Below are 54671 nucleotides of genomic sequence, written 5' to 3' on the forward strand. Positions count from 1 at the left end.
ACCCGCGCGACGCAGCACCTTTGGAACTGCTTACCGACATCTACCTGCCGCTGAAATAGTGGATACGGAGCACCCGGAAGGGCTGAACCAGCCGGGTGTTTTTTTAATATGTAAGCCGGCTAAATATGTCCCGCTCCACTGGCCGCTGCTCAAGGCGATTTTCTGAAGACACCCCAGTGTATCAGGCCCTCCAGCACCCCATCCGCACTGTGAGCCTCGGCGTGATAGACATCGGCCCCGGGCCCGGCGATGGTTTTCAACTCGGCAAGGGCATTGCCGACGACGATGCCGCGCACACCCGGAAGCTCGAACATGCTGCGATCGTTGTTGGTGTCTCCGGCCACCACGGCGTCATCGTGGGAGAGGCCGAGCTGGCGGCACAGCCAGGAAAGGGCCGCTCCTTTGTCGACGCCTTCCGGCAGAATGTCGAGATCGCGATTGCTGGAATAGACGAGACGGGCGGCAATGCCGGCGCCCGCCAGCCTTTCCTCGATGGTGGACAGCATCGCGGCATCGGCGTCACGCAGGTACCAGCTGGACTTTTGCGCATGCTGATAGGCATCCGGCTGAATGGTGATGCCCGAAATATCAAAAATGGCTTTGGCAATCCGTTCGCGGTCGAAGCCGGCGCCGATGGAGCGGGAATAGAGACCCGCATGCGACGGTTCCTTCTCGTGGTCGAGCATCGTGCCGACCCCACCGATATAGATATCCGGTTTTGGCAGGGCCGTGGTGGCAACAAACGCTTTCTGGTCCTCGACCAGGCGGCCGCTGTTCAGCACCAGAAGTGGCCGGTCGTCTGGGCCAAGACTTTGCCATGCCTGACAAAACCGCGTCTCCGCATCCCTGTTTCCCGCCAGCGTGCCGTCGATATCGCTGCAGAACAGCCGGACGCGCCTCAATCTCCGTCCGTCCATGGTTCCGCCCATTCGTTGTCGTCGATCGCCTGCGGCATCGGCCGCCCTTCGACCACGCCGATCAATTGCTGCGCAATGCCGGTCCAGGTAAACAGGCTGCGCGCCTTGTGGGCGCCCATGCGCGACAGGCGGCCATAGAGCCGCTCGTGCTTCAATGGTTTCATCATGGTGATGCCGAGGTCGTATTTGTCGAAAGGATCGGCAAACAGCGCGTGCCGGCCATAGCTGACGGCACGGAACAGCCCGCCATGAATGGTGATGATCGTCGGGGTGCCGCTCGCCATGGCCTCGATCGCCGTCATGCCGAAAGGCTCGTAGCGGCTCGACAGTACGAAAATATCGGCAGCGCGGTAAAAATCGGCAAGATCATCGTCTGCCACGAAGCCGGAAAAGACAACCTTGTCATTTAGGCCAAGCAATGCAACCCGTTGCTTCAGTTCAGCGAGAATGCCCGCCTCTTGCGGATCCATGTTTTCGCCGCCGACGGCCAGATGAAGCCGTGCCTCCGGCTCGCGTTCGGCCAGCACCGAAAAACCGTCGATCAGCAGGTCGTAGCCCTTGTTGGTGGCAAGCCGTCCCATGGCCATCACCACCTTGCCTTCGAACCCGAAGCGCTGACGCGCCATGTCGCGCGTTGCCCTCGACACCGGAAAGAAGCGGTTGTCGTCATAGCCCGGCGGGATCATATGCACCCGGTCGCGCGGCAGATTGTAGTCGTTGACGAGCATTTCCACCTGGATCGGCGTTGTTGCGATCACCATGCTGCAGGAGCGATAGATGATCAGCTCGTGCTTGATCCTTTCGGAAAAATTGAATTCCTTGTCGAACTCGGCCGCCTTGTCCGGATAATCCGTCTCCATCTGGCGCTTCTTCCACAGGCCGAGCGAGTGCGGCGTGTGGATGTGGGTGACACCGAGCGCTTCCGACATGCGCTGCCCGGCAATGCCTGCGTCCCAGTAGTGGCTGTTGATCAGCGTATAGGTGAAATTGTTCTTGCGAACGAAACGGACGGCATTTTCGCACCATTCCATCAGGTGCTTGTAGAGATATTCCTTCGCAATGAAGTCGTTGCCGCCGCAGGGAATGCGGATGACGCGGACGCGGTCATCGACTTCGTCGAATTCCGGCTGGTCCTCGAAGCGGCGTGTGTAGATATCGACCTCGTGGCCGAGCAGCGCCAGTTTGCGGGCAAGCTCGATGACGTAGACGACCTGACCGCCCGTGTCGGCTGCGCCCAGCGGCGGTTCGGCGGCGACGTATCCATGGGTAGAGACGAGGGCGATGCGGGGAAGGTGCGAATGGGTCTTGTCGATGGAAACAGTCATTTATGGAGGTTCACGATCATTTGGGAGGTGAAGCATGCATTGCAGCACACAAGGGTGTCACATCGCGAACGGGCGGGGCCTCGGAAAGTTCCAATAAAAACCCGGCACGATGGCCGGGTCTTTCGATTCACAAAAGCAAAGGCGCTTAGGCAGCCATCGCCTTCTTCAGGTTCTCGTCGATCTTGTCGAGGAAGCCGGTGGTGGAGAGCCACGGCTGGTCGGGGCCGATCAACAGCGCCAAGTCCTTGGTCATGAAGCCTGCCTCGACCGTGTCGACGCAGACCTTTTCCAGCGTGTCGGCGAACCTTGCCAGCTCGGCGTTGTTGTCGAGCTTGGCGCGGTGGGCAAGGCCACGCGTCCACGCGAAGATCGAGGCGATCGAGTTGGTCGAGGTTTCCTCGCCCTTCTGGTGCTGGCGGTAGTGACGCGTCACCGTGCCGTGCGCTGCTTCGGCTTCGACCGTCTGGCCATCCGGCGTCATCAGCACCGAGGTCATCAGGCCGAGCGAACCAAAGCCCTGCGCGACGATGTCGGACTGGACGTCGCCGTCGTAGTTCTTGCAGGCCCAGACATAGCCGCCGGACCATTTCAGCGCCGAAGCGACCATGTCGTCGATCAGGCGATGTTCGTACCAGAGCTTGGCCGCCTTGAATTTCTCGGCGAATTCTTCGTCAAACACCTTCTGGAAGATATCCTTGAAGCGGCCGTCATAAACCTTGAGGATGGTGTTCTTGGTCGACAGATAGACCGGAACGTTGCGCTGCAGGCCGTAGTTCAGCGAGGCGCGGGCGAAATCGGTGATCGATTCGTCGAGGTTGTACATGCCCATGGCAACGCCGGCTGCCGGCGCGTCATAGACTTCATGCTCGATTTCCGTGCCGTCTTCGCCGACGAACTTCATCGTCAGCTTGCCCTTGCCGGGGAACTTGAAGTCGGTGGCGCGGTACTGGTCGCCAAAGGCGTGACGGCCGACGATGATCGGCTTGGTCCAGCCGGGAACCAGGCGCGGCACGTTCTTGCAGATGATCGGCTCGCGGAAGATGACGCCGCCCAGAATGTTGCGGATCGTGCCGTTCGGCGACTTCCACATCTTCTTCAGGCCGAATTCCTCGACGCGCTGCTCGTCCGGGGTGATCGTCGCGCACTTGACGCCAACGCCGTGCTTCTTGATCGCATTGGCGGAATCGATCGTCACCTGATCGTTCGTCGCATCGCGGTTTTCCATGCCAAGGTCGTAATATTCCAGATCGATATCCAGGTAGGGATGGATCAGCTTTTCCTTGATGAACTGCCAGATGATGCGGGTCATTTCATCGCCGTCGAGTTCGACGACCGGATTGGCGACCTTGATCTTTGTCATGTTGCAAACCTCTGCATGGGGTTGGTTGGAAACGGGATTGCGCCCCTATAGCATCCAGTTCACCACAGGCAAAGGCATACAGCGGGATTCCGCTCGCGTTTCCCGCCGATTGCAAAAGCCGGGTTCAATGGCCCCGGACGGCGCGCGGGTAATCGGCGAGACGCTGCTTTGCATAGCCTCTTTCTTCGCGGGCGAGGATACTTTCCGCATCGAGCGAGGCAATCGAGGCGCTGCGATCGGCCGGCACCAGGCCGTCGCGTTGCAAGGCAAGATAACGGCCGCAGCAAACCCTCAGAAACGATGTGAAATTTTCCGGCGCGTGGCCTTCGCCAAGCGATTCAACATAGAGCCGGCCGATCAGGCGGCCCACCGACATGCCGTCCCGGTCGCCAATATCGTCAAGAATGGACCAGAAGAAGCTTTCAAGCCGGATGCTGGTGGCTACGCCGTCGATCCGCACCGAGCGGGTGACACTTTGCCAGAGCGCCGGGTCGGCGCCGATGAATAGTCTGCACATCCGTTCCTCCCAGAACTCCGGCCCGGCTTGAAGTGTTTACCCTTCGGCGCGGTTTGGCAAGGCCGCCGTCAGGCGGCGGATCGCGTCAGGGGTGTGCTGTGGCGGATCTCCGTGCCGAGCACCGTCAGGAACTGACCGATCCAGGCCGGATGGGCGGGCCAGGCCGGCGCAGACACCAGATTGCCGTCGGTGACCGCCTGGTCCACCGGGATTTCCGCATAGTGACCACCCGCAAGCTCGACATCGAAACGGCAGGCGGGATAGGCAGAGCAGGTGCGTCCCTTCAGTACRCCGGCTGCCGACAGCAGTTGCGCGCCATGGCAGATCGCCGCCACCGGCTTGCCCGCGTCGAAGAAATGCCGAACCATGGCGATCACGTTCGCATCGAGCCTGAGATATTCCGGCGCCCGCCCGCCCGGAATGACCAGCGCGTCGTAGCTCTCGGCCTTGGTATCGGCAAATGTCGCGTTCAGGGTAAAATTGTGGCCGCGTTTTTCCGAATAGGTCTGGTTGCCCTCGAAGTCATGGATGGCCGTGGCGATCTGCTCGCCAGCCGCCTTGCCCGGGCAGACAGCGTGGACAGTGTGACCGACGGCGAGCAGCGCCTGGAAAGGCACCATCGTCTCGTAGTCCTCGGTGAAATCGCCGCAGATCATCAGAATTTTCTTGCCGCCCATCTTATCCTCCATCGGGTTGCGAACGCGGTCAGGATGCCACAGGCGTGCTCCTGCCGGGTATTAGCCGGATACTACATCGCAAGCGGGCGAGGGGCCGGACACACAGGACCATTCCGGCCTCGCCTGCCGCTGCGAAAATGGTTATGACCAAACGTAAATGTCTGGCACCGGCAGGCCGATTGCGCCTCTCAAATCGGGAAATGATCGATGAAACGGCTCGTATTTGTTGTTCTTGCCTGCGCGGCCTTCTCCCCGGCACAGGCGGCCGACCCGGCTGCTCCCGTCAACGAGATCATGCAGGAGGCGGTGAGGGGCTGGGCGGAAGAGGCGCAGTCCGGCGAGGACTATTTCTCCGAGGCGCGACTTGGCCGCATCTACAGCCAGGATTTCGCAAGGACTTTCCGCGCGGCGGCAAAGTTTCCCGCCTATGATGAAGGCGATTCGCCCTTTGACTATGACGTGATCGTCAGCGGTCAGGACAGCTGCTCGATCAAGGACCTGTCCGTTACCGCTGGCGCCGAAACGGAGGGCAAGAGCGATGTGAAGGTCACCTTCGACAATACCCATTGTTTCGGCGAGCGCGCTGCCGACTGGAAGCCGAGCGAATTGCATTTCATGGTGATCGAGGAGGGTGGTAAACCCGTTATCGACGATATCGTCCGCACAGGTGAAGCGGGCTCGCTCAAGGGCGAGTTGCAGGCGATCGCCAGCCAGGGCGTCAGCAATCCACAATAGGCATGCGCGGACTGCGGCTTTCAAAATCCCTGCATCTGTGCAAGGAAACGCCGGAACCGAGACGCTGAAACAGAGACGAAAGTACCGGAATGGCAGGAACGAACAGCGAGCGCGTGCTTCTCACCGAAGGACCGGCAATCATTCTGGTGCATCCGCAGCTTGGCGAGAACATCGGCATGGTGGCGCGCGCCATGGCCAATTTCGGCCTGTCGGAATTGCGGCTGGTCAGTCCGCGCGATGGCTGGCCAAGCGAAAAGGCGCGTTCTGCCGCAAGCCGCGCCGATCACGTCATCGATGCCGCCAAGGTCTATGAGACTGTGCCGGAAGCCATCGCCGACCTCAACTTCGTCTATGCGACGACGGCGCGCGACCGTTACGGCTACAAGCCGGTGCGCTCGCCGCTGGTGGCGGCCGAAACGCTGCGCAGCCGTTTCAACATGGGCGAGGCGACCGGCATCCTGTTCGGGCGCGAGCGCACGGGGCTCACCAATGAAGAGGTGGCGCTCGCCGACGAGATCGTCACCTTCCCGGTCAACCCGGCCTTCGCTTCGCTCAATCTGGCGCAGGCGGTTCTTTTGATGTCCTATGAATGGCTGAAGACATCAATGGAATCGCGTGAGGAAACCTCCTTCCAGGCACTGTCGCAGAACCCTGCCACCAAGGATCAGCTGCAGGGCCTGTTCGATCATGTCGAGGAGGCTCTGGAGGCGCGCGGCTACTTCCGGCCGGTCGCCAAAAAGCCGAAATTGGTGGACAACTTGCGCGCAGTCCTGACCCGCCCCGGCTTTACCGAATCCGAAATCCGGCTGGTGCGCGGCATCATCTCATCGCTCGATCGTTTCACCCGCGAGGCGCCGCGGGGTGCCGGAGCGCCGGAAAATTCGCGCGCGAAAAAGGGTGACGATACCGGTGACGATCTGTGAACTGAAGCCCATCCTCGTTTTCGACAGCGGCATCGGCGGGCTGACCGTGCTGCGCGAGGCCCGCGTGCTGATGCCGGAGCGGCATTTCATCTATGTCGCCGACGATGTCGGTTTTCCCTATGGCGGCTGGGAGGAGGAGGCGCTGAAGGAGCGCGTCATCTCGCTGTTTGCGAGATTGCTTGACGAACACGATCCCGAAATCTGCATCATCGCCTGCAATACCGCCTTTACGCTCGTCGGTGCCGATCTGCGCGCGGCTTTCCCTGAGATGCGGTTCGTTGGCACGGTGCCTGCGATCAAGCCTGCGGCGGAGCGGACACGCTCCGGTCTTGTCTCGGTGCTGGCGACGCCGGGCACCGTCAAGCGCGCCTATACCCGCGATCTCATCCAGTCCTTCGCCTCGCAATGCCATGTCCGGCTTGTCGGCTCCGAAAACCTTGCCCGCATGGCGGAAGCCTATATTCGCGGCGAGCTGGTCGATGATGCGACGGTTTTGTCCGAGATTGAGCAGTGTTTCGTCGAGAAGGACGGCAAGAAGACCGATATCGTCGTGCTTGCCTGCACGCATTATCCGTTCATGGCCAACGTCTTCCGGCGCCTGGCACCCTGGCCGGTGGACTGGCTCGACCCGGCCGAGGCGATCGCCCGCCGGGCGCGCAGCCTTGTGCCCTTGCCGGATGGCTTTGAACCGTTGAACGGTATTGATCCTGCGATCTTTACATCCGGCAAGCCCGACTTCACGACACGCCGGCTGCTTCAGGGCTTTGGGCTCACCTTGCGGTAAACGAAGTCTTTCTTAGCTGTGGGTTTCTGTTGTACCGACGCGCAAAACAGCAGAAACGGTGTTAAGTCTCCCTGCTTGCGGGTTCGTGGCGGCGCATCCGCATTACAGCACCGCGCGTCAATGACGCGCAAAGGTCGCTGTAACACTTTAGATCTGCTGCATAATTTTATCCCTAGCTCGATTCCGATTAAAGGAATTATGCAGTGGCATTTTGAACGAGGTGGATATGAAAGTCGGCATCGATATGGGGACGGCGTCCGATGGCGCATCCGTTCCGCTCGATATCGAGGAGCTGCTGGCGACGCGCCTTCTGGTGCAGGGCAATTCCGGCTCGGGAAAATCACATCTGCTGCGACGGTTGCTGGAACAATCCGCCCCGTGGGTGCAGCAGTGCATCATCGACCCGGAAGGCGATTTCGTCACACTCGCCGACAAGTTCGGTCATGTGGTGATCGAGGGCGAGCGCACGGAAGCCGAGCTGATCGGTATCGCCAGCCGTATCCGCCAGCATCGCGTCTCCTGCGTGCTTTCGCTGGAGGGACTGGATATCGAGCAGCAGATGCGCAGTGCCGGCATCTTCCTCAATGCGATGTTCGATGCCGATCGGGATTATTGGTATCCGGTGCTGGTGGTTGTCGACGAGGCGCAGATGTTTGCGCCATCGGTTGCCGGCGACGTCTCTGAAGAAGCGCGCAAAATCTCGCTCGGCGCCATGACCAACCTGATGTGCCGCGGCCGCAAACGTGGCCTTGCCGGCGTCATCGCCACGCAGCGGCTGGCAAAGCTTGCCAAGAACGTCGCGGCGGAAGCCTCCAACTTCCTGATGGGCCGCACTTTTCTCGATATCGACATGGCACGCGCCGCCGACCTGCTCGGCATGGACCGGCGCACGGCCGAAATGTTCCGTGACTTGAAGCGCGGCTCGTTCGTGGCGCTCGGCCCCGCCCTGTCGCGCCGTCCGCTGCCGGTGACCATCGGCAATGTCGAGACCTCGGCCCGCTCCACCAGCCCCAAGCTGACGCCGCTGCCCGAAGCGGTCGCCGATGTCGAGGACCTGATCTTTACGCCGGATCCGGAAGAGCTGATCCGGCCGATCATGCGCCGGCAGAGCGCCCAGCCGCGCCCGGCCACCGACATTCTCGCCGAGCTTTCCCGCCCGCGTCCCGAGCCAATCAGCCTTGCAGAACCGAAGGCGCCGGTGCCGGAAATGCCTGCGCAGGAGCGCGAAGCGTTGCTCGACGGCCTGCTTGCCGAGATTCTCGAACATCCCGAAGCGGCGTTCCGCGCCGATGCCGAGTTGTTTCAGGATTTTCTCGTCCGCTGCCGCATCCGGCGCGTTCCCGGCGCGCCTCTTTCTCTGAGTGCCTTCCGCCGCAAGATGGCCGTTGCCCGGTCCGGTGTGGATGCCGAGACCGCAGCGACTGAAATCTGGGCGTCTGCGCTCACCCTGTCGCGCAATGTCACGGACGATCTACAGGGCGTGTTCCTGCTGGTGGCGCAGTCTGCCGTCCGCAATCTGCCATGTCCGTCGGATGCAATGATCGCGCGTGCCTACGGCACCCATTCCGCCCGTCGCGCCCGCCGCCTGCTCGGCTATTTCGAGGAGCAGGGCCTGATCGTCGTTCACAGCGACCTTTCCGGCAAGAGGATCGTGGCGTTTCCGGATCTGCAGGTGGAGACGGCGCCGGGGGCAGCCGATGCTGTCTATGATGACACCGGAAACCGCAGCGCTGCGGAATAGACGCCGCTCAAGTGTTTTCGTGTTCTTCAGACCCAGGTCTGGATCACCCGTTCCGATGCATGAATGCAGGTGAGTTCGAGCCTGTCCGGACCGGTGTTGACGAATCGGTGCGGCGTTTCGGCATTGACCACAATGATATCGCCAACCTTCGCATCGAGCGTTTCAAGCCCGACGGTAAATTGCGCATGGCCCGACCGGACGATCCAGGTTTCGCTATAGGGATGCGTGTGCAGCGCCGGCCCCTGTCCGGGTTCGTTGTCGATCAGGAAAATTGAAATCGGCGTGCCGTACTGCGCTCCTTCGAACAGGATAGTTCTGTTCGACCGCTGATCCTGTTTGGCGCGGGGAATAACATGGTACATGCTGGTCTCCGTTTGCGGTCTGTTGAAATGCGGGTGAAGACTATATATCTTCACAGGAAGATATTATGCGAATCTATCTTCTCGTCAAGATAGTTTCGCATTGCTGGGGACGCGCCTTGATGCAGACGGATGAAGACGATGACCATGTAGACCGGCTGCGCGGGCAATGGCGCAGGGAATTGCCGGACCTTGATACCGAACCGATGGCCATTCTTGGCCGCGCCTATAGGCTTGCCAATCTGGTACGTCCGTCTATCGAGGCCACTTTTGCTTCGTTTGGTCTCGATCGCGGCGAGTTTGATGTCATATCGACGTTGCGGCGGTCCGGGGCGCCTTACAGGCTGACGCCGACGGAACTCTACACTTTGCTGATGATTTCATCCGGCGGACTGACGCATCGGCTGGACAGGCTGCAGAAATCGGGACTGATCTTGCGCGAGCGTTCACAAGCCGACGGTCGCAGCATGGTCGTCGGTCTGACGGACGAGGGGAAACGGCTTGCCGAGGCAGCATTTCGCGTCGATATGGCCAGCGAAGCATCCTATCTGACGGATCTGAGCGTTGAGGAGCGAACGGATCTCGCAGCATTGCTGCGCAAGTTGCTGGGCTCGCTTGAGCGGCGGGCGGACAGCGATAAGATCTGATCTTGCGTGAAAAGCCGCAAAATCGTTTGACAACAAGGGGTGAAGTGACTAAAGCCGCCTCAACGCCGGGCCGAAATGCCCGGTGTTTTATTTAACATGTCCCGTGGATTCTCCGTTAGCGTAATGTGAGAAACCTGTCAGAGCTTTCAAAAGAAGTTCAGAGGAGGGCGTGTTTCCTTGATCCGGTTTGGCAACAAACCGGTGTAACCAGTTGAAGGGAAATGCGATGAGCAAGCGCGAATCGTCCAAGTACAAAATTGACCGCCGTATGGGCGAAAACATCTGGGGCCGTCCGAAGTCCCCGGTGAACCGCCGCGAATACGGTCCTGGCCAGCACGGCCAGCGCCGCAAGTCCAAGCTTTCCGACTTCGGCGTGCAGCTGCGCGCCAAGCAGAAGCTCAAGGGCTACTACGGCGACATCCGCGAAAAGCAGTTCCGTGCGATCTTCGCCGAAGCTGACCGCCGCAAGGGTGACACCTCCGAAAACCTGATCGGCCTGCTCGAATCGCGCCTCGACGCGATCGTGTACCGCGCCAAGTTCGTTCCGACGGTCTTTGCTGCCCGTCAGTTCGTCAACCACGGTCACGTCAAGGTCAACGGCGTTCGCGTCAACATCGGTTCGTACCGCTGCAAGGCTGGCGACGTGATCGAAGTGCGCGAAAAGTCCAAGCAGCTCGTTTCGGTTCTCGAAGCCGTTTCGCTCGCTGAACGCGACGTTCCGGACTATATCGAAGTCGACCACAACAAGATGGTTGCGACCTTCGCCCGCGTTCCGGCCCTGACCGACGTTCCGTACCCGGTCATCATGGAACCGAACCTCGTCGTCGAATTCTATTCGCGATAATTTCTTCGGGCCTTGGCCTTGTGAAATTCGAAAAAGCCACTCAGAGATGGGTGGCTTTTTTGTTGCGCTGCACTCATGCGGAGAATGACTGATGCCCGGCCCGTTGGACCTGCAGTCTGTTGTCGATGATATCCACCGTGAGCTTGTCCCACGGCTCGGCGAGGGCAAGGTGGCCGACTATATCCCGCAGCTTGCCCGCGTCGATCCCAAGAGCTTTGGCATGGCCATCGTCACGGTCGATGGCGATGTGCACATGGCCGGCGATGCGCAGGTGCCATTCTCCATCCAGAGTATTTCCAAGGTTTTCACGCTGACGCTGGCACTCGGCAAGCATGGTGAAAACATCTGGAAGCGGGTCGGCCGCGAACCCTCCGGTTCCGCCTTCAATTCCATCGTCCAGCTCGAGCATGAGCACGGCATTCCGCGCAACCCCTTCATCAATGCTGGTGCGATTGCCATTACCGATCTGGTGCTGGCCGGGCATACGCCGAAGGAAGCGATCGGCGAAGTTGTCCGGTTCGTGCGTTATCTTGCCGACGAGGACGATATCGCCATCGATCCCGAAGTCGCCAGATCAGAGGCGGCGACCGGTTACCGCAACTTTGCGCTTGCCAATTTCATGCGTTCCTTCGGCAAACTCGACCATCCCGTCGAGCACGTGCTCGGCGTCTATTTCCATCAGTGCGCGCTGGCGATGAGCTGTGTCCAGCTGGCCAAGGCGGGACTGTTTCTGGCCGCGTCCGGTACCAATCCGCTGACCAAGCATTCCGTTGTCTCGCGTCAGCGGGCGCGGCGTATCAATGCGCTCATGCTGACATGCGGCCACTATGATGGCTCCGGCGATTTCGCCTATCGCGTCGGCCTGCCGGGCAAGAGCGGCGTCGGCGGTGGCATCCTGTGCGTCGCGCCGGGCAAGGCGTCCGTTGCCGTCTGGTCGCCGGGGCTGAACCACAACGGCAATTCGCTGCTCGGCTCCCTGGCGCTTGAAATGCTCGCCAGCCGCACCGGATGGTCCGTGTTCGGGGCATAGGCCGCCCGTTACCGAAGTTTCACCCCGTTACCGAAGTTTTCATAAGGGCGCGGCGCATTTTCCTTGATCTTGCGGGCTGACGCAGGCAAGTGCAGGGCACAACACGCGCGCGAACGTGGTTTCTGCCGCGCCTTTCCAATCCGGGACTTTGTCATGGATATTGCCATTCAACAGCCTTTAGCCGACATCGACGATCCGTTGCCGGGATCCGATCCGGAAAACGACGTGATGCATCCGATTTTCGCGAAGATGCCGGCCTCCGTTTCGTTCAACAAGCTGCGCAAGCGGCTGCTGCGGCAGGTGCGCCAGGCGATCGAGGATTTCGGCATGCTGAACGACCAGAAGCGCTGGCTGATCGGCGTCTCCGGCGGCAAGGACAGCTATAGCCTGCTGGCGCTTTTGATGGACCTCAAATGGCGCGGCCTGTTGCCGGTGGAGCTCATCGCCTGCAATCTCGATCAGGGCCAGCCGAATTTTCCAAAGCATATCCTGCCGGAATACCTCTCGTCGGTCGGCGTCAAGCATCGGATCGAATATCGCGACACCTACTCGATCGTGAAGGAGAAGGTTCCGGCCGGCGGCACCTATTGCGCGCTCTGTTCGCGCCTGCGCCGCGGCAATCTCTACCGGATCGCCCGCGAGGAAGGCTGCGATGCGCTAGTGCTTGGCCATCACCGCGAGGATATTCTCGAGACCTTCTTCATGAACTTCTTCCACGGCGGCAGGCTGGCGACGATGCCGGCAAAGCTCCTCAACGATGATGGCGATCTGATGGTACTGCGGCCGCTCGCCTATGCCGCAGAAGACCATCTGGCGAAATTCGCCGCGGCGATGGAATTCCCGATCATCCCCTGCGACCTCTGCGGCTCGCAGGACGGGCTTGAGCGAAATGCCATGAAGGCGATGCTATCGGATATCGAGCGCCGCATGCCCGGCCGCAAGGATACGATGCTGCGCGCACTTGGCCACGTCAATCCGTCGCATCTGCTCGACCCGAAACTGTTCGATTTCCAATCTCTCTTCGCGGAGCCCAAAGCATGACGTCTGCCATCGATATCGCTGCCATCGCCAATATCCTGCAGGAAGCCGCCTTCAAGGAAATTCTGCCAAAGTTCCGCAATCTCGGCGCCGGCGATGTGCGGATGAAGTCGGAGGCGATCGATCTGGTGACCGAGGCGGACGAAGCTGCAGAACGGCTGATCAAGGCACGGATGGCCGACATCGCGCCGGATGCATTGTTCATCGGCGAGGAGACGGTGGCTGCCAACCCGGCGCTGCTGGGTGGTCTCGCCGAGGCTGATCTTGCCATCGTCGTCGATCCGATCGACGGCACGTTCAACTATGCGGCGGGCATGCCGCTGTTCGGCGTCATGGCCGCCGTCGTCTCCAAGGGTGAAACAGTCGCGGGCCTCATCTATGATCCGATGGGCAATGACTGGGTCATCGCCGAAAAGGGCTCGGGCGCCTGGCTGTGCAAGGCTGACGGCTCGCAGGAGCAGCTTTCCACGGTTCCGTCCGTGCCGCTTGACGGCCTCGTCGGCTGCGCCTCCACCGGTTTTTATTCTCCGGAAAACCGTCGCATCGTCATGAGCAACATGGCCAAGGTGCGCATCGCCACCAGCTATCGCTGTGCCGCACACGAGTACCGCGCCTTTGCCGGCGGTCACTTTCACTTCCTGATGTACCAGAAGCTGATGCCCTGGGATCATCTCGCCGGAACGCTGATCGCGCAGGAGGCAGGCGCTTATGCCGCCCGGTTCGATGGTTCGCCCTATTTGCCGCATCATGTCGATGGTGGCCTGCTGCTCGCCTCCGACAAGGATTGCTGGGACGTGCTGCGCCGCGAGGTCTTTACCATCTGAAACAAGACATTCCGCATAAAAAAGGCCCGCCCGGTTCATTCACCGGGCGGGCCTTTTCGTGTGCTGTTTCTGCGGACTACATATGCCCGCCGGCGCCCTCGAGCGTGGCATGGTCGTCGCCCGGATGGGTAAAGAGCTTGCCTTTTTCCGCCCAGAGCACGGCCAGGATCGTCACCACGCCAAAGACTGTGAACCCGGCAAACAGCGGCTGGACTGTGCCGTTGAACAGCTGGCCGACGGTACCGCCGATCAGCGCGCCGCCGGTGGTGGAAACGAAGCCGGTGATGGCGGTGGCGGTTCCTGCGAGGTTCCCCATCGGCTCCAGGCTGATCGCGGTGAAATTGGTGGCAATCACCGCAAACATCATCAAAAGCACGGAAAACAGCAGGTAGGCGACGAGGAAGTCGGGCCGGCCGCTAAGCGAGAGCAACAGCCCAACGCCCGAAAGCAGCGTGAACAGGATCATCGCCACATGCGAGATGCGCCGCATGCCGAAGCTGCGGACGAAATAGCCGTTGGCGAAGTTGGCGACGGCGATGCCGCCTGCCGTGCCGGCAAAGGCGATCGGCAGCCAGTCGCCGAGGCCGTAGACCTCGCCGAAGATCTGCTGGACGGTGACGATGTAGGCGCAGATGACGGCGGTGAACAGCGTCATGCCGATCATATAGCCGCAGGTGACGCGGTTGGTCAGCACCGTGCGGAAGCCGGAGGCAACGGAGGCGACCGACAGCGGCAGGCGTTCATTCTTCGGCAGCGATTCCTTCAGCCGCATGGCCGCCCAGATGAACAGGATGGCGCCGATGCAGCCAAGCAGGATGAAGATCCAGTGCCAGTTGGCGTAGTAGATGACAGCCTGGCCGAGCGATGGCGCAACAATTGGCACGATCATGAAGACGATCATCACATAGGACATGACGCGTGCCATTTCGCGGCCGCCGAAGCAGTCGCGCACGATGGCCATTGTGGTGATGCGGACGGCTGCAGCACCGATGCCTTGCACGAAACGCAGCAGAAGCAGCATTTCAAAGCTCCGGGTCAAGGCCGCACCGAACATGGTCAGGGTGAAGAAAGCGAGGCCGGCAAGCAGGATGTTGCGGCGTCCGAAGGTGTCGGAAAGGCTGCCGAAGACGATCTGCGAGCAGCCGAACCCGAAGAAGAAGACACCGATGACCAGCTGGGTGTCATTGGTATTGGCGACGTTCAACGATTGGCCGATGGCGGGCAGGGCCGGCAGCATGATGTCGATGGCTATGGCCACGCTGGCGGTCATGAGGGCGATGGTGATGACGAATTCGAAGAAGCCCAAACCTATTCGGGACGAGCCGATATTTTCGACGTGTTCAGTGGCGGTGGCGGACATGGAGGAACCTATGAATGTCTTGACGTGTGAATGTCTTGGGAGGAGACAGGGACGTTCAGATTGCGGGGTTGTGCGGACTGAAAAGCTTGCCTTTTTCGGCCGTGAGAACAAAAGCCAGGCCGACCATGGAAACGGTCAGGAAGCCGACGGCAAGCGGCGTCACTGTGCCGTCGAATGCCTGTCCGATCAGCGCGCCGATGGTGGCGCCGCCGATCGTCTGGGTGAACCCCAGAACCGAGGATGCGGTTCCGGCGACGTGGCCGAGCGGCTCCATGGCCATGGCGTTGAAGTTGGAGCCGATCAGTCCGAACTGGAACATGGCGCAGGCGTAGAGCAGCGCGAAAAGCCAGAAGGGCAGCGCGCCTGAGACCGATGCTGCGACCCAGATCAGGCTTGATATGACAAAGCCGATCAATGCCCCGTGCGAAAGACGGCGCATGCCATAGCGCTTGACCAGCCGAGAATTGGTGAAGGAAGCGAGCGCCATCATCCCGGCAAAGCCTGCAAAGACCAGCGGAAACCAGTGTCCGAGCCCGTAGATGCCGACGAGGATCTGTTGCGCCGAATTGATGAAGCCGAACAGCGAGCCGAACAGAAAGGCGGCCGCCAGCGAGTAGCAGAGCGAGACCCGGTTGGTCAGGACGATGCGAAAGCCGGCAAGGATCGACGCCACCGTGAACGGCCGGCGGTGTTCGATCGACAGCGTTTCGGGAAGACGCAGCATGACCAGCGTGGCAACCGAGACCGCGAACAGGCAGATGACCACGAAGATCATGTGCCATTCGGCAAAGATCATGATCAGCTGGCCGGCACTGGGCGCAATGACCGGCACGATCATGAAGACCATCAGCACCAGCGACATGACTTCCGCCATCATTCGCCCGCCGTAGATATCACGGACAATCGAGATGGTGATGACCCGCGTGGCCGCCGCGCCGATACCCTGGATGAAACGCAGCATCAGCAATCCGGTAAAGGTGGGAACGAAGACGATGGCAAGCGCACAGAGTGCGTAGAGGCCAAGGCCGCCGAGAAGGGGCAGCTTGCGGCCGAATCTGTCCGATAGCGGGCCGAAAAAGAGCTGGGCGCAGCCCATGCCGAGCAGATAGGCGGTGATGACATACTGGCGCGTGTTTTCATCGGCGACGCCGAGGCTGGCGCCGATTTCCTGCAGGCCGGGCAGCATGATGTCGATCGAAATGGCGTTGATCGCCATCAGCATGGCCATCAGCGCAACAAATTGCGGTTTTGACAAAGCCGGTATGCCCGGCGCCTCGGATGTTGTGCTCATAGGGATATTCCTGGCATTTGTGCCGGGCGCCGAAACTGGAAGCGGAAACGTTTTCGGCGCAGATGAAAATGCTGGAGCCAGCAAGGAAGATCGAACCAAAAGCGCGGCTCCGAAGCGCTTTCAAAAACGGGAACCGGGTCAAGAAGCAATGCCGGCAAGAAAAATGCGCCGGCGATCACGAAGATGTGCGGGAGGTCAGATCTGGCCTCGCTGAAGGGCGCAGAAATCTGCACCGCGTGTGCATACTCCCAACATTGCGACCAGCTTGTGACAGCCAACCATATTGGTTTCGGCTAAAAAAGGGCGCGCAACATTAGTCTGACGTCACGGTCACCTTGAATCGAAAAAGGCGGTGACCCGCCTTTTTCAGGTGTCACTGTGGCTTAAATCAGGTTTCAGGCTGCGCCCTTGACCGCGATACCATGGTCTTCGAAATGCGACTGGAGTTCGCCAGCCTGGAACATTTCCCGCACGATGTCGCAGCCGCCGATGAACTCGCCCTTGATGTAGAGCTGCGGAATGGTCGGCCAGTTGGAATAGTCCTTGATGCCCTGGCGAAGGTCAGCGTCGGCGAGCACGTTGATGCCCTTGTAATCGACGCCGATGTAATCGAGCATCTGCACAACCTGGCCGGAGAACCCACATTGCGGGAACTGCGGGGTGCCCTTCATGAAAAGAACGACATCGTTGCTCTTCACTTCATTGGCGATGAAATCGTTGATTCCGCTCATGTCGTAGTCCTTCCTGCTCCCGCTTCAAGGGCCGGGGGTGTCGATCATTGTTAGATAGCATGCACGCCGGTGATTTTCACCACCTTAGTACAACAAAAATTGATGGCTTGCACGATGGCAACAGGTGGCTGTGCCGTCTCAGCTGGTCTTGCTGCGCGATGCCGCGGTCCGGCGGCGGCTCACCTGCTTCTTTGCCGGCTTTGCCTTCGTTGCCGGAGCCTTCTTGAAGCGGCCGGTGGTGGCAGAGCGCGTCTGACGCTTCTGGCGCTTCGTCGCGGTCGTACCACCGGCCTTCTTCAGGATTTCCTTCAGAACGCTCTCGACAACACCGCTGACCAGTTCATTCATGAGGTTGGCCATCGGGAGCTTATTCCGGCGCCGACGTCTGAAGGGCGAGCGCGTGCAGAACGCCGCCCATATTGCCCTTCAGCGCGTTGTAGACCATCTGGTGCTGCTGCACCCGGCTCTTGCCGCGGAAGGCTTCCGCGACAACTTCGGCGGCATAGTGATCGCCGTCGCCGGCAAGGTCCCGAATTGTCACCTTTGCGCCGGGAATGCCCGACTTGATCATGTCTTCAATATCGCCAGGTGCCATCGGCATGGTTTGTACTCCCTGAATTACTCGGCGGCGGTCTGTATTTCGCCTTCCATGAAGTCAGGGAACCATGATTCATGTGCTGAGCGCAATTGCAGAATTGCAAGCGGCTTGGCCGTGCCGAGAATGACCTCGGTTCCGCCGGTGCTGCCGATCGACGGCGCTGCCACGCCGGCAGCCTTTGCCCGCCCGTCGACCACGGCTGCATGTTCCGGCTTGACCGTGACGACATAGCGTCCCTGGTCTTCGCCGAAGAACACGGCGATCGGGTCGCGGCCGGCAACAGCCGACACCTTGGCGCCGATGCCCGATGCCATTGCCATTTCGGTAACGGCGAGCGCCAGTCCGCCGGACGAGCAGTCATGCACGGCCGTCGTCAGGCCGTCATTGATCAGTTGGCGGACGAAATCGCCGGTCGTGCGCTCGTGGGTAAGATCGACATGCGGGGCAGGACCGTCGGTGCGGCCGTGAATGTCACGCAGATAGACCGACTGGCCCAGATGCGTTCCAAGACCTTCCGGCGCGCCGACAAGCAGGATTGTCTCGCCTTCGGCAGCAAAGCGGATGCGGGCCATCTGCGACCAGTCGGCGAGCAGTCCGACGCCGCCGATTGTCGGGGTCGGCAGAATACCCTGGCCGTTGGTCTCGTTGTAGAGCGAGACGTTGCCGGAGACGATCGGGAAATCGAGCGCGCGGCAGGCTTCGCCGATGCCCTTGATGGCATGGACGAGCTGGCTCATGATCTCCGGACGTTCGGGGTTGCCGAAGTTGAGATTGTCGGTGGCAGCCAGCGGCAAGGCGCCGGTCGCGGTGATGTTACGCCAGCACTCGGCCACCGCCTGCTTGCCGCCTTCGAATGCATCGGCCTCGACATAACGCGGTGTTACATCGGAGGAGAAGGCGAGCGCCTTGGTCGGGTGACCCTCAACGCGGACAACGCCGGCGTCGCCGCCCGGCAGCTGCAGCGAATTGCCCTGGATCAACGTATCGTACTGCTCATACACCCAGCGGCGCGAGGAATTGTTGGCGGAACCGACCAGGGACAGAACCGCATCGGCGATGTCGGCCTGGGGAATGTCGCCGGCTGCGAGCGGGGCTGCAACCTTCGCCGGGGTCCACGGGCGGTCATATTCCGGTGCTTCGTCGCCCAGTTCCTTGATCGGCAGGTTGGCGACTTCCTCGCCCTGATGGATGACGCGGAAGCGTAGGTCGTCGGTGGTCTTGCCGACAATGGCGAAATCCAGGCCCCATTTGACGAAGATCGCCTTGGCAACCTCTTCCTTGGCGGGTTCGAGAACCATGAGCATGCGCTCCTGGCTTTCCGACAGCATCATCTCATAGGCCGTCATGCGCTCTTCGCGCACCGGCACCTTGTCCAGTTCCAGCTCGATGCCGAGGCCGCCCTTGGCGCCCATTTCGACGGCCGAGCAGGTGAGGCCGGCAGCACCCATGTCCTGGATGGCGATAACAGCACCGGTCTTCATCAGCTCAAGGCAGGCTTCGAGCAGGCATTTTTCGGTGAAGGGGTCGCCGACCTGTACCGTCGGGCGCTTTTCCTCGATCGATTCATCGAATTCCGCCGATGCCATGGTCGCGCCGCCGACGCCATCGCGGCCGGTCTTGGCGCCGAGATAGACGACCGGCAGGCCGACGCCCTTGGCTTCCGACAGGAAGATCGCATCGGACTTTGCAAGACCAGCGGCAAAGGCATTGACAAGGATATTGCCGTTGTAGCGGGCGTCGAACTCGACCTCGCCGCCAACCGTCGGCACGCCGAAGGAATTGCCGTAGCCGCCGACGCCGGCAACCACCCCGGACACGAGGTGGCGGGTCTTCGGATGATCCGGAGCGCCGAAACGCAGCGCGTTCATCGCAGCGATCGGGCGCGCGCCCATGGTGAAGACGTCGCGCAGGATGCCGCCAACGCCGGTTGCCGCACCCTGGTAGGGCTCGATATAGGAGGGGTGGTTGTGGCTCTCCATCTTGAAGACGACGCAATCGCCATCGTCGATATCGACCACGCCGGCATTTTCGCCCGGGCCCTGGATGACGCGCGGACCGGTGGTCGGCAACGTGCGCAGCCATTTCTTCGAGGACTTGTAGGAGCAATGCTCGTTCCACATCGCCGAGAAGATGCCGAGCTCGGTAAAGGTCGGCTCGCGGCCGATCAGGCCAAGAATGCGCTGATACTCATCCGGCTTCAGGCCATGGGAGGCAATCAACTCGGGGGTGATGGGGCGGGTATTGGAAATGGTCATCGGGGTCCATTCGGTCCGTTGGAGCATCCCGGACGGCAAAGCTCGTCTCCTGATGGGGATGCGTCAAAACAAAGAGATCACGTCGGGGCTTCTTTAACCGAAGCGACTGCGGGATGCGATAGGAAAATGCCGGAAAAGCACAGGAGATGATGTGCTTTTTGCCAATGATGCGGCGACCGGTTCAAGCGAAGCTGTCGTAACCGGTGCGGCCGCTGTCGAGCAGGCGGCGTAGCGTCAGAAATCCGCGCCGGACTTCGTTGCGATCAGCAGGCGAGGAGAAGCCGATCCGCACCCTGTGATAGACGCTGTCGGTCCGCCCGGCTTTGAACTCGTCTTCGTCATCGACCAACACGCCCTCCTCGAATGCCGCGTGCTTGAAGGTGCCGGAGAACCAGGGCTCAGACAGTTTCAGCCAGAGGAAGGGCACATGCGGATGGGAGTTGAACTCGATCCCGGAAAAGATTTCGCGCGCCATCTGTTCGCGCGCCCGGATTTCATCGATGCTTCTGGAGCGCAGGATCGCGGCTTCACCGCTCATAACCAGCCGGGCGCAAAGCTCGGCAAGCAGAAATGGCATGCCGCCGCTGACCATCTTGTGGGCGATACGGATGCGCTGACTGAAATGGGGAGGGCAGGCGACCCAGCCGCCGCGCACGCCCGCAGCCACCGATTTCGACAGGCCGCCGACCAGGAACGTCCGCTCGGGAGCAAGTTCGGCCAGGAGCGGGGTCATGTCTCCGGTCATGGCGCCATAGAGATCGTCCTCCAGCAGCCAGACGCCATAACGGCGGGCGATGTCTGCAATGGCCTGCCTGCGCTCCAGCGACAGTGTGACAACTGTCGGGTTCTGTGCCGTCGGCATCAGGAAGGCAAGCTTGGGGTGTTGCTGGGCACAGACGCGCTCGAAGTCTTCCGGATCCATGCCGTAGTCGTCGGTACGCAGCAATATCGTGCGGCGGCCGATCAGTCCGGCGCTGCGGCTGATCTGCGAATAGGTGATGTTCTCGAAAGCGATCTTGTCGCCCGGTGCCGTCACTGCGGCGATCACGGCAACAGCGCCGGCATGGGCGCCGAGTGTCGGCACGATACGGTCGGGCTGCGGCCGGAAACTGCCCTTGGCAAGCCACTGACTTCCCGCCGTGAACCAGTGTGCCGGAAAATCGCGGGCGTAGCTGGCGATATCGGCGTGATGTTCGCGGCTGATATCGATCAGCAGTTTTTCAAGCGACGCGCCCTGGCCGATATCCGGTGCAGCCGTACTGTCGAAGCGGAGTTTTCCGGGCGGCGCCTTGAGCGGCCTTGTACCGGCAAGCGCCGTGGTCATCGGATCGGACTGCTCGGCCGGGTGCAATTCGGTATTGTCGAGCACATAGGTCCCGCGTCCGACTTCGCCGCTGACAAGCCCGCGCTCGCGTACCAGATGATAGGCGCGGCCGATTGTTCCGATTGTCACGCCGATATCGAAGGCAAGATTGCGTTGCGGCGGCAATTTCGTGCCGACCGTTAACACGCCGCCGGCAATCGCCTGCTCGATCTGATCGGCAATGCGAGCGTAGAGGGGGCCTTGGCCTTGGTTGGGATCTGGCATCCATGTTGTCATGGTGACAATTTGTACATTGCATCGTTTTTTCTGTCAATTATGACAATGCAATATTGAATGAAACCGTTGCAATCGATTGGAGGATGACAATGGGTACAATTTGCACCGACAGCCAATCCGCATGCGCGAGGCCGATGGGTACAATTCACTCGAGGGGTTTCGCCTCGATATTGAAGGGGCTCGGATGGCAAGTCATCGCCTGGATGATCACGCGCGAAGAAAAACGGCTCAGCCGCATTGCGCTCTCAGAATTGACGGATGATCAGCTTGCCGACATCGGCGTCACCCCGAGGGAGGCACGGCGAGAGGCGGCGCGGCCCTTCTGGAACTGACGGGGTGTTTCGGATTACAGAAGGTCCAAAACCTTTGTCTTCGGACGACAGAGTTTTGCGCCTTTTTCCGTAACGACGATCGGTCTCTCGATCAATTCGGGATGAGCCAGCATGGCATCGATGATCTCCCGGTCGGACTTGCGCTCGTCATCGAGATTGAGCGACAGGTAGGCTGTCTCCTTTGTGCGGAGCAACTGACGCGGCGCCATATCCATGGCGAGCAAAAGCGCCAGCATTTCCTCATGGCTCGGCGGTGTCGCCATGTAATCGACGATCGCGGGTTCGATACCGGCCTCGCGAATGATATCGACGACCGCAAGCGACGTTCCGCAGCGGTCGTTATGATAGATCATGGCGCTCATGAATGTGCCTTTGGAACGGTATGATCAAGGGAGGAATTGACGGAACGGTGCGTTGCGCCTGCAGCGCCGCGCGTCACTTATGACGGGTCCGGAAAATACTCTCTTGGGTTGCGTGGAATCAACGAAAGTTTCGCCGGTTGATTGTCCGGCAAAATACCCAAAAAGAAAAGCGGCCAGAATTCGCAGGCTGTGCGCGATTGCGGTTCGTTCCGGCTGCCGCTCAGCGGCAAGCCGTACCGCCGGCAGCCCAGCGCTTGATATCCGTGGTCATCCTCGTCCCGACAGTATCACTGAAAAGCGGGCCGAAAGCCTGCAGCCGGGCAGGGTGTCCTTCTGCCTGAACCACGGCGAGAGGTCGCGATTCGGGTGAATTGCGCTTGACGATCAGGATGCGCGGACGCCCGGAGAAGGAATTCAGTTCCGGCGCGAGGCGATAGGCCTTGAAGGCCGCATCACCGGACTTGAACCAGCAGGCATTGGCGCCAAGGGCGACCCGCTCCATGGTGGGCAGCGCCGCTGTGTTGTGCGCCGGCGCCGGCGGAGCTGCCGTCTGGCAACCGGCAACAAGTCCGAGAAGGGCAACGGACCCGGCAGTAGTAATGAAACGGATGAAAGCTGCGGCGCGCATGAAAGCCCCTTGTGATTCGATCTCTGCTGCACAATTCCTTACATCAGGATCGATTTAAGAAAAAAATCATGCGGGCAAATTTTAGATATTATAGCGCCGTGCGTCACGAATGACGCACGGCGCTATGGGGTGCCTTCTAGCAGGCCGAATGTTAAGCGGCGATTACGTCGAGCGCAGACGCGAACAGTCCGCGTCCATCCGAGCCGCCATGAGCGGCTTCAATCAGGTTTTCCGGATGCGGCATCATGCCAAGGACGTTGCCCCTGGCATTGACGATACCGGCGATATCATTGACCGAACCGTTCGGATTGGTTCCTGCAGCGTAGCGGAAGACCACCTGGCCGTTGTCCTCGATGGACTGGAGCGTTTCGGTATCGGCAAAATAATTGCCATCGTGATGGGCGACGGGGCAGCGGATGATCTGGCCCTGTTCGTAAGCGCGGCTGAAGTCGGTGTTGGCATTGACGACTTCGAGCTTGATTTCCTTGCAGACGAACTTCAGCGAGGCGTTGCGCATCAGCGCGCCCGGCAAAAGGCCTGCTTCGACCAGGATCTGGAAGCCGTTGCAGACGCCAAGTACCTTGACGCCGGCTTCGGCCTTCGCCTTGATCGCCTGCATCACCGGCATGCGCGCAGCGATCGCGCCGCAGCGCAGGTAGTCACCATAGGAGAACCCGCCGGGGATGACGATCAGATCGACATCGGGGATGTCCGTTTCGGTCTGCCAGATGGTCACCGGCGCCTTGCCGGAGATATTGGTCAGTGCTGCGATCATATCGCGGTCACGGTTGAGGCCTGGAAGCTGAACGACGGCGGATTTCATGGGTGCGGTTCAAACCTGGATTGAGCCTCGGCAAGCTCGCGCAATTCGAGGCGGTTTTCGATACGGTCGAGGCGGTTCTCGATGTGTCCGATTGAACCGCGCATGCTGTTAAAGTCACCCTGAAGCAGGTGAAACTGATTCCTCATGCTGAGCATGTCCTGTCGCAAATCCTTCTGGCCTTCCTTGAGGCCAGAAACATCGCTCTGGATACGCTTTAGCAGCTCATACATCAGTTCGTTGGACACATCGGTCACTGCACACCTCATTCAACCCTTAGGCGAGTGAGATAGTGTAATTCTCAATCACGGTATTGGCCAGTAGTTTCTCACACATGGCCTTTACTTCCGCTTCAGCCTTTGCCTTGTCGGCGGTTTCGATCTGGAGATCGAAGACCTTGCCCTGGCGGACATGGCCGATGCCGTCGAAGCCGAGAGCGCCAAGAGCGCCCTCGATTGCCTTGCCCTGAGGGTCGAGAACGCCGTTTTTCAGCGTCACTGTTACGCGTGCGTTGATCACTGTCGTCTTTCCTGCTTATTTTACCAGAACCGGGCCGGAGCCGCGGGGCGGTTCGTTCTCGTTCATGATGCCAAGGCGGCGGGCCACTTCCTGGTAAGCCTCGACAAGGCCTCCCATGTCGCGGCGGAACCGGTCCTTGTCCATCTTTTCCTTGGTCTCGACGTCCCACAGACGGCAGCTGTCCGGCGAAATCTCGTCGGCCAGGATGATGCGCATCATGTCGCCTTCAAACAGGCGGCCGCATTCGATCTTGAAATCGACGAGCTGGATGCCGACGCCGAGAAACAGGCCGGTGAGGAAGTCGTTGATGCGGATGGCGAGCGCCATGATGTCATCGAGTTCCTGCGGGCTTGCCCAGCCGAACGCGGTGATATGCTCCTCGGAGACCATCGGGTCGTCGAGTGCATCGGCCTTGTAGTAGAATTCGATGATCGAGCGCGGCAGAACCACGCCTTCCTCGATGCCGAGGCGCTTGGCGAGCGAGCCGGCCGCCACATTGCGCACGACGATCTCAAGCGGAATGATTTCCACCTCCTTGATCAGCTGCTCGCGCATGTTGAGGCGGCGGATGAAATGCGTGGGAATGCCGATGCGGTTCAGATGCGTGAAGATATATTCCGAGATCCGGTTGTTGAGCACACCCTTGCCGTCGATGATCTCGTGCTTCTTTGCGTTGAAGGCAGTAGCGTCATCTTTGAAGAACTGGATCAGAGTGCCAGGCTCAGGACCTTCGTAAAGGATCTTGGCCTTGCCCTCGTAGATACGGCGGCGACGGTTCATGAATGGTGTCTCTATCTTTGTCGGCGCTCTTGGGCTGCGCACGTGGTATTTTCTAAGGCGGTCCATAACTGAAATGAAACCATTTCACAATCGGCGTCTGGTCCGATCCCCTGAATTAGGTCGCCCGAATGAGGTGCAGGGTAACACGAAAGTCGCCGCGCCGGAAAACTTCGCATTGCACTTTCGCTGACCTTTTGGTTTATGGGCAAAAAGCCAAACGCAAAGCGTTTTTTTGGGAGATCGAGGATGACCAATATGCAGGATCGCGAAAAGGCGTTCGAATCGAAGTTTGCTCTTGATCAAGAGCTGAAGTTCAAGGCTGAGGCGCGCCGCAACAAGCTTCTGGGGCTTTGGGCTGCCGGCCTTCTGGGCAAAAGCGACCCGGCAGCCTATGCAGGCGATGTTGTCGCCGCCGATTTTGAAGAAGCGGGCCATGAGGATGTCGTGCGCAAGCTACGCGCCGACTTCGACGCAGCCGGTATCACCCTCACAGACGAGGAGATTCGCCGGAAGATGCTCGAACTCCTGTCCGAAGCCGTCACACAGATCGAGAACGGCTGATATCTGTCTATATGCTATTTTGAACCGTCCGAGTTTTCGGACGGTTTTTTTATGCCCTGCGGCCGCGCCGGACCATTTTGTGCATGGCCGCGATGGGTGTTTCCGGCGGGCGCCAGCTGCCGGAACGGATGAAGCAGCCTTTTCACCGCAAGATCAGGGCTTAAGCCGGTTGAGAAACTGGGCAAAGACCATCGTACCTTCCGGCCACGGGCCATGCCCGGATTCACTGTTGATATGTCCGGATTCACCCGCATCGACAAGCAGCGAGCCCCAGGCGTTGGCAATATCGCCGGCATGTTCATAGGTGCCGAAGGGGTCGTTGCGGCTTGCCACGACGAGACTGGGGAAAGGCAACGGTTCGCGCGGGTAGGGACCGAAGGTCATCAGGTGTTTTGGGCGAATCTTCGGATTGGTCACTTCCGGCGGCGCAACCAGAAAGGCGCCGGCGATCTTCTTTTCGATATGCGGCAGCGCATGAAGCGCCGTTGCCACGCCGAGCGAGTGCGCGACGATGACAACCGGCTTGGTCGACGCATTGACATCGTCGATCATCCGCTTGACCCAATCTTCGCGTACGGGCTTTGCCCATTCCGCCTGTTCGACGCGCCGCGCCGTGGCAAGCTTGTTCTGCCACCGGGTTTGCCAATGGTCCGGCCCGGAATTGGTATAGCCGGGTACGATCAGGATATCTGCTTCTGATGCTTTCATGATAACCGCGATTTGTGGCCGGGGAGGACGGAAGTCAAGTGTACGGCGTGCAAATCTGGTATATGCTGGACGCACGGGCGCTTGAACACGACGCCCATGGCGCTATGTACGCCGATATCGAGAGCATGGGATTGCGGGTCAAGGATACCGCAATCCACTCGAAACTTGAAATACTGATTGTTCTCGAATGACGTGACGACGTGTGTTCCTGGAGGAGAATTGGTCATGACAACATTTCATGTAATGGCAGGATCCGGCACCGAAATTGCACACCCGGAAATTCGCAGGATCGGCGTCGCCGACGTCTTCGATGCGCTGCGTCTCGGCTGGCAGGATTTCAACGCCAAGCCGTCGCACTATGTCTTTCTCTGCTTGATCTATCCCATTGCCGGCGTCGTTCTCGCCACCTGGAGTTCGGGCGTCAACATGCTGCCTCTGCTTTACCCGTTGGCGTCCGGTTTCGCCTTGCTCGGACCGGTCGCGGCCATCGGCCTCTACGAAATCAGCCGGCGCAGGGAGATCGGCATGGACACGTCCTGGCGGCATGCCTTCGATGTCCGCCGCTCCCCGGCACTGCCGTCGATCCTCGCTTTGGCTTTCATGCTGCTCGTTCTTTTCGTCGTCTGGCTGCTTGTGGCGCAGTCGCTTTACACGCAGCTGTTTGGAGATGTACCGGCGACATCGCTTTCAGCTCTCTACCAGCAGGTGATCGGAACCGAACAGGGATGGAACCTGATCCTGGTCGGTAATGCCGTCGGCTTCGTCTTCGCGGCCATTGTGTTGTCAACCGTGGTCGTGTCGTTCCCGTTGCTGCTCGACAGGGATGTCGGCGCCGTTGCCGCCGTCGAGACGTCGGTGCGTGCGACACTTGCCAATCCGGTTCCGGTTGCCGTGTGGGGACTGATCGTCGCTGCCGGCCTGGTCATCGGCTCGATCCCGGTTTTCGTCGGTCTCGCCGTCATCATGCCGATCCTTGGGCATGCGACCTGGCATCTCTACCGCAAGCTGATTGTCGCGCCGGAAGCCAAATAACACCGGCATAAATCGGGAATGCCATGCAAGTGCGTAGAGGTCTGTGGGCGTCCTATGCGCGTCATCAATGACGTGCGGCGACCTAGCGGAAGTATTTGTAATAGGAAGAGATTTGTGCAGCCGTATTGGAGGACGCATCAAGACGGATACCGATCCTGTCGCCGCGGTACCATTGCACGACACCGGTGAGATGGCCGAACTCGTTGCTCTGGATCGAGACCTCCTGGCCGGTTTTCGCATTGATATCGAAATAAAGCTGGAAGCAGATGCCGGCCTCTGACAGGTCCTTGACGATGCCCCGGCTCGATCCGCCCTTGCAGGTTACCTCACCGGTGAATTTCGTTGTCGTGCGTATCGTCTTGCGTTCGATCGTCTGCTGGTACGGCATGGTCCACCCAACTCCTGCTTTCATCTCTCCATAGTTTGCCTTTGAAGAGCTGATAAAAGGCTTGAGAAAACCGTTCACATTCGAACGAACTGGGTCGAAATCGGACACACGGTGGGGATGAGGGACGAAAAAAGCGGAGAGCCATCAGGCTCCCCGCATAGATCGATCAGCCGAATACGCGGCGGAAGATCGTGTCGACATGCTTCGTGTGATAGCCAAGGTCGAATTTCTCGCGGATTTCCGCTTCCGGAAGTGCTGCGCGCACTTCTGCGTCAGCCAGCAATTCCTCGAGGAAATCGGCGCCTTTTTCCCAGACCTTCATGGCATTGCGCTGTACGAGGCGGTAGCTGTCCTCACGCGAAACGCCTGCTTGCGTAAGCGCCAGAAGCACGCGCTGGCTCATCACCAGACCACGGAACTTATTCATGTTCTTCAGCATGTTTTCCGGGTAGATCACCAGCTTCTCGACGACGCCTGCCAGACGGTTGAGGGCAAAGTCGAGCGTGATCGTCGTATCGGGGCCGATGGCGCGCTCGACGCTGGAATGGCTGATGTCGCGCTCGTGCCAGAGGGCGACATTCTCCAGCGCAGGTACCACGGACATGCGCACCAGCCGCGCAAGACCGGTCAGGTTTTCGGTCAGGACCGGATTGCGCTTGTGCGGCATGGCCGACGAGCCCTTCTGGCCGGGCGAGAAGAATTCTTCCGCTTCCAGAACCTCGGTGCGCTGCATGTGGCGGATTTCGATGGCAACGTTTTCGATCGACGACGCAATGACGCCGAGCGTTGCAAAGAACATCGCATGACGGTCGCGCGGGATGACCTGCGTGGAGATCGGCTCGGCGGCGAGGCCCAGTTTTTCGCAGACGTATTCCTCGACGCGCGGGTCGATATTGGCAAAAGTGCCGACGGCGCCAGAGATTGCGCCGGTGGCGATTTCTGCGCGTGCAGCGATGAGACGGTCGCGGTTACGGCTCATCTCGGCATAGAAACGGGCAAAGGTCAGGCCCATCGTGGTCGGCTCGGCATGAATGCCGTGGCTGCGGCCGATGCGGACCGTATCCTTGTGTTCGAAGGCACGGGTTTTCAGCGCGCTGAGCACGCGGTCCATGTCGGCAAGCAGCAGGTCGGCGGCGCGCACCAGCTGGATGTTCAGCGTCGTGTCGAGCACGTCGGACGAGGTCATGCCCTGGTGGACGAACCGGCTGTCGGGACCGATGAATTCGGCCAGATGCGTCAGGAAGGCGATGACGTCATGCTTGGTGACGGCTTCGATCTCATCGATACGCGCGACGTCGAAGGTCGCAGCCCCACCCTTTTCCCAGATGGTCTTGGCGGCTTCCTTAGGGATGACGCCGAGCTCGGCCAATGCGTCGCAGGCATAGGCCTCGATTTCGAACCAGATGCGGAATTTGGTTTCCGGCGACCAGATGGCCACCATTTCCGGCCGGGAGTAACGGGGGATCATGGGCTTTCAGCTTTCGTCACGGTGGGAGTTGGGTGAGCCTCTAGCAAAGATAGGCGGCAATCTCAACGGCGCTGTTTATACCAAGTCTCGATGATAGAGGCCTATCGGATGGTCCATGGCTGATCTATGGCTAGGCGCGGTACGCAGCGCGATGCTGGGGCATCGCTCCGCGGACCTCTCCTAGCCAGAAAATCCGATCGAGCCTGTCCTATAGGTCTCTATCATCGAGACTTGGTATTCGGCATCCGGCAGGTGAGCCACAGGCTCGCCAGGGCGAGAGCGGCAAATCCAAGCGGCAGGTAAAGGCGGATGCCCATCACGACGAACTGATAGACGGCGCTGACCGAGGTGAAGCTGAACTGGTAGACCCAGATACGGGTGCCGAATGGCGCATGCCAGCGCGTGTAGAAAACACGGTATTCGAGGGCGAAAAGGAAAGCCGTTGCAGCGATCGTGCAGACGGTCAGGCACAGAAAGAATGCCGCAAAACCTGTCTCCCTGCCGCGTCCGATCGCACAGAAACGGCCAAGCAGCAGCGCGCATGGCCAGGAAACCACGCCACCGCAGAAAAACAGGACGAGAATGCTGCGCAGATGGTAGGTCTCGGCGCCGTTGCGCAGATAGAGCGCCGCGAGTGCAGAGATGGCCATCATCGCACCCCACAATGGTGCACCAAGCAGAATTTCCCACAGGCTCGGCAGAGCCGCACACAGCCGTCGCACCGCTTTTTGCGTCAGACCCGGCGGCTCGTTTGTCCCGGCATGGTCAGGGCCGCTCATGGCGTCGCGGGGGCCGGAACGGCGATCCAGCGGCCGTCGCGGCCTTCGAAACCGAAACTCAACACCTGGACGAGGGCCACATGCACCGGCTCGCCCTGTACCGGGTGATACACCATGGCACCGCCGATACGATAACCGGTCGGGCATTTGCGGCTATCGGGAATGGTCGTGTCGGCGTGAAGCACGCGATCCGACGCTTTTCCGTCTTCGATTTGAAATGCCAGGCGAAACCCGGTCGACTGGGGCGCGACATCCTTGCATTGCGCGGACGGCGCAAGGGGGAACTCATCGAGCGCCAGCGTGAAATCTCCACCGACTGGCGGTTCGACGGCATATTGCCGGTATGTCAGGCGATGGGCGGCGCTTTCCGTTTCGGTGACCGGATTGAAGGCTGCCATCAGGCCGGGGTTTGCGCCCAGATCGAATTTTTGCACAAGCGGTGCGGCTTTTGCCGCTGCTCGTGCCCGCACCTCAGCGAGGCTGGTATTTTCTTCGTCGATGCGCAGCCGGATCGGCGTGCCGGGCAAGAACGCATCCTTGCGGGTGTCGATGAAGAAGATGTTCGAGTAAGGAAAGCCGGAGCCATCCTGAACGCCGTATTCCTCGAAGGCGAAAACGCCGCCATCTGCCGAAAAGCCGATAGGCTGGAAGGACGCGATGTCACCGGCGCTGGCTGCAGGGGCGAAAAGCGCCGAAGCAAGCAGGCCAGCCGCAAACCCGCCCAAAAATCTCACCTGCGGCCTCCTTCAGCGTTGCTGCGCAGAGTGTCGATGGTTTTGCGATAGGCGTCAACATGACCGCCGCTGAAGATTGCCGAGCCCGCGACGAAGACATTGGCACCGGCCGAGGCCGGAAGGGCGATCGTATCCAGCGCGATGCCGCCGTCCACCTGGAGGTCGATCGGCCGGTCACCGATCATTGCCCTGATTCGGCGGATCTTTTCTTCCATCGCGGGGATGAATTTCTGGCCGCCAAAACCGGGATTGACGGTCATCACCAGAACGAGGTCGATCTTGTCGAGCAGATAGTCGAGAACGCTTTCGGGCGTTGCCGGATTGATCGAGACGCCGGCCTTCTTGCCCAGCGCCTTGATCGCCTGCACCGAGCGATCGAGATGGGGACCTGCTTCCGCATGCACGGTGATGCTGTCGCAGCCGGCTTTCGCAAAGGCTTCGAGATAGGGGTCGGCCGGCGCGATCATCAGATGGCAGTCGAAATAGGCTTTCGTATGCGGACGTAGCGACTTGATCACATCGGGGCCGAACGAGATGTTCGGGACGAAATGGCCGTCCATGATGTCGAGGTGGATCCAGTCGGCACCGGCGGCAACGACGTCGCGCACTTCCTGTCCAAGGTTGGCATAATCGGCTGCGAGGATTGAAGGGGCGATGCGGATAGGCAGGGGCATGATGTGGGGCTCCAACTGTTTTGCGGCCAATAGCACCGCTTTTCCCAGCAAACAACACATGTCGCTGCTTCGGCATCACACGGAGCTTAGGTTTGCACCGCCCAAACCGGAAGAAGATCGTTTTCCGCCGGCGTCGCATCGTGGACGCCGCGGGCGATCGCGCGGGCCATTGTGGATGCCGCCGCAGCGCCAAGATCGATGAAATCCTCGACGGATATGGTTTTCTTGGCCGTTCCGGTCGCAAGCGCGAAAACCAGGTCGCCGTCAAGCGGCGTATGGGAGGGCCAGAGCGCCCGCGAAAAGCCGTCATGGGCGGCGATTGCCAGACGTTTTGCCTCGGCTTTTGTCAGCACTGCATCGGTGGCGATGACGGCAATCGTGGTGTTTTGCGCTTGGCTTTGCCTGCCGCGGAACTTGATCCTGAGATCGCGCGCGTCCTTCGGGAACGGATGCGGCATGCCGAGGCCGCCGAATTCTGCTTTCTCCTCGAACGGCGCCGACCAGAAATGCCTGGTGTCGGCGACGGTTGCCGATCCCAGCGCGTTGACCGCGACCAGTGCGCCGACGGTGATGCCGTTGTCGAGGATCGTCGAGGCGGTGCCGAGCCCGCCCTTGAACGTGGCCGTCAGGGCACCGGTGCCGGCTCCCGCTGTGCCCGTCGAAAATTCCAGCGCCGCGGCCTCAACGGCCGCATACCCAAGTTCACGATAGGGCGGGTAGAGCCCCCAATCCTTATCGCCGCCATTGATCAGATCGAAGAGGATGGCTGCCGGAACGATCGGGATATGCAGGTTGCCGACGGGAAAGCCGCGTCCCATCTGGCGCAGGGCGGCCTGGGCGCCGGACGCGGCATCCAGCCCGAAGGCCGAGCCGCCCGACAGAACAATGGCGTCAACGGTCTGCACCGTATTGTGTGGCTCGAGCAGATCGGTTTCCCGCGTTCCGGGAGCGCCGCCGAGCACCTGTACGGCGGCGACGGCCGGTTGATCGCAGACGACGACGGAAACGCCGGATTTCAGACGGTGGTCCTCGGCATTGCCGACCTTAAGACCGCCGACATCGGTGATCGAGTTACGCATCCCGGCGCGCATCACTGGCTTCCCGAAACCGCCGGAGCGGCGACGAACCGGTCGTATTGCCATTGCAAAAGGCGATAGGGGTTTTCTGCCAGTTCGTGATTGGCGTTGAACCGGATGGAGCCGATGGCCGTCTGATAGGGTCCTTTGGCGAGAGCATCCGCCAAGGTGCCATTGTCCTTACCGGCCTGATCCTTCGCCTGCTCCAGCAGCGTGACGGCTGCAAATGCGGGCAGCACATAACCCTCGGCCAACACTTTTGCCGCCGTCATGGCATCCACGGTCACCTTGGCGTCCGGCAAGGTGGCATAATCGGGCAGGGACACGGCCAGAACGCCATTTGCCAGGGGAACCGGCTGGTTTGCCGCATCCAGCACCTCACCACCCATCAGCGTCAGTGCCACCTGTTCGGATGCCGCGTCGCGCGCGATAATGGCGGTATCAGCCCGGTCGCCACCGGTAAACACATGCGTCGCACCACTCTTGGCCAGCCGGCGGACAAGGCTGACCTGCTGTTCCTGGGCGGGGCGATAGGTATCGGAAAAGGTCGGCGTCAGGCCGATTTCGGCCAGCGCGCTACGCACGCTTTCCGCCAGTTCGCGCCCGTGGATCGTACCGTCCTCGATCAGGCCCAGCGGTTCGTTTTTCCAGCGCGACAGAATGATTTCCGTCACCTTGGCCGCTTCGGCCTTGGCGCTCGGCACCAGCCGGAAGAACGGCCATTTCTTTTTCAGCGCGTCTTCCATCAGGATATCGGAGCGCACGCTCAGCGTCAGGGCCGGAACACCGGCGTCGGCAAGCGCCGGCAGCGTTGCCTCCAGGCTTTCGGTACACAGGAAGCCGATCGCTGCCTCCGCGCCGCTGGCCAGCAGCGCTTTCGTCAGGGCCTCCGCATCCTTCGGCTCGCAGGTTTCGGGGATAGAAATGATTTCCGAGCCGCGATCATCCGCCTGGAACCGGGCGCCATCCAGCATCTGTTGTCCAAGCAGCGCAAAGGGTCCCTCCACCGGTGCCACGACGGCGATCTTCAGGCCCGCAGCCAGAGCGGGAGCGGCCTGAACCGATCCGGCAAGAACAAGGCTGGCGACAATCGAACGAAACATGCGCTTATCCAGTTGAGAATGCCCATGTTTTAAAGATGTGGCGGCAAGGGTCAAAGGAAAAGATCGGAACCTTCGCCGGGTGGACGGCAATTGCCGTAAATGAGGAAGAAAAACCAGCCGACGGGTTTTATATTTCGTCGCAATGTCTATGTGTTAATACCAAGTCTCGATGATAGAGGCCTATAGGATGATGTCCTTGACCGATGCATGTGCATCGCACCGCGGACCTCTCCTAGCCAGAAAACCCGATCGAGCCTGTCCTATGGGTCTCTATCATCGAGACTTGGTACAAGACGAACACCGATCTGGAGACTGCCGTGTTGGACAAGACCCAACTGGACCCGCTGACCTACCGTGATGCCATGAGCCGGCTGGCCGGTCATGTGCATATCGTCACGGCGGCGCATGAGGGGGTGCGGCGCGGTGTGACGATCACGGCTGCCTGCTCGGTGTCCGACGATCCGGCAACGCTCCTGGTTTGCCTCAACGGCGCGAACCCACGCAACGATATCTTTGCCAAAAGCGGCAGTTTTGCGCTCAATTTGCTCGGCGCCGAGCAGATGGATCTCGCCCATATCTTTTCGGGCAGGAACAATATCGATCCGTCAGAGCGATTTTCCCATGGCACCTGGGGTGAACTGGAAACGGGCGCGCCGATCCTTGGCGAAGCCGTGGCCGCGTTTGATTGCCGGCTGATCGATATCAAGACGGTGGCAACCCATATTGTGCTGTTTGGCCAGGTTGTTGCCGTGACGCTTGGCCAGCAAAAACCGGCGCTCGTCTATCTGGACCGGGATTACCGCACGCTATAGATTTCTCCAAGGGAGCCGGGGAAACACATGACGACATACGAAAACGGCGCATTGCCTGCCTCCATTGCCGAGACGATGGAAATGCTGGAATCCGGTGACTACCTCGCCGGAACCGCGCTTTCGACGGTGCTCTTCCTGTCGCTTCGAATGAAACGCCCGCTGTTTCTCGAAGGCGAGGCGGGCGTCGGCAAGACCGAGATCGCCAAGGTTTTGGCAAAGGCACTCGACCGGCCGTTGATCCGGCTGCAGTGCTACGAGGGGCTCGATATTTCCTCGGCTGTCTACGAATGGAACTATCCGGCGCAGATGCTGGAAATCCGGCTGTCGGAAGCGTCCGGGACAGCCGATCGCCAGACGATCGAAAGCAACATCTTTTCGGAAAAATACCTGATCCGCCGCCCCGTGCTGCAGGCGATCTCGGCTGAGGCCGGCAAGGCGCCGGTCTTCCTGATCGACGAGCTTGATCGTACCGACGAGGCGTTCGAGGCTTTCCTGCTCGAGGTTCTGTCCGATTTCCAGGTGACTATTCCGGAACTTGGGACGATCCGGGCACAGGAGCCGCCGATTGTCATCATCACCACCAATCGTACCCGGGAAGTGCACGATGCGTTGAAGCGCCGCTGTCTCTATCACTGGGTCGATTACCCCAAGGCGGCACAGGAACTGGAAATCATCCGCCGCAAGGTGCCGGGCTGCAACGAGCGCCTGTCGCGGGAAATCGTCGGTTATGTCCAGCGGCTCAGAACGATCGATCTGTTCAAGAATCCGGGCGTTGCCGAAACCATCGACTGGGCAACGGCTTTGACCGAACTCGATCGCTTGGCGCTCGATCCGGAAACCATTTCGGATACGCTGGGCACGCTGCTGAAATACCAGGATGACATTGCGCGGATCGAGGGTGGCGACGGCCGCAAAATCCTCGATGACGTCAAGGCCGAACTTCTGGCGGCGGGGTAATCTGATGGCAACGGCTGTCCGGACGAGCGACGGCGCCATTCTACCGCCATTGCCTGAGGGCGATGGGCGGTTTGCCGACAACATCGTCTTCTTTGCCCGTGCCCTGCGCAAGGCAGGCTTGAAGATCGGACCGGGGGCGGTCGCCGATGCGATCGAAGCCGTGGCGCTGATCGGCATCGGTTCCCGCGACGAATTTTATGCGACGCTGCAATCGATCTTCGTCAAGCGCCATGAGGACCAGGCGCTCTTTGACGAGGCATTCCGGCTTTTCTGGCGATCCCGCGACCTCATCGGCAAGATGATCGCAATGATGTCGCCGGTGGCGCCCGCATCTGGCGAGAAGGCGCCCCGCCGCGCAGGCGAAACCCGCGTCAGCGACGCCCTGTTTGCCGATCGCGATGCGCAACGGCCGGTGCGCGATGAACCGGATATCGAGATCGATGCGCGGTTTACCGCTTCAGGCAGCGAGTTGCTGCGCAGGGCGGATTTTGCCCAGATGTCGGCCGCCGAGATTGCCGAGGCAAAGAAGGCTTTGTCGGCGCTGGTTCTGCCGATGGATGAAGTGAGGACGCGCCGATTTCGCGCCTCGCACCGGCCGCGCCGCATCGATCCGCGCGCGACCATGCGCGACGCGATGAAGACCGGCGGCGATCTCATCCTGCCGCGGTTTCGCGAAGCCAAGACCACGCATCCGCCGCTGGTGGTTTTGGCCGACATTTCCGGCTCGATGAGCCAGTACACCCGCATTTTCCTGCATTTCCTGCATGTGCTGACCGAAAAGCGCCGCCGGGTCCATACGTTCCTGTTCGGAACGCGGCTCAGCAATGTGACCCGTCAGATGAAGAACCGCGACCCCGACGAGGCGATGGATGACTGTATCAACGCCGTCAGCGACTGGTCCGGCGGCACGCGGATTGGTGAAACCCTTCATGAATTCAACCGTTTATGGTCGCGCCGGGTGCTGGGGCAGGGCGCCATCGTGCTTTTGATCACCGACGGGCTGGAGCGTGACGATATCGGCGATTTGGGCAAGGAGATGGATCGGCTGCACCGTTCCTGCCGGCGGCTGATCTGGCTCAACCCGCTGTTGCGGTTCGATGGCTTCCAGGCGCGGGCGCGGGGCGTTCGCGCCATGCTGCCGCATGTTGACGAATTCCGTGCGGTGCATAATCTTGAGGCAGTGTCCGATCTGGCCGAGGCGCTTGCAGGCAAAATATCACGGGATGCCGATCCCCGCCGCTTCATGCCGCGGCGATAGCGTGACAGGAGGAGAGCATATGCTGGGCCAGCCTCTTTATCCCGATCCGTTGTCGGTTGCCGGAGAATGGCGTGTCGATGGGCGTGGCGTCGCCATCGCAACCGTCATCGAGACCTGGGGCTCGGCGCCGCGGCCTGTCGGCAGCCATCTGGTCATTGACAGCGACGGCAATTTTCACGGTTCGGTTTCCGGCGGCTGTGTTGAAGGTGCCGTCATCGCCGAAGCGGCCGAAGTGATCGCGTCTGGCACGGCACGAATTCTCGAGTTCGGCGTTGCCGACGAGACCGCCTGGCGGGTCGGCCTGTCGTGCGGCGGCCGCATCCGCATCTATGTCGAACGGCTGGGGTAGGCGCGATGTTGCTCGATCACCTGCACAGGCTCAACGCGGCGCGGGAAGCGCGGCGCGCAACGGTTACCATCACCGAACTCGACACCGGCGCGGCGCGGCTTTTCCTGGAAGGCGAAGCCTTCGACCCGGCTGTTGCACCCGTCGTCGAATCCGCATTGCTCACGGGCAAATCCGGCATCGCCGAGATCGGCGGGCGTACAGTTTTCGTCAATGTCTATCTGCCGCCACCCCGGATCGTTGCCATCGGTGCGGTCCATATTTCCCAGGCGCTTGCAGGCATGGTTGAGATTGCCGGGTTCGACCTGACGATCATCGATCCGCGCAGCGCCTTTGCGACACCGGAGCGGTTTGGCGGGACAAAACTCCTGGCCGAATGGCCTGAAGATGCGCTTATGGGCGCACCGCTGGATGCATATACCGCGCTTGTGGCCGTCACACATGATCCGAAGATCGACGACTTCCCGTTGATGAAGGCGCTTGAGGCCGGCTGTTTCTATGTCGGAGCGCTGGGGAGCCGCAAGACCCATGCCGGCCGTGTCGAGCGGCTGACAAAGCTCGGCGTTAATGAAACCGGCATAGCCCGCATCCATGCGCCGATCGGTCTCGACATCCGCGCTTCCAGTCCCGCAGAAATTGCCGTCGCAATTCTCGCCGATATCATCCGGACGCTGCGTACCCGCGATGTGACCGCTGGCCGGAGAGGTGCGGAATGAAATTCGGCCCGGTCGGCATCGGTGAGGCGGAGGGGACCGTTCTTGCCCATTCGGCAAAACTGCCCGGCGGGCGCCTGCTAAAAGGGCATCTGCTTTCGTCATCCGATATTTCCGCACTGCAGGCTGCAGGCGTCAGCGAAGTGATCGTCGCCCAACTGGAAACGGATGATCTGCTGGAGGACGCGGCCGCATCGCGGATTGCCGACGCGATCGATCGCGACCACCTGACGTTTTCTCAAGCGTCTACCGGGCGTATCAATATCCATGCGGCAGTCGACGGACTGTTCGTCGCCAGCCGCTCCATCGTTGATCGCCTCAACCGCATCGACCCTGCAATTACCCTGGCCTGTCTTGCCGATCATGTGCCGGTGCGATCCGGCGACATGGTGGCGACGATCAAGATCATACCGCTTGCCGTTGCAGGACGGTTGGTCGATGAGGCCGCAGCGCTTCTTCGGGCGCAGCACGCCTTCAGCGTCAAGCCGTTTGCCGCGCGCCGCGTCCTGTTGGTCGCAACCACGCTGCCATCGCTGAAATCCAGCGTGATGGACAAGACGCGCCATAGTCTCGAGGGGCGATTGCGGCTGTCGTCCAGCACCCTGGAAGGAGAGCAACGCGTGCCGCACACTGCCGAAGCGGTCGCGGCCGCAATTTCCCAGGGCATGGACCGAATTGAAATGGTCATCGTCTTCGGCGCTTCTGCGGTCGCCGACACCGATGATGTCATTCCGGCCGCCATCCGGCTTGCCGGCGGAACCGTCGACCATGTCGGCATGCCGGTCGATCCCGGTAATTTGCTCGTGTTGGGCCGGATCGGCGATATCCCGGTGATCGGAGCACCGGGATGCGCCCGAAGCCCGAAGGAAAACGGCTTCGACTGGATTTTGAACAGGATATTAGCCGGCGAATGGCCGACCGTCGAGGACGTCACCGGTTTGGGCGTCGGGGGGCTTCTGATGGAAATACCGACGCGGCCATTGCCGCGCGCGCTGACCAGTGCGCAACCGAAGGAGATTTCCGTCGCCGCTGTCCTGCTTGCTGCGGGCAGGGCCTCGCGCATGGGCGAAAAAGGGCAGCACAAACTGCTGGCGGAATTTGATGGTGTGCCGCTCGTGCGCCGCAGTGCGCAGGCAGCGCTCGGCGCGGGAGTTCAGCGTGTTGTTGCAGTCACCGGTCACCGGCAGGCAGAAATCCGCGCAGCCCTTGCCGGACTTGATGTTGCCGCGATCGAAAACGCCGATTACGCAAGCGGCATGGCCTCGTCGTTGATTGCCGGGGTGAACGCTGCAGGCGCTGATGCCGATGGCGTGCTGGTGATGCTGGCGGACATGCCATGGGTTTCAGCGCAGAATCTTGCCGCGCTGATTTCGGCCTTCAAGGCCAGGCAAGGCCAGGTTATCGTTCGCGCCGTGTCCGCTGGCAAACGCGGCAATCCGGTTATCCTGCCGCGATCGACATTCGAAGCTATCCGGCAATTGGAGGGCGATGTCGGCGCGCGCCATATCATCGAAACATGCGGGTTGCCGGTGGTCGACGTCGATATCGGGCCGGCTGCGCATCTTGATCTCGACACACCGGAGGCGATCATCGCCGCCGGCGGCATATTGAAAGGCTGACTCAATGGACAATGCGGCAATCGAGGAGATGTTTTCAGCCCTCGGCCCGGTGATGGTCAAACGTATGTTTGGCGGCAAGGGCATCTATTTCGAGGGCCGTATTCTGGCGCTGGAGGTCGGCGGCGACATCCTGCTCAAGGCCGACACAGAAAGTGCCGCGGCATTCGAGGCGGCCGGCAGTTCGCAGTGGGCCTATGACGGCAAGGGAAAGCCGGTGAAGATGCCCTATTGGTCCATTCCGGAAGAAGCTTTTGACGATCCGGATGAAATGGCCGTCTGGGTGCGGCTTGCCTATGAGGCCGCCTTGCGGGTACAGGGCTCTAAGAAATAGCCAGCGCCCCAGAGCGCTTCATCTTTAAACGGAAGCGATTCTGTTGGCTCAAAACGGCCGTTCCACGCGAAGGATGGCGCAGAGCGATGCCGACCCATCGGTCAAGCCATCCGACACAGTGGACGGCCGTTTTCAGCCAACCCGAAGGGCCGGATGAATTTCGGCCATGACCGGCGGCGGCCGTCTCGACCGCAGCTTCTGCTGCGCTCTTCGCCAACCGCCTTGGTCCTGGCCGAAATTCCTTCCGGCAGAATGCTTCCGTCTAAAGATGAAGCGCTCTAAGCGCCTTCACCGCATCCTGTGCAAACAGCGAGAGCGGCTGCGGCAGGTCGTCGAGGGAATACCAGCCGATTGCGGAGAGTTTGTCGGGTTCCATCAACCTGACTTCGCCGGAGAAATCCTCCGTCAGGTAGATCAGCGAGATCCAGTGCTGCCGGTCGGTTTCGATCCGCTGTTCGCTGAGGCAAAGAAAACGGGCGGAATGGATCGTCAGGCCGCTCTCTTCTTCCGCCTCGCGGCGGGCGGCGTCGGCTGCCGGTTCCATATGGTCGACCTTGCCGCCGACAATGCTCCAGTGGCCCGCTTCCGGCGCTTTCAAGCGCTTGCAAAGCAAAAGCTTGCCGTCATTCAAGACGGCAAGCCCAGATCCCACACCGGGGAAATCAATGCCTGGATACGCCATGCAAATGCCTGAAGGCTCAGGCCTTGCCGGCAATCAGCATGAAGGCAGGGATATCGTCGCCGAAGCCGACCGGCGTCGGGCCGTCGTCCTGGTCGCGGCGATAGCGATTGCGGCGATCGCGGTTGTCGTCATTGGCAGGATACGGCTGAGGAGCAGGGCGGTTGCTGTGTCGGCCGGCGTTCTGCGGTTTCGTTTCTGCCTTGCGTTCTGATCTCACAGGTTCTGCCTTTGCTACTACCGGTTCGGGGGGGGCTGCTGCGACTGCCGGACTATCGTCTGATTTGATGTCCGATTTGTGACTGTGGACCGGACGGGGAGCGTGATCACGATCCCTCTCGTTGCGCCGGCCACCGCGCTTGCCGTCACGGCCGCCGCGCTCGGACTTGCCACTATCGTGGCTTTCCATCGGTGCGGGCAGGGCGGAGAGGTCGCCGTTCAGCCATTCGATTTTCTTGTCGATCAGCTTTTCGATGGCATCGGCAAATTTCGTATCGCGCTTGGAAACCAGCGTGAAGGCTGCTCCTGAGCGGCCGGCACGGCCGGTGCGGCCGATGCGGTGGACATAGTCTTCCGCGTGGATCGGCACATCGAAGTTGAACACATGGCTCACATCCGGAATATCGAGACCACGGGCTGCGACGTCGGAAGCGACGAGCAGCTGGATCTGGCCATCCTTGAAGCTCGCAAGCATCTTGGTGCGCGAGCTCTGGTCCATATCGCCATGCAAGGCGCCGACGGAAAAACCGTGGCGGCTGAGCGAGCGGTAGAGATCGGCGACATCGAGCTTGCGGTTGCAGAAGATGATCGCGTTCTTCAGCTCTTCCTGCTTCTGGATCAGATCGCGCAGGACGGCACGCTTCTCGTAATCCTTGCTGTGGGTGGCAACCAGGCGCTGCGTCACGGTCGTTGCCGTGGAAGAGCGGACAGACACTTCGACTCGTTCCGGGTTCTGCAGGAACCGGTCGGCGAGCTTCTGGATTTCCGGCGGCATGGTGGCCGAGAAAAACAGGGTCTGGCGTGTGAAGGGAATGAGCTTGGCGATGCGTTCGATATCGGGGATGAAGCCCATGTCGAGCATGCGGTCGGCTTCGTCGATGACGAGAATTTCAACACCGGTCATCAGAAGCTTGCCGCGTTCGCAATGGTCAAGCAGGCGGCCGGGGGTGCAGATCAGCACGTCGGCGCCGCGCTCAAGCTTGCGGTCCTGCTCATCGAAGGAGACGCCTCCGATGAGAAGCGCGATGTTGAGCTTGTGATTCTTGCCGTATTTTTCAAAGTTCTCGGCGACCTGGGCTGCCAGTTCGCGCGTCGGCTCGAGGATGAGCGTGCGCGGCATGCGGGCGCGGGCGCGGCCCTTTTCCAGCAGCGTCAGCATCGGCAGCACGAAGGATGCGGTCTTGCCGGTTCCCGTCTGGGCGATGCCCAGAATATCACGCCGCTGCAGGGCTGGCGGAATGGCGCCTGCCTGGATCGGTGTCGGAATGGAGTAACCCGCGTCAGTCACTGCGGAAAGAACTTTTTGGCTCAGGCCAAGGTCTGAAAAAGTGGTCAAAGGGAAATCTGTTTCCGTTCCGGTTCGGTCGAACTCTGGTCAATCGGCGCATACATTAACTGCCGTCGCTGGGGCTCATAGTACCATAGGCAAACAAAGTCAAGAAAACCGGAGGTTTGATAGGAGAAAGAGTCAATAATAGACTGCCGGCAACAGGATAGCGGCAATCCGCACCTGCCGGGCCAAGAGCCCTGCCATGTCTGCCAAGTTCAGTTGATGTAGTGGCTGAGCTTGATGCCTGCCGTCAGGAACCGCATCGGATCGACCGCCTCGCCGTTCAGGCGGACTTCGTAATGCAGGTGCGGTCCGGTGGAACGGCCGGTGCTGCCAGAGCGGGCAATAGCCTCGCCTGTGACGATCTTGTCGCCGACATTGACCAGAATGGCCGACAGGTGAGCGTAGCGGGTGGTGATGCCATTGCCATGATCGATTTCGACCATGTTGCCATAGCCGCCAGTCCTGCTGGCGGTGATCACGGTGCCGGGTGCTGTCGCCAGGATCCGCGTTCCGGTCGGTGCGCGAAAATCGATGCCGGCATGCAGCGCCAGCCGGCCAAGGAACGGATCGAGGCGGTTGCCGAAGCTGCTGGTAATGTCGCTGGCCGGCGACGGATTGTTGAACGGCAGCTTCCTGGCCTGGCTGCGAACACTTTCGAGCCGGGCAAGTGCTGTGTCGAGCCCAACCAGAGATCTGTCGAAGGCCCCGGTCGTTTCAGGCTCGACAAACGGGCCGCCAATAGCATCGTCATCTCCCGTGACGGCCGCAGTTTCCGCGGCCACCGTTTCATCAGCGGCCACCTTTACGCCGGTACGTGCAAGGATGGTCATGATGGCGTCGGTGGCTTCCGAGGCACCCGCCGTCAGGTTCTCGATACGGGCTTTCTGCTCCTGCTCGATATCCTTCAACGACAAAGTCACCTTCGAAAACAGCCGGTCGGCCCGGTCGGACATGGCCTCCTGTCCGGTTGAAACCGATTGCGGCGCATAGGCAAGCGCCATCTTCTGCTGCGGCTGCTTGCCGCCTATGCCCATCAACCGTTCGATGGCTTTGAGACCGCCACTGGCGTCGGCGCGCTTTTCAGTGGCCTGCGGTACTGTCTGCGACGGCTGAACGTCCTCTTCTTCAATGCCGGATTCTTCGGCGCGGTCGAGCAGCGAGCCGAGTTTGCCGTGGCGCGACGACAACGCCATTTGCTGCTGAAGCAGCTTTTCGACCTTGTCTTCGACCACTTGCTGATCAAGAAGCTGACGGCTGGTGACGCGATCGACCTGCGCGCGCAACGCGGCGATCCGGTCTTCATATTCGTGCTGCATGCGCGCCTGGCGGGCCATCGTGCCGCCGATCAGGTCGTCGCGCAACACCAGATAGGAGGTTGCAGCAAGATAGCCAATCGAAAAAACAGAAACAAAACAGGCCGATAGCGCTGCCATCCAGGGCTGAAAGGTCATGTGGCGAATCTTGTCGCCGCTTGCCAGAATGATGATGTGCTTTTGTGCGCGCTTGCCGAAAACCCGGCTTTCCGTAGACACCAACTCACCCCCAACGCGTGCGATTCTGCCCGTCCCGATGGGTTTGATTAGATACTGTTAAGGTTAACAAAGCCTTGCCGGCGCCTGGGCTGACGTTGCCCGTCAGGTATTCACAGAGGCTGTCATCGAGCGATAAAACGATGGCGTCAGACCAGCTTCGGCACGGGCGATATCGTTGAACGGGGCTTTCAGGGGCCCACGAAAATTGGCCCTGACCAAGGCTTGGAACGCCGCCGCCGGGTCCTTCTTCTGGCGCGCGCAGAGAAAGCGGAACCATTTGGCGCCGACGGCGACATGGCCTTTCTCGTCCTCGTAGATCACGTCGAGCACGGCAGCGCTCTCAAGGTCGCCGGCCTCACGCATCTTCGCCTGCAGGGCAGGCGTCACGTCGAGACCGCGCGCTTCGAGAATCAGCGGCACCACCGCCAGCCGTGCCGTCAGATCGTTGCGCGTATCGTGGGCTGCCTGCCAGAGGCCATCATGGGCGGGCAGGTCGCCATAGTCCGCACCAAGCTGGCGCAGGCGGTCGCGCACCATGCGGAAATGCTTGGCTTCCTCGAAAGCCACCTTCATCCAGCCATCGAAGAACGAGTTCGGAACGGGCCCCGTTGCAAAACGGGCGACGATGTCGAGCGCCAGATCGACGGCGTTGAGTTCGATATGGGCGATGGCGTGCAAAAGCGCGATCCGGCCCTTGTCGGTCGTCAGGGCCCGCTTCGGCATCTGTCTTGGCGGAATGAGTTCCGGCTTTTCCGGCCGTCCTGGGCGATCAGGCACCGGCGTGTCGAGCGGCGAGCGCAGCGACAGGGTTCGTGCCGTCCAACGGCGTGCCGTTTCCTGGGCAAGCAGCGTCTTGATATCGAGATCGGCCGCGCGAATTGCGCGAACCGCCCCATCGCGAAGACTGTGGATGGCCGGAAGGCTTGTCATGGTCACGCGGGTCCGCCCGTCAGGTTTCTGGTTGCGGCCAGTACCTCTTCGGCATGACCGGCAACCTTCACCTTTGGCCAGATGCGCCGGATCACGCCATCCGGTCCGATGAGCAGAGTTGTCCGCTCGACCCCCATATACTTGTGGCCATACATGCTTTTTTCGACCCAGACCCCATAGCTACTCAAGACTGTCAGATCCTCGTTTGAGGCGAGAATGACCGAAAGGTCGTATTTTTTGGCAAACTTGTCGTGTCGCTTCACCGAATCGGGCGACATGCCGATGACCACCGCGCCGGCAGCGGAAAACTCACTCAAAAGCCCACTAAAGGCGATCGATTCGGTGGTGCAGCTGCTGGTGTCATCCTTCGGGTAGAAGAAAAGCACGACGGACTTTCCCTTGAAATCCGACAGCGAGACGATGCCGCCGCCGTCGCGCGGCAGGGTAAAATCCGGTGCAATCATGCCTTCGGTGACGTTCGCCATGGTTATTCCTTTATTCTGGGGCATGTGCCGCAAAGTTTGTCGCAAGAGCCATATCCAATCTGAACCCGGCCAGTCCAGCACTGGGCGGAAAGAGCGATGTGCCGCGCACAGGGAAGATGGGTGGAACAGTAGACATCGTTTGCCCCGCAGTCTTTCTTTAACTACTGTACAACACATACAAACGCCCGTGGATGCTTCGTCGCACCGCTTGGATTTTTGGCGACAACATGAGTTAAATCAATCACGTATGACGTGGGTGTGGTATCATGAGCGTGTCGCTGCTGGATGCCGCGAGGCGAAATCGCAGCAGATGGGAAAATACCGCATGATTCGTTTCACACTTCCGGAGGTCGCCGGCGCTGATGAATGAAATCCGCGGCGAAAAAGTATCGTTTCGCAAGGAAGACATTGTTGTTCTGCATTCCCTGCCTTCGGCGCAGGCCCATGATCCGTGTATCGTTAACGCTCCGAACAAGCGCGGCATCGCCCACCTCGTCTTCACCGCAACCGCTGTCATTGTCTCGATTGTCCTTCTCCTTGGCGCAGCGCTTGTGGCGGCCATTGAAGGCGGGTTTCTTGACGGGCCACTGAATGCGCGGGCACAGGCAGCGCTCAACGCGGCGATCGGCAGCGGCTATCATGCCGAGGTCGGCAGCACCGTGTTGCGCGTGACCTCGAACGGTGCGCTTGCACTGAAGGCGCAGGACGTGACGCTGGTGGAAAATGCCTCCAACAAGCGCCTGGTCGGTACCGATTCCGTCTTCATCGAACTCAATCCGTTGGCCTTGATGACCGGCAGGATCGCCGTTTCGCGGCTTGAGGCCGAGGGGGCGACGCTCGACCCGTCACTGTTGCCGCAGGGCAAGCCGATCGATCTGACCGCCATTCGCGTCGCCGACGTTGCCGGAGGGCTGGAGGTCGTGTTCGACCAGATTGACAGCATTTCGCAATTGATCGGCCGCAGCAATACCGAAACCGTCCGCATCGCGGACCTGCGATTGTCCTTTGCCGGTCCTCGCCAGCGCATCGTCCCTGTCGTGTTGGAAACTCTGGATTTCCAGCGCACAGCCGATGGCTCGATGCAGATCGACGGTGCCTTCTTAATCGACGGACAATCGTCGCAATTGCATCTTCGCGCTGACCGGCAGAACGGACGTATCACCACCCTCAACGGTGCCGCCGCCGGATTGCCGCTCTCGGCCTTCCTGCATCGCAATCAGACCGCGACGGAACTTGCATTCGGGATCAGGAGCAGCGCCGATCTGACCATCAAGGCGACGCGGGCGGCTGACAACATCAAGCCAACGCTGCAAGTGAACGGCCGCTCCAACGACGGCGTATTCGATGCGGGCGGGTTTTCGTCAGATCTCAAATCTTCCGAACTCAAGGTCAGCTATGATTTTGCCCGCAACCGGATCGAAATTCTACCGTCGATGGTGCGCGTTGGCCGGTCGACCTTCCCCTTTACCGGCGCGATAGCCGATCTTGATCCGGCGGTGTTTGCGGGCAAGAAGGGCTTTTCGGTCGATCTTCTGCTGCAAGCCGCCAGTTCGTCGCCAGTCGACGTGTCCGAGGCGCCGCTGATTTTCGACGCCAAGGCCCATGGGCGCTTTTTTTCGGAAAGCCACCAACTGGTGTTCGACGAGCTGACGGTCGCCAGCGGGCTGGGCACGGCCGCCGGGTCGCTGTCGATGACCTTTGGGGAAACCTCGCCGCAGATCAGCTTTGCCCTTTTGACCGACAAGATACAGTCCGCCGCCGTGAAACAGCTCTGGCCCTGGTGGGTCGGCAAGACGGCGCGGCGCTGGGTGATCAACAATATCTTCGGCGGCACGGTAACGGATGGCAAAATCGAAGTCTTCCTGCCGATGGGACGCATCACGCGCACCGTCGGTCCCATCGATCTGAATGCCGACGAATTGAGCGTTCAATTCAACATCGCCGATACGCGGGTTAACCTGGCCGGTGACATCCCGCCATTGCGCGATGCTGCCGGCGCGTTCAAGCTGAACGGCCAGCGCCTCGATGTGGCGATCGAACGCGGCACGGCCTATTTCCCGTCCGGACGCTCTGCCACGGTGAACGGCGGTGACTTCGTCATCCCCAATACCTACGAAAAGCCGCTGATCGCCGAAATGAGACTCGATGTGGGCGGGCAGGCGGACGCAATCGCCGAGCTTGTCAGCTACAGGCCAATCCTTGCGCTGCAGCGCACCCCCTTCAAGCCGGAGGATTTTTCCGGCGAGATGACGGCCGAGGTCGGCGCGCGGTTCGGGCTGGTCACCGCCCAGAAACCACCGCCGCCGCAATGGCAGGCACAGATGCTGTTGAACGGCGTGACCGTCAACAAACCTTTTGCCGGCCGTGATATCTCCAACATCAAGGGGACAATGCGGATCGATCCAACACAGGCAGTCCTGGAGGCCAAGGCCGATATCGACGGCGGAGAGATGGATATTTCCCTCGTTGAGCCCGTCGGAACAGCCAGCACGGTTGTACGCAAGCGGGAGATTTCCGGAACACTCAATGACGGCGAGCTTGCCAAGCTCGCCCCCGGGCTTGCCGGCATCATCAGCGGACCTGTCGGGCTGGATATCCTGATCAATGACAACGACCAGCACAAGGTTTCGGCTGATCTTAGCAATGCGTCGCTTTCGCTCCCATGGATCGGCTGGTCAAAGGGCGCAGGAATCAGCGCCAAGGCGACCTTTTCGGCATCCACCACCGATGGCGTCACACAGATCGATGATCTGAAGCTGAATGGCGACGGTTTCGGCGCCAAGGGGGCACTTGTGCTCGACAAGTCGGGTTTGAATTCGGGTGAGTTTGCCTCGGTGCAGCTCTCCAAGGGCGATAATTATGCCGTCAATATCAAGCGCCAGAAGAGCGGCTTTGCCGTCAGCGTCAATGGCACGTCGGCCGATATGCGGCCGGTGATCGAAAGCCTGCGCAACGGATCAGGCGACAATGATGGAGATGGCAAGCGGATCGCCATCGATGCAAACCTCCAGCAGGTCACCGGTTTCCACTCCGAGACATTGTCCAATGTCAATCTGAGCTACGCGGCAAACGGCAAGCAGATCGACGCCGTCGATCTGTCGGCGGTAACCGACAGCGGTCAGGCCGTGGTTGCGAAATTGACGAAAAACGGCGCCGACAACACGCTGGAATTGACCAGCGGTGACGCCGGCTCGCTGGCGCGGTTTGCCAATCTCTACAGCAATATGCGCGGCGGCCTGCTCAATCTGAAACTGCGCGATCGCGGTGGCAGTTCCTGGCGCGGAAGTATCGACATCCGCAAATTTTCGCTGGTCGATGAGAAGAGGCTGCAATCGATCGTTTCGACGCCGACGGGCGCCGATGGGCGAAGCCTGAACCAGGCGGTGAAAAAGGACATCAATGTCAGCTCGGCCCGTTTCGAGCGTGGTTTCGCCAACGTGATGCTCGACAACGGATCGATCGCGGTCGATAGCGGCGTCGTGCGCGGGACCGATGTCGGTGCGACATTCCAGGGAACGGTGCGCGACCAGAACGGCAATATGGACATGACCGGCACGTTCATGCCGGCCTACGGCCTCAACCGTCTGTTCGGCGAACTGCCGATCATCGGCGTTCTTCTCGGCAACGGCCGCGACCGCGGTCTGCTCGGGATTACCTTCAAGCTGACGGGCCCGTTTACCAAGCCCAACCTGACAATCAACCCGTTGTCGATCATCGCGCCCGGCGTGTTCCGCAGTATCTTCGAATTCCAATAAAAAACCGGCGGGGTCGCCGCCGGTTTTTTGGATACTGCTCAAGGCTGGCTAATCAGGCCGGCCGCACGAGGATGTGCTTTTTCTTGCCGAGCGACAGCTTGATGAGGCCATCCGCCGTGACATCGCCGGTGCCGATCACCTGGCGGTCGTCGCTGATCGCCTTGTCGTTGACGCGAACCGCGCCATCCTTCAGGAATTGCCGGACTTTGCCATTGGATTCGGCCAGTCCGGCACGCACGAACAAAGCCAGAATACCGATGCCTGCTTCAAGCTCTGCTGCCGGCACATCGATGGACGGCAGGTTTTCTGCAATTGCGCCTTCCTCGAAGGTCTTGCGGGCCGTTTCTGCAGCTTCGTCCGCAGCGGCACGGCCATGCAGGATGGCGGTAACCTCGGTTGCAAGGATCTTCTTGACTTCGTTAAGCTCCGCGCCACCGATCGCTGACAGACGGGTAATTTCCGCCATGGGCAGCGTTGTAAAGAGCTTCAGGAACCGGCTGACATCGGCATCCTCGGTATTGCGCCAATATTGCCAGAAGTCATAGACCGACAGGAGATCGGCATTGAGCCAGATCGCGCCTGAAGCCGATTTTCCCATTTTCGCGCCGGACGAGGTGGTGAGCAGCGGCGACGTCAGCGCGTAGAGCTGCGGCGTCCCCATGCGGTGACCCAGATCGATGCCATTGATGATGTTGCCCCACTGGTCGGAGCCGCCCATCTGCAGCCGGCAGTCATAGCGCTTGGCCAGCTCGACAAAATCGTAGGCCTGCAGGATCATGTAGTTGAACTCAAGGAAGGACAGCGACTGCTCGCGATCCAGCCGGGTCTTGACGCTGTCAAAGGCCAGCATGCGGTTGACCGAGAAATGGCGGCCGACGTCGCGCAGGAATTCGAGGTAGTTGAGCGGCCGCAGCCATTCGGCGTTGTTGATCATCCGTGCGCCGCTCGGGCCGTCGCCGTAGTTCAGGTAGTTGGCAAAGACGTGCTTCAGCGATGCGATATTGTCCTCGATCATATCGACCGTCATCAGCTTTCGCGCTTCTTCCTTGAAGGACGGATCGCCGACCATGCCGGTGCCGCCGCCCATCAGGGAAATCGGCCGGTGGCCGGTCGCCTGCAGCCAATGCAGCATCATGATCTGGGTCAGGTGCCCGACGTGAAGGCTCGATGCGGTCGGATCGTAGCCGATATAGGCCGTCACGGTTTCCTTGTTGAACAGCGCATCCAGACCGGCATTGTCGGACGTCTGGTGGATGAAGCCACGTTCGTGGAGGGTGTGAAGGAAATCGGACTTGAACTCGGACATGACCTGTCTCTTTCGGTGGGCTGTTTGGATAAGGAATGAGTGCTTGCTGGATATTTGCGGGGCGTTTAGCACTCTTTCGTGAAAAGTGCACCTGTTTGCGCCGGAATGTTTATCGGGGAGTTGAAGTCGGTATGGCGGAAATGAAAACGGCGATCGGCCTGATGAGCGGCACGAGCATGGACGGCATCGACATAGCGCTCGTGCGAACCGATGGCCGCGACAGGGTCGAGCGGGGGCCGGCCCTTGGGATTGCCTATGAGGCAAAGTTTCGCGATCGCCTGAAACAGGCGCTGGAAGATGCCAAGTCGATACGGCAGCGCGACGAGCGGCCGGGCAGTCTTGCCGAAGTGGAGCGTGAACTGACGTTGCGTCACGCGGATGCCGTCCGGACTTTCCTCAAGAAAAACAAACTACAACCTGCCGATATTGATGTGACCGGGTTTCACGGTCAGACAGTGTTGCATCGTCCAGACGAAGCTCTGACTGTACAACTCGGCGACGGCGGGCTGCTGGCGCGCGAAACCGGGATCGCGGTCGTTCACGACATGCGCGCCAACGATATGGTGCATGGCGGGCAGGGCGCGCCGCTCATTCCTGTCTATCATGCGGCACTCGCGGCCGGTTTGCCTGCACAGCTGCGCTTCGAGCGGCCGGTGGTGTTCGTCAATATCGGCGGCATTTCCAACCTGACGTTTGTCGGTACGGACGGAAAGATTGCCGCCTATGACAGCGGCCCGGGCAACACGCTGATCGATCAATGGGTCGAAGCGCATGCCGGCATTCCCTATGACCAGGGCGGCATGATTGCCAGCGAGGGACGGGTCCTTGCCGGTCTGGCGGAGCGTTATCTGGAAAACCCGTTTTTTGCCGGCACAAAGCGCCGCTCGCTCGACCGGAATGATTTCTCGCCGCCTGCCGGGGCCGAGGCAAGTCTTGAAGATGGGGCCCGCACGCTCGCCCATGTCACCGCCGCCGCCATCCTCAAATCTGCACAGCACCTGCCGCAGCGGCCGGGTACCTACATTGTGTGCGGTGGCGGGCGGCTGAACAGGATCATCATGGCCGACCTCGCCGATCTGGCCGCCGCCGGGCAGGCTACGGTCGTTTCCGCCGAAGCAGCGGGTCTGGATGGCGACGCGATGGAGGCGGAGGCATGGGGGTATCTTGCGGTGCGCTCGTTGCACGGCTTGCCGCTGACATTTCCGGGAACGACGGGAGTAACAAGACCGGTTACGGGCGGCGTTCTCAGTCCGCCGGAGCGGGCTGCCCGCTTGCCTGCCGATTAACGTTTCTTTTGCCGGACGCAGATAGCATTCACCTGAATTGCGATCCCCCATGTGGCATGGCGGAAGAGAACGCGGGATGTGCGTTCTCAAAACGGACTTACTGATGAACGGCGCGCTCTTCCTCCTGACGGTCAACTTCCTGATAGCGCAGCTTTTTTGCGTATTCTTCCTGGTGATCTCCAGACATAGCCGCATTCCGTCCGCCGGGCGCTGGTTTGCCGCCGCCTTCGCCGTTGCATCGCTTTCGGCCATATGCGAGGTCGTCATCCGCTATGCCGATATCGACCGGCTCGCGAGCTTTGGAGCATTCAGTTCTGTTCTCGGCGCTCTTTTAATGATTCGCGCCGGACTTGGCCGCCTTTATGGCGTTCCGTCGAACATACTGGCGATGACGCTGCTTTTCGGCGCCTCGCTGGTGCTCAACCTGATGATCTACGATTTACCGAGGGGAACACTTCCCCACTCTCTGGGCTATCAAATGCCGTTTGCCATCGCGGAGCTGATCTGCGCCATCGCGGTCTACCGGTCCGGGCGGCGCGAGACAGCCGACCGGATCCTGATGGCGCTGCTGCTGCTGACGGCCGGCAATTTTGTCAGCAAGATCTACTTCTCCGTCATATTTAGCGGCGGCAATACCGCTCAGGCCTATCTCGCCAGCACCTATGCGCTGGTTTCGCAAAGCCTGAGCGCTGTGCTTGTCGTTTCGACAGGATTGACGCTGCTGGCCGTCATCGTCGTCGAAATCATGGACGACGCCAAGGCGAACTCCGAAATCGATCCTTTGTCGGGGCTTTTGAACCGACGGGGTTTCGATGTGAGGGTGAGCCAGATGCTTGCCCGCCCGATGTCTGCCTATCCGCATAGCGTGATTGTCTGCGACCTCGATCACTTCAAGGCGGTGAACGATACGTATGGACATGCCGCCGGCGATCAGGTGATTCAGTCTTTTGGCCGCATGGTTGCGGGACACGCACCGCCGGAGGCAATCTGTGCGCGGTTTGGCGGAGAGGAGTTTGCCATCTTTCTGCCGTCAACCGGCGAAACCACGGGTTACCTGTTCGCTCAGGGACTTCGCAACAGCTTCTCATCGCTGACGTTTGCAGGATTGCCGGACACGGTCCGACTGACCGCAAGCTTTGGGGTTTGCGGGCTTGCACTGCCCGGCGATTCGATCGCGGAGGCGATCAACGGAGCGGACACCGCTCTTTACGGTGCCAAGAAGAGCGGCCGCAACCGCGTCAACCGGGCGCTCCGTGCTGCCGCGGCAAACCAGGGAGAATGGCAGGCTCAGGCCTGAGGTTGAAATTGAGAGATGCAAGATATGAAAAAGGCCGGAATTTCCGGCCTTTTCGTTTAGCGAATGCGCTTTGCGGCAGGTTCCGGCGTCAGTTCGCCGTTCAGCCGCCGGTCGAGGTAATCCTCGCATTCGGCCATCAGCGTATCGACCTGGCCGTTGAAGAAGTGGTTGGCACCCGGCACGGTCTTGTGGGTGATAAGGATACCCTTCTGCGCCTTCAGCTTGTCGACGAGATTGTTGACGTCCTTTTCCGGCGCCACCTTGTCGAGATCGCCATTGATGATCAGGCCGGAGGACGGGCAGGGCGCCAGGAACGAGAAGTCGTAGGTGTTCGGCTGCGGTGCAATCGACATGAAGCCTTCGATTTCCGGGCGGCGCATCAGAAGCTGCATGCCGATCCAGGCGCCGAACGAGTAGCCTGCGACCCAGCAGCTCTTCGAATCGGGATGCATGCTCTGCACCCAGTCGAGCGCCGATGCGGCATCGGACAATTCTCCGGCGCCGTGGTCGAATTCGCCCTGGCTGCGGCCGATCGAGCGGAAATTGAACCGCAGCGTGGTGAAGCCGCGCTTCTGGAACATATAGAAAAGCTGGTAGACGATCTGGTTGTTCATCGTACCGCCGAACTGCGGATGCGGATGCAGGACGATGGCGATCGGGGCGTTCTTCTGCTTGGACGGCTGGTAACGGCCTTCGAGGCGACCGGCCGGTCCGTTGAAGATGATTTCGGGCATTGGCTCTCCGGGCTTGATTCTGGCACTAAAAAACCGGTTCAGAGTTGAAGCAGTCTTGACGAAAGCAGTCAGCTTTTCTAAAACCAGTTTAGAACCATTCAAAACTTTGACACGGACTTTCCGTGGCGAGTGCTGTCTCTTACGGCAAGCGAAGCGAAAATTTCAAGGAAAATGCACCGGCCGCATGCCTTTAGATGGCAGCCGGTTCATCTTTGGCAAGGGAACATGGGACAAGAGCGCATCTATATGGACTGGAATGCCACCGCGCCGCTGATTCCAGCCGCGCGCGAGGCGTGCCTGAATGCGCTCGATCTCCTGGGAAACCCCTCTTCGGTACATGGCGAAGGCCGTAAGATCCGCACGCTGATCGAAAATGCCCGCCGTGATGTCGCGGCCCTTTGCGGCGCGGCCGCGGCCAGCGTCACCTTTACCAGTGGCGCGACGGAAGCGGCCAACTGGGTGCTGACGCCGGATTTTCGCATGGGCAAGACGCCGCTGACCATCGGTCATCTTTATGTCTCAGCGATCGAGCATCCGGCCGTTCGCGAAGGCGGGCGTTTCGGCAAGGCGGATATCAGCGAAATCGCGGTCACGCCGGCCGGCACGATCGATCTTGCCTTGCTCGAAGCGGCACTTGTTGCCCATGACCGCCAGTCCGGTCTGCCGATGGTCGCGGTGATGCTTGCCAACAACGAGACGGGCATTGTCCAGCCGCTCAGTGAGGTGTCGCGCCTGGTGAAGGCGGTTGGCGGCATCCTTGTCGTCGATGCGGTCCAGGCAGCCGGGCGCCTGCCCCTGTCGGTCGAGGCGCTCGGTGCGGACTTCCTGATCGTCTCGTCGCACAAGATCGGCGGGCCAAAGGGTGCCGGCGCACTGGTGGCGCGCGGCGAAATCCTGATGCCCGCGGCGCTGATCTGCGGCGGCGGGCAGGAAAAGGGGCACCGTTCGGGAACGGAAAACCCTGCGGCGATTGCCGGGTTTGGCGCTGCGGCCCTGATTACGGCCAACAATCTGGGTGAGCGGATGATCGCGGTTTCTGCGCTGCGCGAAAAACTGGAGACAGCGATGATGGCGGCGGCACCCGACGTTATCATCCATGGCCAGGGCGGCGAGCGGATCGGCAATACCTGCTTCTTTACGTTGCCCGGCTTGAAATCCGAGACCGGGCAGATCGCATTTGATCTGGAGGGGGTTGCCCTTTCGGCCGGTTCTGCCTGTTCGTCCGGCAAGGTTGGCCAGAGCTACGTGCTGTCGGCGATGGGACATGATCCCCGCCACGGCGCGCTGCGTATCTCGATCGGGCCTTCGACGACGGAAGCGGAGATCGACCGGTGTGCCGAGGTCTTTGCCAAGGTCGCAGCGCGGCGCAGGCTTGCGGGCGCCGCCGCTTGACTCTGGATTAAATTGCGGAAATTGAATTTTCCACTTGGCAAACGGGGTGAAAATGCCCCTTTAGCCCACTACATAGGCGGTACAACGAATATTGTATCGGACTGACAAGCTGCCGGACCTTGTATCCGGCGAGATTGGAGAACGAGATGGCTGCTGTGCAGGAAACA

At 60.4% G+C, this 54671-nt stretch carries 61 protein-coding genes (2 of these 61 cut by a window edge); 26 read left to right on the top strand and 35 right to left on the bottom strand.

Going from position 1 to position 54671, the window contains the following annotated elements:
* Positions 1-59, top strand: partial view of an AraC family transcriptional regulator gene (locus AC1D17_RS08070; protein ID WP_477564886.1) — the final stretch only. 793 nt of this gene lie to the left of the window's left edge; 59 of the gene's 852 nt are visible here — the last part of the coding sequence; the start codon falls outside the window, past its left edge; its stop codon occupies positions 57-59.
* Between the two features lie 90 nt (positions 60-149).
* Here the strand turns inward: AC1D17_RS08070 and AC1D17_RS08075 are convergent, their stop codons facing one another.
* From AC1D17_RS08075 to AC1D17_RS08095, 5 genes are all read right to left on the bottom strand, one after another.
* Positions 150-917, bottom strand: a complete 768-nt coding sequence (locus tag AC1D17_RS08075) for an HAD-IIB family hydrolase (RefSeq protein ID WP_477564887.1) — start codon at positions 915-917, stop codon at positions 150-152.
* Positions 899-2242: a glycosyltransferase family 4 protein gene (locus tag AC1D17_RS08080; protein WP_477564888.1), complete on the bottom strand. Its 1344-nt coding sequence runs from the start codon at positions 2240-2242 to the stop codon at positions 899-901. The genes AC1D17_RS08075 and AC1D17_RS08080 overlap by 19 nt, the downstream gene beginning before the upstream one ends.
* A 145-nt stretch (positions 2243-2387) precedes the next feature.
* Positions 2388-3602, bottom strand: coding sequence for an NADP-dependent isocitrate dehydrogenase (locus AC1D17_RS08085; protein WP_477564889.1), 1215 nt, complete (start codon positions 3600-3602; stop codon positions 2388-2390).
* 124 nt (positions 3603-3726) lie between these two features.
* A complete protein-coding gene (locus AC1D17_RS08090; RefSeq protein WP_477564890.1) occupies positions 3727-4119 on the bottom strand; it encodes a ribbon-helix-helix domain-containing protein in 393 nt (130 codons plus the stop codon).
* A 68-nt stretch (positions 4120-4187) separates the two neighbouring features.
* Entirely contained in the window at positions 4188-4796 is a 609-nt protein-coding gene (locus AC1D17_RS08095) for a DJ-1/PfpI family protein (RefSeq protein ID WP_477564891.1), read from the bottom strand.
* Positions 4797-5003: 207 nt separating this feature from the next.
* Between AC1D17_RS08095 and AC1D17_RS08100 the strand changes: the two genes are divergently transcribed.
* The 4 genes from AC1D17_RS08100 (at position 5004) to AC1D17_RS08115 (ending at position 8979) form a co-directional block, all read left to right on the top strand.
* Positions 5004-5531 carry a hypothetical protein gene (locus AC1D17_RS08100; RefSeq protein WP_477564892.1) on the top strand — a complete coding sequence of 176 codons (528 nt, stop codon included), beginning with the start codon at positions 5004-5006 and terminating at the stop codon, positions 5529-5531.
* Between the two features lie 89 nt (positions 5532-5620).
* Positions 5621-6454, top strand: a complete 834-nt coding sequence (locus AC1D17_RS08105) for an RNA methyltransferase (RefSeq protein WP_264218656.1) — start codon at positions 5621-5623, stop codon at positions 6452-6454.
* Positions 6441-7238: a glutamate racemase gene (murI, locus tag AC1D17_RS08110; protein ID WP_477564893.1), complete on the top strand. Its 798-nt coding sequence runs from the start codon at positions 6441-6443 to the stop codon at positions 7236-7238. Before AC1D17_RS08105 ends, murI begins: the two co-directional genes overlap by 14 nt.
* Before the next feature lie 226 nt (positions 7239-7464).
* Positions 7465-8979, top strand: a complete 1515-nt coding sequence (locus tag AC1D17_RS08115; RefSeq protein WP_477564894.1) for a helicase HerA domain-containing protein — start codon at positions 7465-7467, stop codon at positions 8977-8979.
* A 26-nt stretch (positions 8980-9005) separates the two neighbouring features.
* Here AC1D17_RS08115 and AC1D17_RS08120 read toward each other — a convergent pair whose 3' ends face one another.
* Positions 9006-9341, bottom strand: coding sequence for a cupin domain-containing protein (locus AC1D17_RS08120; protein WP_477564895.1), 336 nt, complete (start codon positions 9339-9341; stop codon positions 9006-9008).
* Positions 9342-9460: 119 nt separating this feature from the next.
* On the opposite strand from AC1D17_RS08120, the gene AC1D17_RS08125 reads away from it, so the two are divergent.
* The 5 genes from AC1D17_RS08125 (at position 9461) to AC1D17_RS08145 (ending at position 13721) form a co-directional block, all read left to right on the top strand.
* Positions 9461-9985, top strand: a complete 525-nt coding sequence (locus AC1D17_RS08125; protein ID WP_477564984.1) for a MarR family winged helix-turn-helix transcriptional regulator — start codon at positions 9461-9463, stop codon at positions 9983-9985.
* Positions 9986-10211: 226 nt separating this feature from the next.
* Positions 10212-10829, top strand: a complete 618-nt coding sequence (rpsD, locus tag AC1D17_RS08130; protein WP_037095627.1) for a 30S ribosomal protein S4 — start codon at positions 10212-10214, stop codon at positions 10827-10829.
* Positions 10830-10920: 91 nt separating this feature from the next.
* Positions 10921-11859 (top strand): glutaminase, encoded by a 939-nt coding sequence (locus AC1D17_RS08135; RefSeq protein ID WP_477564896.1) that lies wholly within the window; start codon positions 10921-10923, stop codon positions 11857-11859.
* Between the two features lie 153 nt (positions 11860-12012).
* Positions 12013-12900 carry a tRNA 2-thiocytidine(32) synthetase TtcA gene (ttcA, locus tag AC1D17_RS08140; RefSeq protein ID WP_477564897.1) on the top strand — a complete coding sequence of 296 codons (888 nt, stop codon included), beginning with the start codon at positions 12013-12015 and terminating at the stop codon, positions 12898-12900.
* Positions 12897-13721, top strand: a complete 825-nt coding sequence (locus tag AC1D17_RS08145; RefSeq protein WP_477564898.1) for an inositol monophosphatase family protein — start codon at positions 12897-12899, stop codon at positions 13719-13721. Before ttcA ends, AC1D17_RS08145 begins: the two co-directional genes overlap by 4 nt.
* Positions 13722-13797: 76 nt before the next feature.
* Here the strand turns inward: AC1D17_RS08145 and AC1D17_RS08150 are convergent, their stop codons facing one another.
* The 8 genes from AC1D17_RS08150 to AC1D17_RS08185 all read right to left on the bottom strand — a co-directional run bounded on the left by AC1D17_RS08150 (position 13798) and on the right by AC1D17_RS08185 (position 21556).
* Positions 13798-15081, bottom strand: coding sequence for a multidrug effflux MFS transporter (locus AC1D17_RS08150; protein WP_477564899.1), 1284 nt, complete (start codon positions 15079-15081; stop codon positions 13798-13800).
* A 55-nt stretch (positions 15082-15136) separates the two neighbouring features.
* Complete coding sequence (locus AC1D17_RS08155) at positions 15137-16372, bottom strand: multidrug effflux MFS transporter (protein ID WP_477564900.1); 1236 nt, start codon at positions 16370-16372, stop codon at positions 15137-15139.
* Positions 16369-16605 carry a hypothetical protein gene (locus AC1D17_RS08160; RefSeq protein ID WP_477564901.1) on the bottom strand — a complete coding sequence of 79 codons (237 nt, stop codon included), beginning with the start codon at positions 16603-16605 and terminating at the stop codon, positions 16369-16371. Before AC1D17_RS08160 ends, AC1D17_RS08155 begins: the two co-directional genes overlap by 4 nt.
* A 162-nt stretch (positions 16606-16767) precedes the next feature.
* Positions 16768-17103 carry a Grx4 family monothiol glutaredoxin gene (gene grxD, locus AC1D17_RS08165; protein ID WP_264218664.1) on the bottom strand — a complete coding sequence of 112 codons (336 nt, stop codon included), beginning with the start codon at positions 17101-17103 and terminating at the stop codon, positions 16768-16770.
* A gap of 138 nt (positions 17104-17241) precedes the next feature.
* The gene (locus AC1D17_RS08170; protein WP_477564902.1) at positions 17242-17463 is read right to left on the bottom strand and encodes a hypothetical protein; all 222 of its coding nucleotides are present in this window, start codon (positions 17461-17463) and stop codon (positions 17242-17244) included.
* A 7-nt stretch (positions 17464-17470) separates the two neighbouring features.
* A complete protein-coding gene (locus AC1D17_RS08175; protein ID WP_037095612.1) occupies positions 17471-17704 on the bottom strand; it encodes a BolA/IbaG family iron-sulfur metabolism protein in 234 nt (77 codons plus the stop codon).
* A gap of 17 nt (positions 17705-17721) precedes the next feature.
* Positions 17722-19956: a phosphoribosylformylglycinamidine synthase subunit PurL gene (gene purL / locus AC1D17_RS08180; RefSeq protein WP_477564903.1), complete on the bottom strand. Its 2235-nt coding sequence runs from the start codon at positions 19954-19956 to the stop codon at positions 17722-17724.
* Between the two features lie 181 nt (positions 19957-20137).
* A complete protein-coding gene (locus AC1D17_RS08185; RefSeq protein ID WP_477564904.1) occupies positions 20138-21556 on the bottom strand; it encodes an aminotransferase-like domain-containing protein in 1419 nt (472 codons plus the stop codon).
* Between the two features lie 134 nt (positions 21557-21690).
* Here AC1D17_RS08185 and AC1D17_RS08190 point away from each other — a divergent pair, with 134 nt between their 5' ends.
* Positions 21691-21888: a DUF1127 domain-containing protein gene (locus AC1D17_RS08190; RefSeq protein ID WP_477564905.1), complete on the top strand. Its 198-nt coding sequence runs from the start codon at positions 21691-21693 to the stop codon at positions 21886-21888.
* Positions 21889-21902: 14 nt separating this feature from the next.
* Here the strand turns inward: AC1D17_RS08190 and arsC are convergent, their stop codons facing one another.
* The 6 genes from arsC to purC all read right to left on the bottom strand — a co-directional run bounded on the left by arsC (position 21903) and on the right by purC (position 24997).
* Entirely contained in the window at positions 21903-22250 is a 348-nt protein-coding gene (arsC, locus tag AC1D17_RS08195; protein ID WP_477564906.1) for an arsenate reductase (glutaredoxin), read from the bottom strand.
* Positions 22251-22470: 220 nt separating this feature from the next.
* Positions 22471-22878 carry a hypothetical protein gene (locus tag AC1D17_RS08200; protein WP_477564907.1) on the bottom strand — a complete coding sequence of 136 codons (408 nt, stop codon included), beginning with the start codon at positions 22876-22878 and terminating at the stop codon, positions 22471-22473.
* Positions 22879-23029: 151 nt separating this feature from the next.
* Positions 23030-23701, bottom strand: a complete 672-nt coding sequence (gene purQ / locus AC1D17_RS08205) for a phosphoribosylformylglycinamidine synthase subunit PurQ (protein ID WP_477564908.1) — start codon at positions 23699-23701, stop codon at positions 23030-23032.
* Positions 23698-23955 carry a hypothetical protein gene (locus AC1D17_RS08210; protein WP_264218671.1) on the bottom strand — a complete coding sequence of 86 codons (258 nt, stop codon included), beginning with the start codon at positions 23953-23955 and terminating at the stop codon, positions 23698-23700. The genes purQ and AC1D17_RS08210 overlap by 4 nt, the downstream gene beginning before the upstream one ends.
* A gap of 19 nt (positions 23956-23974) precedes the next feature.
* Positions 23975-24217 (bottom strand): phosphoribosylformylglycinamidine synthase subunit PurS, encoded by a 243-nt coding sequence (purS, locus tag AC1D17_RS08215; RefSeq protein WP_062580759.1) that lies wholly within the window; start codon positions 24215-24217, stop codon positions 23975-23977.
* Between the two features lie 15 nt (positions 24218-24232).
* Positions 24233-24997 (bottom strand): phosphoribosylaminoimidazolesuccinocarboxamide synthase, encoded by a 765-nt coding sequence (gene purC / locus AC1D17_RS08220; RefSeq protein WP_060640884.1) that lies wholly within the window; start codon positions 24995-24997, stop codon positions 24233-24235.
* A gap of 246 nt (positions 24998-25243) precedes the next feature.
* Between purC and AC1D17_RS08225 the strand changes: the two genes are divergently transcribed.
* Entirely contained in the window at positions 25244-25558 is a 315-nt protein-coding gene (locus AC1D17_RS08225) for a DUF1476 domain-containing protein (RefSeq protein WP_477564909.1), read from the top strand.
* Positions 25559-25711: 153 nt separating this feature from the next.
* Here the strand turns inward: AC1D17_RS08225 and AC1D17_RS08230 are convergent, their stop codons facing one another.
* The gene (locus tag AC1D17_RS08230; protein WP_477564910.1) at positions 25712-26266 is read right to left on the bottom strand and encodes an RBBP9/YdeN family alpha/beta hydrolase; all 555 of its coding nucleotides are present in this window, start codon (positions 26264-26266) and stop codon (positions 25712-25714) included.
* Between the two features lie 38 nt (positions 26267-26304).
* On the opposite strand from AC1D17_RS08230, the gene AC1D17_RS08235 reads away from it, so the two are divergent.
* Positions 26305-26457 carry a hypothetical protein gene (locus tag AC1D17_RS08235; RefSeq protein WP_477564911.1) on the top strand — a complete coding sequence of 51 codons (153 nt, stop codon included), beginning with the start codon at positions 26305-26307 and terminating at the stop codon, positions 26455-26457.
* 34 nt (positions 26458-26491) lie between these two features.
* Complete coding sequence (locus AC1D17_RS08240; RefSeq protein WP_477564912.1) at positions 26492-27298, top strand: DUF2189 domain-containing protein; 807 nt, start codon at positions 26492-26494, stop codon at positions 27296-27298.
* 82 nt (positions 27299-27380) lie between these two features.
* On the opposite strand, the gene AC1D17_RS08245 is transcribed toward AC1D17_RS08240, so the two are convergent.
* The 7 genes from AC1D17_RS08245 to AC1D17_RS08275 all read right to left on the bottom strand — a co-directional run bounded on the left by AC1D17_RS08245 (position 27381) and on the right by AC1D17_RS08275 (position 33520).
* Complete coding sequence (locus AC1D17_RS08245; RefSeq protein WP_477564913.1) at positions 27381-27686, bottom strand: PilZ domain-containing protein; 306 nt, start codon at positions 27684-27686, stop codon at positions 27381-27383.
* A 166-nt stretch (positions 27687-27852) separates the two neighbouring features.
* A complete protein-coding gene (purB, locus tag AC1D17_RS08250; protein ID WP_264218678.1) occupies positions 27853-29154 on the bottom strand; it encodes an adenylosuccinate lyase in 1302 nt (433 codons plus the stop codon).
* Between the two features lie 221 nt (positions 29155-29375).
* Complete coding sequence (locus AC1D17_RS08255; RefSeq protein ID WP_477564914.1) at positions 29376-29933, bottom strand: hypothetical protein; 558 nt, start codon at positions 29931-29933, stop codon at positions 29376-29378.
* Positions 29930-30667, bottom strand: coding sequence for a DUF2259 domain-containing protein (locus AC1D17_RS08260; protein ID WP_477564915.1), 738 nt, complete (start codon positions 30665-30667; stop codon positions 29930-29932). Before AC1D17_RS08260 ends, AC1D17_RS08255 begins: the two co-directional genes overlap by 4 nt.
* A complete protein-coding gene (rpe, locus tag AC1D17_RS08265) occupies positions 30664-31341 on the bottom strand; it encodes a ribulose-phosphate 3-epimerase (RefSeq protein WP_264218681.1) in 678 nt (225 codons plus the stop codon). The genes AC1D17_RS08260 and rpe overlap by 4 nt, the downstream gene beginning before the upstream one ends.
* Before the next feature lie 86 nt (positions 31342-31427).
* Positions 31428-32435 (bottom strand): P1 family peptidase, encoded by a 1008-nt coding sequence (locus tag AC1D17_RS08270; protein ID WP_477564916.1) that lies wholly within the window; start codon positions 32433-32435, stop codon positions 31428-31430.
* The gene (locus AC1D17_RS08275) at positions 32432-33520 is read right to left on the bottom strand and encodes a branched-chain amino acid ABC transporter substrate-binding protein (protein ID WP_477564917.1); all 1089 of its coding nucleotides are present in this window, start codon (positions 33518-33520) and stop codon (positions 32432-32434) included. Before AC1D17_RS08275 ends, AC1D17_RS08270 begins: the two co-directional genes overlap by 4 nt.
* A 362-nt stretch (positions 33521-33882) precedes the next feature.
* On the opposite strand from AC1D17_RS08275, the gene AC1D17_RS08280 reads away from it, so the two are divergent.
* From AC1D17_RS08280 to AC1D17_RS08310, 7 genes are read left to right on the top strand one after another with little or no spacing between them, the layout of a single operon-like run.
* Positions 33883-34332 (top strand): flavin reductase family protein, encoded by a 450-nt coding sequence (locus tag AC1D17_RS08280; RefSeq protein ID WP_477564985.1) that lies wholly within the window; start codon positions 33883-33885, stop codon positions 34330-34332.
* Between the two features lie 27 nt (positions 34333-34359).
* Positions 34360-35289 carry an AAA family ATPase gene (locus AC1D17_RS08285; protein ID WP_477564918.1) on the top strand — a complete coding sequence of 310 codons (930 nt, stop codon included), beginning with the start codon at positions 34360-34362 and terminating at the stop codon, positions 35287-35289.
* A gap of 4 nt (positions 35290-35293) precedes the next feature.
* On the top strand, positions 35294-36547 hold the full coding sequence (locus tag AC1D17_RS08290; RefSeq protein WP_477564919.1) for a vWA domain-containing protein: 1254 nt from the start codon (positions 35294-35296) through the stop codon (positions 36545-36547).
* A gap of 19 nt (positions 36548-36566) precedes the next feature.
* A complete protein-coding gene (locus tag AC1D17_RS08295) occupies positions 36567-36896 on the top strand; it encodes an XdhC family protein (protein ID WP_477564920.1) in 330 nt (109 codons plus the stop codon).
* 5 nt (positions 36897-36901) lie between these two features.
* Positions 36902-37609: an XdhC family protein gene (locus tag AC1D17_RS08300; protein ID WP_477564921.1), complete on the top strand. Its 708-nt coding sequence runs from the start codon at positions 36902-36904 to the stop codon at positions 37607-37609.
* Entirely contained in the window at positions 37606-39225 is a 1620-nt protein-coding gene (locus AC1D17_RS08305; RefSeq protein WP_477564922.1) for an NTP transferase domain-containing protein, read from the top strand. Before AC1D17_RS08300 ends, AC1D17_RS08305 begins: the two co-directional genes overlap by 4 nt.
* Positions 39226-39229: 4 nt before the next feature.
* Positions 39230-39556: a TfoX/Sxy family protein gene (locus AC1D17_RS08310; RefSeq protein ID WP_477564923.1), complete on the top strand. Its 327-nt coding sequence runs from the start codon at positions 39230-39232 to the stop codon at positions 39554-39556.
* 262 nt (positions 39557-39818) lie between these two features.
* Here AC1D17_RS08310 and AC1D17_RS08315 read toward each other — a convergent pair whose 3' ends face one another.
* The 5 genes from AC1D17_RS08315 to AC1D17_RS08335 form a co-directional block, all read right to left on the bottom strand.
* Positions 39819-40238 carry an NUDIX domain-containing protein gene (locus AC1D17_RS08315; RefSeq protein ID WP_477564924.1) on the bottom strand — a complete coding sequence of 140 codons (420 nt, stop codon included), beginning with the start codon at positions 40236-40238 and terminating at the stop codon, positions 39819-39821.
* A 16-nt stretch (positions 40239-40254) separates the two neighbouring features.
* The gene (locus tag AC1D17_RS08320) at positions 40255-41790 is read right to left on the bottom strand and encodes a DEAD/DEAH box helicase (protein WP_477564925.1); all 1536 of its coding nucleotides are present in this window, start codon (positions 41788-41790) and stop codon (positions 40255-40257) included.
* Positions 41791-41999: 209 nt separating this feature from the next.
* The gene (locus tag AC1D17_RS08325; RefSeq protein ID WP_477564926.1) at positions 42000-43322 is read right to left on the bottom strand and encodes a peptidoglycan DD-metalloendopeptidase family protein; all 1323 of its coding nucleotides are present in this window, start codon (positions 43320-43322) and stop codon (positions 42000-42002) included.
* 99 nt (positions 43323-43421) lie between these two features.
* Positions 43422-44249, bottom strand: a complete 828-nt coding sequence (locus AC1D17_RS08330; RefSeq protein ID WP_477564986.1) for a ferritin-like domain-containing protein — start codon at positions 44247-44249, stop codon at positions 43422-43424.
* 2 nt (positions 44250-44251) lie between these two features.
* A complete protein-coding gene (locus tag AC1D17_RS08335; RefSeq protein WP_477564927.1) occupies positions 44252-44734 on the bottom strand; it encodes a peroxiredoxin in 483 nt (160 codons plus the stop codon).
* A 362-nt stretch (positions 44735-45096) separates the two neighbouring features.
* Between AC1D17_RS08335 and AC1D17_RS08340 the strand changes: the two genes are divergently transcribed.
* Positions 45097-48489 (top strand): YhdP family protein, encoded by a 3393-nt coding sequence (locus tag AC1D17_RS08340; protein ID WP_477564928.1) that lies wholly within the window; start codon positions 45097-45099, stop codon positions 48487-48489.
* Positions 48490-48541: 52 nt separating this feature from the next.
* On the opposite strand, the gene tyrS is transcribed toward AC1D17_RS08340, so the two are convergent.
* Complete coding sequence (gene tyrS, locus AC1D17_RS08345) at positions 48542-49795, bottom strand: tyrosine--tRNA ligase (protein ID WP_477564929.1); 1254 nt, start codon at positions 49793-49795, stop codon at positions 48542-48544.
* 131 nt (positions 49796-49926) lie between these two features.
* On the opposite strand from tyrS, the gene AC1D17_RS08350 reads away from it, so the two are divergent.
* Positions 49927-51081 (top strand): anhydro-N-acetylmuramic acid kinase, encoded by a 1155-nt coding sequence (locus tag AC1D17_RS08350; protein ID WP_477564930.1) that lies wholly within the window; start codon positions 49927-49929, stop codon positions 51079-51081.
* A 103-nt stretch (positions 51082-51184) separates the two neighbouring features.
* A complete protein-coding gene (locus tag AC1D17_RS08355) occupies positions 51185-52378 on the top strand; it encodes a GGDEF domain-containing protein (protein WP_477564931.1) in 1194 nt (397 codons plus the stop codon).
* A gap of 56 nt (positions 52379-52434) precedes the next feature.
* Here the strand turns inward: AC1D17_RS08355 and AC1D17_RS08360 are convergent, their stop codons facing one another.
* The gene (locus AC1D17_RS08360) at positions 52435-53112 is read right to left on the bottom strand and encodes an alpha/beta hydrolase (protein ID WP_037130387.1); all 678 of its coding nucleotides are present in this window, start codon (positions 53110-53112) and stop codon (positions 52435-52437) included.
* Positions 53113-53337: 225 nt separating this feature from the next.
* On the opposite strand from AC1D17_RS08360, the gene AC1D17_RS08365 reads away from it, so the two are divergent.
* Both AC1D17_RS08365 and sufB read left to right on the top strand, forming a co-directional pair.
* Complete coding sequence (locus AC1D17_RS08365) at positions 53338-54504, top strand: cysteine desulfurase family protein (RefSeq protein ID WP_477564932.1); 1167 nt, start codon at positions 53338-53340, stop codon at positions 54502-54504.
* Between the two features lie 146 nt (positions 54505-54650).
* On the top strand, positions 54651-54671 hold the 5' portion of the coding sequence (sufB, locus tag AC1D17_RS08370) for a Fe-S cluster assembly protein SufB (RefSeq protein WP_477564933.1). Its footprint extends 1449 nt past the window's final position; 21 of the gene's 1470 nt are visible here — the first part of the coding sequence; its start codon is at positions 54651-54653; its stop codon lies beyond the right edge, outside the window.

It is taken from the genome of Pararhizobium sp. P1_E7 (assembly GCF_056405855.1).

Bases quoted from the DNA above. Each gene is read 5' to 3' on its own strand.
- AC1D17_RS08135 (WP_477564896.1), top strand. From the start codon at position 10,921: ATGCCCGGCCCGTTGGACCTGCAGTCTGTTGTCGATGATATCCACCGT.
- ttcA (WP_477564897.1), top strand. From the start codon at position 12,013: ATGGATATTGCCATTCAACAGCCTTTAGCCGACATCGACGATCCGTTG.
- AC1D17_RS08225 (WP_477564909.1), top strand. From the start codon at position 25,244: ATGACCAATATGCAGGATCGCGAAAAGGCGTTCGAATCGAAGTTTGCT.
- AC1D17_RS08090 (WP_477564890.1), bottom strand. From the start codon at position 4,119: ATGTGCAGACTATTCATCGGCGCCGACCCGGCGCTCTGGCAAAGTGTC.
- AC1D17_RS08365 (WP_477564932.1), top strand. From the start codon at position 53,338: ATGGGACAAGAGCGCATCTATATGGACTGGAATGCCACCGCGCCGCTG.
- purB (WP_264218678.1), bottom strand. From the start codon at position 29,154: ATGATCCCCCGTTACTCCCGGCCGGAAATGGTGGCCATCTGGTCGCCG.
- AC1D17_RS08360 (WP_037130387.1), bottom strand. From the start codon at position 53,112: ATGCCCGAAATCATCTTCAACGGACCGGCCGGTCGCCTCGAAGGCCGT.
- AC1D17_RS08105 (WP_264218656.1), top strand. From the start codon at position 5,621: ATGGCAGGAACGAACAGCGAGCGCGTGCTTCTCACCGAAGGACCGGCA.
- AC1D17_RS08115 (WP_477564894.1), top strand. From the start codon at position 7,465: ATGAAAGTCGGCATCGATATGGGGACGGCGTCCGATGGCGCATCCGTT.
- AC1D17_RS08145 (WP_477564898.1), top strand. From the start codon at position 12,897: ATGACGTCTGCCATCGATATCGCTGCCATCGCCAATATCCTGCAGGAA.
- AC1D17_RS08175 (WP_037095612.1), bottom strand. From the start codon at position 17,704: ATGCCGATGGCACCTGGCGATATTGAAGACATGATCAAGTCGGGCATT.
- purC (WP_060640884.1), bottom strand. From the start codon at position 24,997: ATGAACCGTCGCCGCCGTATCTACGAGGGCAAGGCCAAGATCCTTTAC.
- purQ (WP_477564908.1), bottom strand. From the start codon at position 23,701: ATGAAATCCGCCGTCGTTCAGCTTCCAGGCCTCAACCGTGACCGCGAT.
- AC1D17_RS08355 (WP_477564931.1), top strand. From the start codon at position 51,185: ATGAACGGCGCGCTCTTCCTCCTGACGGTCAACTTCCTGATAGCGCAG.
- AC1D17_RS08170 (WP_477564902.1), bottom strand. From the start codon at position 17,463: ATGGCCAACCTCATGAATGAACTGGTCAGCGGTGTTGTCGAGAGCGTT.
- rpsD (WP_037095627.1), top strand. From the start codon at position 10,212: ATGAGCAAGCGCGAATCGTCCAAGTACAAAATTGACCGCCGTATGGGC.
- AC1D17_RS08085 (WP_477564889.1), bottom strand. From the start codon at position 3,602: ATGACAAAGATCAAGGTCGCCAATCCGGTCGTCGAACTCGACGGCGAT.
- AC1D17_RS08240 (WP_477564912.1), top strand. From the start codon at position 26,492: ATGACAACATTTCATGTAATGGCAGGATCCGGCACCGAAATTGCACAC.
- AC1D17_RS08190 (WP_477564905.1), top strand. From the start codon at position 21,691: ATGGGTACAATTCACTCGAGGGGTTTCGCCTCGATATTGAAGGGGCTC.
- AC1D17_RS08280 (WP_477564985.1), top strand. From the start codon at position 33,883: ATGAGCCGGCTGGCCGGTCATGTGCATATCGTCACGGCGGCGCATGAG.
- AC1D17_RS08330 (WP_477564986.1), bottom strand. From the start codon at position 44,249: ATGACAAGCCTTCCGGCCATCCACAGTCTTCGCGATGGGGCGGTTCGC.
- AC1D17_RS08310 (WP_477564923.1), top strand. From the start codon at position 39,230: ATGGACAATGCGGCAATCGAGGAGATGTTTTCAGCCCTCGGCCCGGTG.
- purL (WP_477564903.1), bottom strand. From the start codon at position 19,956: ATGACCATTTCCAATACCCGCCCCATCACCCCCGAGTTGATTGCCTCC.
- AC1D17_RS08285 (WP_477564918.1), top strand. From the start codon at position 34,360: ATGACGACATACGAAAACGGCGCATTGCCTGCCTCCATTGCCGAGACG.
- AC1D17_RS08230 (WP_477564910.1), bottom strand. From the start codon at position 26,266: ATGAAAGCATCAGAAGCAGATATCCTGATCGTACCCGGCTATACCAAT.
- AC1D17_RS08155 (WP_477564900.1), bottom strand. From the start codon at position 16,372: ATGAGCACAACATCCGAGGCGCCGGGCATACCGGCTTTGTCAAAACCG.
- tyrS (WP_477564929.1), bottom strand. From the start codon at position 49,795: ATGTCCGAGTTCAAGTCCGATTTCCTTCACACCCTCCACGAACGTGGC.
- AC1D17_RS08185 (WP_477564904.1), bottom strand. From the start codon at position 21,556: ATGACAACATGGATGCCAGATCCCAACCAAGGCCAAGGCCCCCTCTAC.
- AC1D17_RS08125 (WP_477564984.1), top strand. From the start codon at position 9,461: ATGCAGACGGATGAAGACGATGACCATGTAGACCGGCTGCGCGGGCAA.
- AC1D17_RS08245 (WP_477564913.1), bottom strand. From the start codon at position 27,686: ATGCCGTACCAGCAGACGATCGAACGCAAGACGATACGCACGACAACG.
- AC1D17_RS08340 (WP_477564928.1), top strand. From the start codon at position 45,097: ATGAATGAAATCCGCGGCGAAAAAGTATCGTTTCGCAAGGAAGACATT.
- AC1D17_RS08300 (WP_477564921.1), top strand. From the start codon at position 36,902: ATGTTGCTCGATCACCTGCACAGGCTCAACGCGGCGCGGGAAGCGCGG.
- AC1D17_RS08315 (WP_477564924.1), bottom strand. From the start codon at position 40,238: ATGGCGTATCCAGGCATTGATTTCCCCGGTGTGGGATCTGGGCTTGCC.
- AC1D17_RS08350 (WP_477564930.1), top strand. From the start codon at position 49,927: ATGGCGGAAATGAAAACGGCGATCGGCCTGATGAGCGGCACGAGCATG.
- AC1D17_RS08295 (WP_477564920.1), top strand. From the start codon at position 36,567: ATGCTGGGCCAGCCTCTTTATCCCGATCCGTTGTCGGTTGCCGGAGAA.
- AC1D17_RS08100 (WP_477564892.1), top strand. From the start codon at position 5,004: ATGAAACGGCTCGTATTTGTTGTTCTTGCCTGCGCGGCCTTCTCCCCG.
- arsC (WP_477564906.1), bottom strand. From the start codon at position 22,250: ATGAGCGCCATGATCTATCATAACGACCGCTGCGGAACGTCGCTTGCG.
- grxD (WP_264218664.1), bottom strand. From the start codon at position 17,103: ATGAGCGGAATCAACGATTTCATCGCCAATGAAGTGAAGAGCAACGAT.
- AC1D17_RS08335 (WP_477564927.1), bottom strand. From the start codon at position 44,734: ATGGCGAACGTCACCGAAGGCATGATTGCACCGGATTTTACCCTGCCG.
- AC1D17_RS08120 (WP_477564895.1), bottom strand. From the start codon at position 9,341: ATGTACCATGTTATTCCCCGCGCCAAACAGGATCAGCGGTCGAACAGA.
- AC1D17_RS08200 (WP_477564907.1), bottom strand. From the start codon at position 22,878: ATGCGCGCCGCAGCTTTCATCCGTTTCATTACTACTGCCGGGTCCGTT.
- AC1D17_RS08290 (WP_477564919.1), top strand. From the start codon at position 35,294: ATGGCAACGGCTGTCCGGACGAGCGACGGCGCCATTCTACCGCCATTG.
- AC1D17_RS08305 (WP_477564922.1), top strand. From the start codon at position 37,606: ATGAAATTCGGCCCGGTCGGCATCGGTGAGGCGGAGGGGACCGTTCTT.
- AC1D17_RS08150 (WP_477564899.1), bottom strand. From the start codon at position 15,081: ATGTCCGCCACCGCCACTGAACACGTCGAAAATATCGGCTCGTCCCGA.
- AC1D17_RS08075 (WP_477564887.1), bottom strand. From the start codon at position 917: ATGGACGGACGGAGATTGAGGCGCGTCCGGCTGTTCTGCAGCGATATC.
- AC1D17_RS08255 (WP_477564914.1), bottom strand. From the start codon at position 29,933: ATGAGCGGCCCTGACCATGCCGGGACAAACGAGCCGCCGGGTCTGACG.
- rpe (WP_264218681.1), bottom strand. From the start codon at position 31,341: ATGCCCCTGCCTATCCGCATCGCCCCTTCAATCCTCGCAGCCGATTAT.
- AC1D17_RS08080 (WP_477564888.1), bottom strand. From the start codon at position 2,242: ATGACTGTTTCCATCGACAAGACCCATTCGCACCTTCCCCGCATCGCC.
- AC1D17_RS08275 (WP_477564917.1), bottom strand. From the start codon at position 33,520: ATGTTTCGTTCGATTGTCGCCAGCCTTGTTCTTGCCGGATCGGTTCAG.